At 71.7% G+C, this 55962-nt stretch carries 53 protein-coding genes (2 of these 53 cut by a window edge); 10 read left to right on the top strand and 43 right to left on the bottom strand.

Annotation, left to right across the window (positions count from 1 at the left end):
• The 9 genes from ABIA36_RS13220 to ABIA36_RS13180 form a co-directional block, all read right to left on the bottom strand.
• Positions 1 to 2968, bottom strand: partial view of a TM0106 family RecB-like putative nuclease gene (locus ABIA36_RS13220; RefSeq protein ID WP_369962924.1) — the 5' portion only. The gene continues 542 nt to the left of window position 1, outside the view; 2968 of the gene's 3510 nt are visible here — the first part of the coding sequence; the start codon lies at positions 2966 to 2968; its stop codon lies off the left edge, out of view.
• Positions 2969 to 3018: 50 nt separating this feature from the next.
• Positions 3019 to 3582 carry an HhH-GPD-type base excision DNA repair protein gene (locus tag ABIA36_RS13215; protein ID WP_369962923.1) on the bottom strand — a complete coding sequence of 188 codons (564 nt, stop codon included), beginning with the start codon at positions 3580 to 3582 and terminating at the stop codon, positions 3019 to 3021.
• 117 nt (positions 3583 to 3699) lie between these two features.
• Positions 3700 to 3915, bottom strand: a complete 216-nt coding sequence (locus ABIA36_RS13210) for an SCO4848 family membrane protein (protein WP_369962922.1) — start codon at positions 3913 to 3915, stop codon at positions 3700 to 3702.
• A gap of 95 nt (positions 3916 to 4010) precedes the next feature.
• Entirely contained in the window at positions 4011 to 4802 is a 792-nt protein-coding gene (locus tag ABIA36_RS13205; RefSeq protein ID WP_369963750.1) for an SseB family protein, read from the bottom strand.
• A gap of 256 nt (positions 4803 to 5058) precedes the next feature.
• A complete protein-coding gene (gene priA / locus ABIA36_RS13200; RefSeq protein ID WP_369962920.1) occupies positions 5059 to 5805 on the bottom strand; it encodes a bifunctional 1-(5-phosphoribosyl)-5-((5-phosphoribosylamino)methylideneamino)imidazole-4-carboxamide isomerase/phosphoribosylanthranilate isomerase PriA in 747 nt (248 codons plus the stop codon).
• 61 nt (positions 5806 to 5866) lie between these two features.
• On the bottom strand, positions 5867 to 6499 hold the full coding sequence (gene hisH / locus ABIA36_RS13195; RefSeq protein ID WP_369962919.1) for an imidazole glycerol phosphate synthase subunit HisH: 633 nt from the start codon (positions 6497 to 6499) through the stop codon (positions 5867 to 5869).
• Positions 6496 to 7098: an imidazoleglycerol-phosphate dehydratase HisB gene (gene hisB, locus ABIA36_RS13190; protein ID WP_369962918.1), complete on the bottom strand. Its 603-nt coding sequence runs from the start codon at positions 7096 to 7098 to the stop codon at positions 6496 to 6498. Before hisB ends, hisH begins: the two co-directional genes overlap by 4 nt.
• Complete coding sequence (locus ABIA36_RS13185; protein ID WP_369962916.1) at positions 7095 to 8219, bottom strand: histidinol-phosphate transaminase; 1125 nt, start codon at positions 8217 to 8219, stop codon at positions 7095 to 7097. The genes hisB and ABIA36_RS13185 overlap by 4 nt, the downstream gene beginning before the upstream one ends.
• A gap of 220 nt (positions 8220 to 8439) precedes the next feature.
• Positions 8440 to 8859 carry a LysM peptidoglycan-binding domain-containing protein gene (locus tag ABIA36_RS13180; protein ID WP_369962914.1) on the bottom strand — a complete coding sequence of 140 codons (420 nt, stop codon included), beginning with the start codon at positions 8857 to 8859 and terminating at the stop codon, positions 8440 to 8442.
• A gap of 236 nt (positions 8860 to 9095) precedes the next feature.
• On the opposite strand from ABIA36_RS13180, the gene lexA reads away from it, so the two are divergent.
• Positions 9096 to 9767, top strand: coding sequence for a transcriptional repressor LexA (gene lexA / locus ABIA36_RS13175; protein WP_369962912.1), 672 nt, complete (start codon positions 9096 to 9098; stop codon positions 9765 to 9767).
• Positions 9768 to 9840: 73 nt separating this feature from the next.
• On the opposite strand, the gene ABIA36_RS13170 is transcribed toward lexA, so the two are convergent.
• The 4 genes from ABIA36_RS13170 to hflX form a co-directional block, all read right to left on the bottom strand.
• Entirely contained in the window at positions 9841 to 10188 is a 348-nt protein-coding gene (locus ABIA36_RS13170; RefSeq protein WP_369962911.1) for a metallopeptidase family protein, read from the bottom strand.
• Positions 10189 to 10276: 88 nt separating this feature from the next.
• A complete protein-coding gene (gene metE, locus ABIA36_RS13165; RefSeq protein ID WP_369962910.1) occupies positions 10277 to 12631 on the bottom strand; it encodes a 5-methyltetrahydropteroyltriglutamate--homocysteine S-methyltransferase in 2355 nt (784 codons plus the stop codon).
• The gene (locus ABIA36_RS13160; protein ID WP_369962909.1) at positions 12628 to 13605 is read right to left on the bottom strand and encodes a methylenetetrahydrofolate reductase; all 978 of its coding nucleotides are present in this window, start codon (positions 13603 to 13605) and stop codon (positions 12628 to 12630) included. The genes metE and ABIA36_RS13160 overlap by 4 nt, the downstream gene beginning before the upstream one ends.
• 235 nt (positions 13606 to 13840) lie before the next feature.
• Positions 13841 to 15400, bottom strand: a complete 1560-nt coding sequence (hflX, locus tag ABIA36_RS13155) for a GTPase HflX (protein WP_369962908.1) — start codon at positions 15398 to 15400, stop codon at positions 13841 to 13843.
• Positions 15401 to 15489: 89 nt separating this feature from the next.
• Here hflX and ABIA36_RS13150 point away from each other — a divergent pair, with 89 nt between their 5' ends.
• The gene (locus ABIA36_RS13150; protein ID WP_369962907.1) at positions 15490 to 16107 is read left to right on the top strand and encodes a class I SAM-dependent methyltransferase; all 618 of its coding nucleotides are present in this window, start codon (positions 15490 to 15492) and stop codon (positions 16105 to 16107) included.
• Between the two features lie 80 nt (positions 16108 to 16187).
• Here the strand turns inward: ABIA36_RS13150 and dapF are convergent, their stop codons facing one another.
• The 16 genes from dapF to dapA all read right to left on the bottom strand — a co-directional run bounded on the left by dapF (position 16188) and on the right by dapA (position 33317).
• Entirely contained in the window at positions 16188 to 17066 is an 879-nt protein-coding gene (gene dapF / locus ABIA36_RS13145; RefSeq protein WP_369962906.1) for a diaminopimelate epimerase, read from the bottom strand.
• Positions 17067 to 17134: 68 nt separating this feature from the next.
• Positions 17135 to 18073 (bottom strand): tRNA (adenosine(37)-N6)-dimethylallyltransferase MiaA, encoded by a 939-nt coding sequence (gene miaA / locus ABIA36_RS13140; RefSeq protein WP_369962904.1) that lies wholly within the window; start codon positions 18071 to 18073, stop codon positions 17135 to 17137.
• A 185-nt stretch (positions 18074 to 18258) separates the two neighbouring features.
• Positions 18259 to 19923 (bottom strand): tRNA (N6-isopentenyl adenosine(37)-C2)-methylthiotransferase MiaB, encoded by a 1665-nt coding sequence (gene miaB / locus ABIA36_RS13135; RefSeq protein WP_369962902.1) that lies wholly within the window; start codon positions 19921 to 19923, stop codon positions 18259 to 18261.
• 62 nt (positions 19924 to 19985) lie between these two features.
• Entirely contained in the window at positions 19986 to 20765 is a 780-nt protein-coding gene (locus tag ABIA36_RS13130; RefSeq protein ID WP_369962900.1) for a regulatory protein RecX, read from the bottom strand.
• A gap of 151 nt (positions 20766 to 20916) precedes the next feature.
• Positions 20917 to 21996, bottom strand: a complete 1080-nt coding sequence (gene recA, locus ABIA36_RS13125) for a recombinase RecA (protein ID WP_369962898.1) — start codon at positions 21994 to 21996, stop codon at positions 20917 to 20919.
• 201 nt (positions 21997 to 22197) lie between these two features.
• The gene (locus tag ABIA36_RS13120) at positions 22198 to 22422 is read right to left on the bottom strand and encodes a DUF3046 domain-containing protein (RefSeq protein WP_369962896.1); all 225 of its coding nucleotides are present in this window, start codon (positions 22420 to 22422) and stop codon (positions 22198 to 22200) included.
• A 66-nt stretch (positions 22423 to 22488) separates the two neighbouring features.
• Entirely contained in the window at positions 22489 to 22800 is a 312-nt protein-coding gene (locus ABIA36_RS13115) for a helix-turn-helix domain-containing protein (protein ID WP_369962894.1), read from the bottom strand.
• Between the two features lie 161 nt (positions 22801 to 22961).
• Positions 22962 to 23480: a CinA family protein gene (locus tag ABIA36_RS13110; RefSeq protein WP_369962892.1), complete on the bottom strand. Its 519-nt coding sequence runs from the start codon at positions 23478 to 23480 to the stop codon at positions 22962 to 22964.
• Complete coding sequence (gene pgsA / locus ABIA36_RS13105; RefSeq protein ID WP_369962891.1) at positions 23467 to 24090, bottom strand: CDP-diacylglycerol--glycerol-3-phosphate 3-phosphatidyltransferase; 624 nt, start codon at positions 24088 to 24090, stop codon at positions 23467 to 23469. Before pgsA ends, ABIA36_RS13110 begins: the two co-directional genes overlap by 14 nt.
• Positions 24091 to 24096: 6 nt before the next feature.
• Positions 24097 to 26895, bottom strand: a complete 2799-nt coding sequence (locus ABIA36_RS13100; RefSeq protein WP_369962888.1) for a DNA translocase FtsK 4TM domain-containing protein — start codon at positions 26893 to 26895, stop codon at positions 24097 to 24099.
• A 96-nt stretch (positions 26896 to 26991) separates the two neighbouring features.
• Positions 26992 to 27483: an N-acetyltransferase family protein gene (locus ABIA36_RS13095; RefSeq protein WP_369962886.1), complete on the bottom strand. Its 492-nt coding sequence runs from the start codon at positions 27481 to 27483 to the stop codon at positions 26992 to 26994.
• A gap of 51 nt (positions 27484 to 27534) precedes the next feature.
• On the bottom strand, positions 27535 to 28749 hold the full coding sequence (locus ABIA36_RS13090) for an ABC transporter permease (protein ID WP_369962884.1): 1215 nt from the start codon (positions 28747 to 28749) through the stop codon (positions 27535 to 27537).
• The gene (locus tag ABIA36_RS13085) at positions 28746 to 29447 is read right to left on the bottom strand and encodes an ABC transporter ATP-binding protein (RefSeq protein ID WP_369962882.1); all 702 of its coding nucleotides are present in this window, start codon (positions 29445 to 29447) and stop codon (positions 28746 to 28748) included. The genes ABIA36_RS13090 and ABIA36_RS13085 overlap by 4 nt, the downstream gene beginning before the upstream one ends.
• Positions 29444 to 30502, bottom strand: a complete 1059-nt coding sequence (locus ABIA36_RS13080) for an efflux RND transporter periplasmic adaptor subunit (protein WP_369963749.1) — start codon at positions 30500 to 30502, stop codon at positions 29444 to 29446. The genes ABIA36_RS13085 and ABIA36_RS13080 overlap by 4 nt, the downstream gene beginning before the upstream one ends.
• Before the next feature lie 87 nt (positions 30503 to 30589).
• Positions 30590 to 32266 (bottom strand): ribonuclease J, encoded by a 1677-nt coding sequence (locus ABIA36_RS13075; protein ID WP_369962880.1) that lies wholly within the window; start codon positions 32264 to 32266, stop codon positions 30590 to 30592.
• Between the two features lie 73 nt (positions 32267 to 32339).
• Positions 32340 to 33317, bottom strand: coding sequence for a 4-hydroxy-tetrahydrodipicolinate synthase (gene dapA / locus ABIA36_RS13070; RefSeq protein ID WP_369962878.1), 978 nt, complete (start codon positions 33315 to 33317; stop codon positions 32340 to 32342).
• Positions 33318 to 33475: 158 nt separating this feature from the next.
• Here dapA and ABIA36_RS13065 point away from each other — a divergent pair, with 158 nt between their 5' ends.
• From ABIA36_RS13065 to ABIA36_RS13050, 4 genes are all read left to right on the top strand, one after another.
• A complete protein-coding gene (locus ABIA36_RS13065; protein ID WP_369962877.1) occupies positions 33476 to 33898 on the top strand; it encodes a thioredoxin family protein in 423 nt (140 codons plus the stop codon).
• Positions 33899 to 33900: 2 nt separating this feature from the next.
• On the top strand, positions 33901 to 34392 hold the full coding sequence (locus ABIA36_RS13060; RefSeq protein WP_369962875.1) for a DUF4395 domain-containing protein: 492 nt from the start codon (positions 33901 to 33903) through the stop codon (positions 34390 to 34392).
• A 104-nt stretch (positions 34393 to 34496) separates the two neighbouring features.
• Positions 34497 to 34922 (top strand): OsmC family peroxiredoxin, encoded by a 426-nt coding sequence (locus ABIA36_RS13055; protein ID WP_369962874.1) that lies wholly within the window; start codon positions 34497 to 34499, stop codon positions 34920 to 34922.
• A gap of 4 nt (positions 34923 to 34926) precedes the next feature.
• Positions 34927 to 35820 (top strand): TIGR01777 family oxidoreductase, encoded by an 894-nt coding sequence (locus ABIA36_RS13050; RefSeq protein WP_369962872.1) that lies wholly within the window; start codon positions 34927 to 34929, stop codon positions 35818 to 35820.
• Positions 35821 to 35823: 3 nt separating this feature from the next.
• Here the strand turns inward: ABIA36_RS13050 and ABIA36_RS13045 are convergent, their stop codons facing one another.
• Both ABIA36_RS13045 and dapB read right to left on the bottom strand, forming a co-directional pair.
• Positions 35824 to 36279: a hypothetical protein gene (locus ABIA36_RS13045; RefSeq protein WP_369962870.1), complete on the bottom strand. Its 456-nt coding sequence runs from the start codon at positions 36277 to 36279 to the stop codon at positions 35824 to 35826.
• Between the two features lie 8 nt (positions 36280 to 36287).
• A complete protein-coding gene (gene dapB / locus ABIA36_RS13040; RefSeq protein ID WP_369962868.1) occupies positions 36288 to 37067 on the bottom strand; it encodes a 4-hydroxy-tetrahydrodipicolinate reductase in 780 nt (259 codons plus the stop codon).
• A 60-nt stretch (positions 37068 to 37127) separates the two neighbouring features.
• Between dapB and ABIA36_RS13035 the strand changes: the two genes are divergently transcribed.
• On the top strand, positions 37128 to 37637 hold the full coding sequence (locus ABIA36_RS13035; RefSeq protein ID WP_369962866.1) for a GNAT family N-acetyltransferase: 510 nt from the start codon (positions 37128 to 37130) through the stop codon (positions 37635 to 37637).
• Between the two features lie 4 nt (positions 37638 to 37641).
• On the opposite strand, the gene ABIA36_RS13030 is transcribed toward ABIA36_RS13035, so the two are convergent.
• Both ABIA36_RS13030 and ABIA36_RS13025 read right to left on the bottom strand, forming a co-directional pair.
• Complete coding sequence (locus tag ABIA36_RS13030; RefSeq protein WP_369962864.1) at positions 37642 to 38244, bottom strand: histidine phosphatase family protein; 603 nt, start codon at positions 38242 to 38244, stop codon at positions 37642 to 37644.
• Between the two features lie 39 nt (positions 38245 to 38283).
• Positions 38284 to 39633, bottom strand: coding sequence for a M16 family metallopeptidase (locus ABIA36_RS13025; protein ID WP_369962861.1), 1350 nt, complete (start codon positions 39631 to 39633; stop codon positions 38284 to 38286).
• Between the two features lie 185 nt (positions 39634 to 39818).
• On the opposite strand from ABIA36_RS13025, the gene ABIA36_RS13020 reads away from it, so the two are divergent.
• Positions 39819 to 40403, top strand: a complete 585-nt coding sequence (locus ABIA36_RS13020) for a TetR/AcrR family transcriptional regulator (protein ID WP_369962859.1) — start codon at positions 39819 to 39821, stop codon at positions 40401 to 40403.
• Between the two features lie 220 nt (positions 40404 to 40623).
• Here the strand turns inward: ABIA36_RS13020 and ABIA36_RS13015 are convergent, their stop codons facing one another.
• The 8 genes from ABIA36_RS13015 to ABIA36_RS12980 all read right to left on the bottom strand — a co-directional run bounded on the left by ABIA36_RS13015 (position 40624) and on the right by ABIA36_RS12980 (position 49909).
• Positions 40624 to 41841, bottom strand: a complete 1218-nt coding sequence (locus tag ABIA36_RS13015) for an aldo/keto reductase (RefSeq protein ID WP_369962857.1) — start codon at positions 41839 to 41841, stop codon at positions 40624 to 40626.
• 170 nt (positions 41842 to 42011) lie between these two features.
• Positions 42012 to 42848 (bottom strand): CoA ester lyase, encoded by an 837-nt coding sequence (locus tag ABIA36_RS13010; RefSeq protein ID WP_369962856.1) that lies wholly within the window; start codon positions 42846 to 42848, stop codon positions 42012 to 42014.
• Complete coding sequence (locus ABIA36_RS13005; protein ID WP_369962854.1) at positions 42845 to 43333, bottom strand: MaoC family dehydratase; 489 nt, start codon at positions 43331 to 43333, stop codon at positions 42845 to 42847. The genes ABIA36_RS13010 and ABIA36_RS13005 overlap by 4 nt, the downstream gene beginning before the upstream one ends.
• A 13-nt stretch (positions 43334 to 43346) precedes the next feature.
• Positions 43347 to 43994, bottom strand: a complete 648-nt coding sequence (locus ABIA36_RS13000) for a CoA transferase subunit B (RefSeq protein WP_369962852.1) — start codon at positions 43992 to 43994, stop codon at positions 43347 to 43349.
• Positions 43991 to 44776 (bottom strand): CoA transferase subunit A, encoded by a 786-nt coding sequence (locus ABIA36_RS12995; RefSeq protein WP_369962850.1) that lies wholly within the window; start codon positions 44774 to 44776, stop codon positions 43991 to 43993. Before ABIA36_RS12995 ends, ABIA36_RS13000 begins: the two co-directional genes overlap by 4 nt.
• A 104-nt stretch (positions 44777 to 44880) precedes the next feature.
• Positions 44881 to 46086, bottom strand: a complete 1206-nt coding sequence (locus tag ABIA36_RS12990; RefSeq protein WP_369962848.1) for an acyl-CoA dehydrogenase family protein — start codon at positions 46084 to 46086, stop codon at positions 44881 to 44883.
• Positions 46083 to 48296, bottom strand: a complete 2214-nt coding sequence (locus ABIA36_RS12985) for a biotin carboxylase N-terminal domain-containing protein (RefSeq protein WP_369962846.1) — start codon at positions 48294 to 48296, stop codon at positions 46083 to 46085. The genes ABIA36_RS12990 and ABIA36_RS12985 overlap by 4 nt, the downstream gene beginning before the upstream one ends.
• 5 nt (positions 48297 to 48301) lie before the next feature.
• A complete protein-coding gene (locus ABIA36_RS12980) occupies positions 48302 to 49909 on the bottom strand; it encodes a carboxyl transferase domain-containing protein (protein WP_369962844.1) in 1608 nt (535 codons plus the stop codon).
• 105 nt (positions 49910 to 50014) lie between these two features.
• Between ABIA36_RS12980 and ABIA36_RS12975 the strand changes: the two genes are divergently transcribed.
• Positions 50015 to 50638 carry a TetR/AcrR family transcriptional regulator gene (locus ABIA36_RS12975; RefSeq protein ID WP_369962842.1) on the top strand — a complete coding sequence of 208 codons (624 nt, stop codon included), beginning with the start codon at positions 50015 to 50017 and terminating at the stop codon, positions 50636 to 50638.
• A gap of 99 nt (positions 50639 to 50737) precedes the next feature.
• Complete coding sequence (locus ABIA36_RS12970) at positions 50738 to 53413, top strand: penicillin acylase family protein (protein ID WP_369962841.1); 2676 nt, start codon at positions 50738 to 50740, stop codon at positions 53411 to 53413.
• Here ABIA36_RS12970 and ABIA36_RS12965 read toward each other — a convergent pair.
• Entirely contained in the window at positions 53371 to 54600 is a 1230-nt protein-coding gene (locus ABIA36_RS12965; RefSeq protein ID WP_369963748.1) for a citrate synthase, read from the bottom strand. The genes ABIA36_RS12970 and ABIA36_RS12965 overlap by 43 nt on opposite strands.
• Positions 54601 to 54875: 275 nt before the next feature.
• On the bottom strand, positions 54876 to 55962 hold the 3' portion of the coding sequence (gene dapC, locus ABIA36_RS12960; protein WP_369962839.1) for a succinyldiaminopimelate transaminase. The gene runs 47 nt beyond the window's last position; 1087 of the gene's 1134 nt are visible here — the last part of the coding sequence; its start codon lies off the right edge, out of view; it ends in the stop codon at positions 54876 to 54878.

Raw genomic sequence — 55962 nt, 5'->3', positions numbered from 1 at the left:
GCTCGACGCCGCCGAGTTCGCGGTCGCGGGTGCTCGGGTGCGCGTGCAGCCGGCCCTCGTACGACAGCCGGGACACCGCCTCCGTCACCGCGGGGTGCATCCGGCGGCTCTCGGCGAGGAAGTAGCCGAGTTCGGCCGGGAGCACGTCGTGGCCGTGGCTCACCCAGCCGAGGGCGGAGCCGTCCACCGGCTCGGGATGGCTGCCCTGGCTCACCTGCGGGAGCTGCTGCGGGTCGCCGAGCAGCAGCAGGTTGCGCGCCGACACCCCGACCGCGATGGTCGAGGCGAGCGAGAACTGCCCGGCCTCGTCGATCACGAGCAGGTCGAGGCTCCCGCGCGGGATGCGGGCGGCGTTGGCGAAGTCCCACGCCGTGCCGCCGAGGACGTAACCGCGGCCCTCGCGCTCGGCCGCGAACTCGAGGTGGCCGTTCCGGCGCAACGGAGTGAACCGCGGAGCCTCGGACGCGCCGCTCGGCACCTTGCCGACCAGGGCCGGGTCGAGCCCGGTGTCCACGACGCGGTCGAGGAGGTTCTCGACCACCGCGTGCGACTGGGCGACGACTCCGACGCGCCAGCCGTGCGCGGCCACGAGCCGGGCGATGACGTGGGCGCCCAGGTAGGACTTGCCGGTGCCCGGAGGCCCCTGCACCGCCAGGTACGAGGCGTCGAGGTCGACCAGGCTGGCGGTGACGGCCGCGATGCGCCCGCTGCCGTCCTCCGGCCCCTCGGGCGCCAGGCTCCCGGACCGGGTGCGCGGCGGCGTCCGTCGGAGCAGGTCTACGGTCGCGTTCACCGGCCAGCGGTCGTTCTGCCGCGCGGCGAGCAGGTCGGTGCCCCACTCGCGCACCGCCTCGGCGAGCGGGCGGGTGTTCGGCGGCGGCGCGGGGGTGAGGGCCATCGGGAGGTGGTGGTAGGCCTCCACGTCCTCCGGAAGTGTCTCGCGCACCAGGACCGAGCCGTCGTCGGTGACCTCGATCACGGCGACGCCGCGCACCGTCCGCGCCCCGGGCTGGGCGCGCAGCAGCCGGAACGGGCCAGGGTACTCGTAGAGCAGGAACGGCCCGGAGCTCTCGCTGACCCGCACCGTGCTGCCCGCGCCCCACTGGCCGGACAGCAGCAGTTCGCGCCGCTCGACGCGCTGGCCCTCGTCGAGGTACCAGTCGCGCACCACGCGCACCGACTCCACGACCAGCACGTCGCGGGTGTCGGCCCACTCCTCCACCGGCTGGATGAGCCGGGAGAAGTGGCTCTGCCAGAAGCTCTTCTGCTCGCGGCGGTGGAAGTCGATCGCGGCCGCGGCGAGCGCCATCGCCTCCCGGTCGGGCGTGCGGTGCGGGTCGAGGGGGTCGCCCGCGAACCCGAGCAGGCCCGCGCGCAGCGGGGACTCCTCCGGCGCCGGCTCCGGCTCCTCCATCGGAGCGGCGCCGATCGGGACGCCGGCCTCGGCGGCGCGGGCGAGCAGCCAGTCGCGGAGGCGGAGCGTCGACACGCAGTCGTAGCGGTTGTAGTCGGCGAGCGCGTCGAGCAGCGGCTGGGCCTCGGCGAACCGGCCGAGCGCGATCAGGTCGCGCGCGTTCGCGTACTCCGTGATGGAGTCCGCGCCGTTCGTCACTTCGCTCTGGCGCAGCTCGGAGCCCATGTAGAGCGGCTCCAGCTTCTTGATGGAGTACGACCGCGACCCCACGCGCACGGACTTGCGCACCAGCGGGTACAGGTCGACCATCACGTTGTCGCGCAGCAGGCCGTCGACCTCCTCCTCGCCGACGCCGTGCCGGGCGGAGATCGAGAGCAGGTGGGTCTGCTCGTAGGCCGCGTAGTGGTAGATGTGCATGCCGGGATGGGCGGCGCGACGCTCGCGGACGAACGCCAGGAAGCGCTCCAGCGCAACGCGCTCCTCCGCGAAGTCGTGCGCCCAGAACGCGGTGAACCGGGCGTCCCGGTCGACCATCCCGAACAGGTAGTCGAGGTTCCAGCGCTCGCCCGCGCCCTCCGTGTAGAGCGGGTCGCCCTCGAAGTCGAAGAAGATGTCGCCCGCGTCGGGCTCCGGGAGGACGGCGAGCACGGGCGCGTTGAAGACGCGCACCGGCGGCGGCGCACCCTCCACGGCCTCCAGCTGCAGCACGGCCTGCTCGCGCAGCCCCGTCAGCGTGCCGTCCGGGATGCCCTCGACCGGCCCGGTGGAGGCCGCGAGCGCGTCGATGGTGGTGATGCCCGCCGCCGCGAGGCGCTCGCGCTGGGTGACGCGCATCCCCGCGACCAGCAGCACGTCGCGCGCAGCCGTGACCTCCGCGTCGCAGGTGTCGCACCGGCCGCACACCGTGAACCGCGGGTCGCCCCACGCCACGGGGCCTGGGTCGGCGACGTGCTCCGCGATGATGTCGAGCAGGCGGGCGCGCCGCTTGCGATAGACGGGCTCGATGTCGGAGAGCCGGTGCTCGCTGACCGAGCCGTCGCCGAGGAGCAGCTCGACCGACCCGTCGACCTCGACGCCCGTGCGTCCGAGCTGCTCGGCGTAGGCCGCGAGCTGCAGCAGCGCGGTGACCCGGGCGCTGCGGGCCAGCTTGGAGTCCTGGACGCGGTAGCGGCCGTCGGGCAACCGGACGATGAAGTCGGCGAACCCGACGAACGACCCGTCGAAGAAGGTGGCCTGGAAGACGACCTCGCTCCCCCGAGCGAACGCGTCTGCGGTGGCGCGCACGGCCTCCGCGAGGCTGTCGGCGGTCAGCGACTCGGGCCGCTCGATCTCCGCGACCACGTCGCCGAACCGCTCGCGGTAGCGCTCCAGGATGTGGTGCTCCTGCTCGTCGCCCAGCCGCGAGGACCGCACGTACATCGGGTCCTCGACCTCTTCGGTCTTCTCCAGCCGCCCGAGCTTGACGTCGAGCGTCCGCAGGAAGGCGAACTCGCACTTGGACGCCTCGGTCAGATCGCTGGCGCTGGTGACGATCACACCGTCGAGTAGGAACACACCGCTACGCTACCGGCGGCCGCCGACATCGCCGCGGGGCCGGGCGAACCTCAGCCCTTCGCGGCCGCCTTCATCGCGCGCTTGTGCTCCCGCACCTTGGTGAGCGACTCGGGGTCGACGATGTCCGCCACGGAACGGTAGCCCTCCGCGCCGTAGTCGCCCGCGGCCTCCCGCCAGCCCGGCGCCTGGAGGCCCTTCTGCTTGCCGAGCAGGGCCAGGAAGATCTTCGCCTTCTGCTCGCCGAAGCCGGGCAGCGCCTTCAGCCGGCGCAGCACCTCCGCGCCGCTCGGGTCGCCCTGCGTCCAGATCGCGGCGGTGTCGCCGCCCCAGTCGGTCACGATCGCGGCGGACAGCGACTGCAGCCGGCCGGCCATGGAGCCAGGGAACCGGTGCACCGACGGCGTCTGCTTCATCACCGCGACCAGCTCGTCGGGGTCGAGGCCCGCGATCTGGGCCGGGTCGAGCGAGCCGAGGCGGTCGCGCAGCTTGGCGGGGCCGATGAACGCGGTCTCCATCGCGATCTGCTGGTCGAGCATCATCCCGACGAGGAGGGCGAACGGGGACTGGTCGAGGAGGGCGTCGGCTTCGGCGTCGCCGGTGATCGTGATGGCCATGCCCTCATGCTCCCATCCGGCTCAGCCGACGAGCAACAGCACCCCCCGGCCCACGCGCGCGCAGGGGGCGTCACGCGACGAAGTGGAGCACCCCGGCCCGCGGGCGCGCCGCGGGCGTCACGCGACGAGGAGGAGCACTCCGGCGACGGCGGACAGCAGCGCGAGCAGGAGGGCGACGCCGAGCAGCGCCGCGTGCACCCGGAGGAAGGCGGTCGCGCGGCCGGCAGCGTCCCTGGCGCGCTGGTCGGACCGCACCCGGGCGAAGAAGCGCGGCCAGGCGATCACGTTGAAGACGGCGTTGACGAACAGGACAAGGGCGGCGAAGACGGTCATGATCCCACCAGCGTAGGCGGAGCGCGGCCGCCCTCGAGTACGCGCATAATCGGTCAGAAACCGCCGAGTACGCGGATTATCCGCGTACTCGCGTGTCAGGAGGCGGCGGTGAGTTGGACGCGGAGCGAGTCGACGCGGGTGGCGATGGCGTCGTCGGCGGCCCAGCGCTGCGCGAGCCGGGACAGGATCGCGTTGAGCTCTTCGGCCGTCAGGCCTGTGGCGAGCGTGAGCCGCACCACCAGCTCGTCGCCGGCGAGGCGGTAGCCGGGGTCACCCGCGGCCAGATTCACGTCGAGCACGCCGAGTTCGGAGCCGATCGACGCCCGGAACGCCGCCAGCACGACCGGGTCGCGGTGGCTCGGCAGCCACGCCTGACCCTGCGCGAGCGCCCAGACAGCCGGCCGGCGCAGGACGAACTCGGTCTCCGACGTGGGGTCGAGCACCAGCAGCTCGGTGTCCTCCGACGCCGCGGCGAGCGCGGCGCGCGGCCCGGCGGCCGGGACCGGACGGGCGGCGGGGTTCCACGCCTGCATCGCCGTCACCGACGAGAAGACGGGGAGGACGCGGCGTCCGTCCGGAGCGGCGACGGTGACGATGGACAGCTCCTGCGTCTTGTCGATCGCGAGCCCGGCGTCGCTGGTCCCCTCTTCGCCCAACTCGGCGACCAGCGGGATGAGCAGGCGCACCGTGCGCACCGCGTCCACCACGGCCTCGGCGCCCACCTCGCCGGCCCGGAACGCGGCGAGCGCGCCGAGCAGCTCGGGAGGCGCGGAGCCGTCGTCGTCGCCGAACGGGTTGTCGTCGAACTCGCGGCCCTCCCACGGCTGCCCCGCGGAGTCGCCGGAGGATGCCGTGAAGCCCGCGAGCGTCGCAGCGAACCCGGACAGTCGGCTGACGCCGGTCGCGGTCGGACCATGCCGTGCGTCGGAGCGGTCGCCCGCGTGCCCATCATGCGGGGTCGCCTCGTGGCGGTCGTCCGCATCGTCCGCGCGCCGGGCGGCGTCATCCACCGCGCCCTCATCGTGCGGGAGCGCCTCGTGGCGGTCGCCCGCATCCCCCGCGCGCCGGGATGCGTCATCCGCCGCGCTCGCTGCGCGCCCCGCGCCGTCGCGCGCCGCGTCCCCGGCGCCGTCGCGCCCGGCCTCAGACGCCGGCGACATCCAGTGCCTCGGGCAGGGTGAACGCCCCGGAGTAGAGCGCCTTGCCGACGATCGCGCCCTCGAGGCCGAGCGGCACCAGCTCGCGCAGCGCGGCGATGTCATCGAGGCTGGAGATGCCGCCGGAGGCCACCACCGGACGGTCCGTGCGCTCCATCACCTGGCGGAGCAGGTCGAGGTTCGGGCCCTTGAGCGTGCCGTCCTTGGTGACGTCGGTGACCACGTAGCGGGCGCACCCGGCGTCCTCGAGGCGCTCCAGCACCTCCCACAGGTCGCCGCCCTCGCGCGTCCAGCCGCGCGCCGCGAGCGTCGTGCCGCGGACGTCCAGGCCGACCGCGATGGCCTCGCCGTAGCGGGCGATCGCGTCGGCCGCCCACTCCGGGTTCTCCAGCGCCGCCGTGCCGAGGTTGACGCGGGTGGCGCCGATCGCCAGCGCGTGCTCCAGCGACGCGTCGTCGCGGATGCCGCCGGAGAGCTCGATGTGGACGCCCGTGGTGTTGTCGATGACCTTCTTGAGGAGGTCGCGGTTGTCGCCCCGGCCGAACGCGGCGTCCAGGTCGACCAGGTGGATCCACTCGGCGCCGGCGTCCACCCATTCGGCGGCGGCGTCGACCGGGTCGCCGTAGCTGGTCTCGCTGCCGGCCTCGCCCTGCGTGAGCCGCACGGCCTTGCCGTCGGCGACGTCGACGGCGGGCAGCAGGACGAGCTTGGGCCGGTTGGTGAGTTCGCTCATGTCGGTGTGTGTTTCCTCTGTCGGGGTCGTTCGGGTCCGCGTCGCGGACGGGGAATGGTCGCTAGAGCGAGCCGATCCAGTTGCGCAGCAGCTTCAGGCCGGCCTCGCCGGACTTCTCCGGGTGGAACTGGGTCGCGCTGAGCGGTCCGTTCTCCACCGCTGCGACGAAGCGCGAGCCGTGCTCGGCCCAGGTCACCCGCGGCTGCTGGAACGGCCCGGTGGCCTCCAGTGTCCACTCCTGCGCCGCGTACGAGTGGACGAAGTAGAAGCGCTCGTCGCGGATGCCGTCGAACAGCACGGAGTCCTCCGGCGCCTCGACGGTGTTCCAGCCCATGTGCGGGACGACGTCGGCCTGGAGGAGGTCGACCGTGCCCGGCCACTCGCCGAGCCCCTCGGTCTCGACGCCGTGCTCGACGCCGCGCTCGAACAGCACCTGCATGCCGACGCAGATGCCGAGCACCGGGCGGCCGCCCGCGAGTCGGCGGTCGATCACCTCGTCGCCGTGCGAGCGGCGCAGCGCCTCGGTGACCGCGGCGAACGCGCCGACGCCCGGGACCAGGAGGCCGTCGGCCTCCTGCGCGCGCCGGCGGTTGCCGGTGAGCTCGACGTTCGCGCCGGCGGCCTCCAGCGCCTTGACCGCGGAGTGGACGTTGCCGGTGCCGTAGTCGAAGACGACGACGTCGGGTGCGCTCACAGTGCGCCCTTCGTCGACGGGATGCCGGACACCAGCGGGTCGAGCGCCTTCGCCTGCCGGAACGCGCGCGCGAACGCCTTGAACTCGGCCTCCGCGATGTGGTGCGGGTCGCGGCCGCCGACCACGGTGACGTGCACGGTCAGCCCGGCGTTGTACGCGATCGCCTCGAAGACGTGCCGCACCATCGACCCGGTGAAGTGCCCGCCGATCAGATGGAACTCGAACCCGGCCGGCTCGCCGGCGTGCACGAGGTAGGGGCGCCCGGAGATGTCGACCACGGCCTGCACGAGCGCCTCGTCGAGCGGGACAAGCGCGTCGCCGTAGCGGGAGATGCCGGACTTGTCGCCGAGCGCCTCCCGGATGGCCTGGCCGAGCACGATCGCGACGTCCTCCACCGTGTGGTGCACGTCGATGTCGGTGTCCCCGCTCGCCCGCACCGTCAGGTCGGTGAGCGAGTGCTTGGCGAACGCGGTCAGCAGGTGGTCGTAGAACGGCACCGACGTGTGGATGTCGGACTTCCCGGTGCCGTCGAGGTCGAGGCTGAGCTCGATGCTGGACTCGCTGGTCGCGCGCTGGAGCTGGGCGGTCCGATTCGTCATGACTGCGAGCTTACCGACTGCGCGCCGGCCGCCACGGCTCCGGACGGCCGCCCGAGCGCACGCAGCGCCTCCAGGAACGCGGTCGTCTCGGTCTCGGTGCCCGCGGTGACCCGGAGGTGGTTCGGGATGCCGACGTCGCGGATGAGCACGCCCCGCTCCAGCAGCGCCTCGAACACGGCGTGCGGGTCGTCCACGCCGCCGAAGAGCACGAAGTTGCTGCCGCTGCGGTGCGGACGGTAGCCGAGCTCCGCGAGCTCCACGACCAGCCGGTCGCGCTGCGCGCGGATCTCGCCGACCATCGCGAGCATCTCGTCGGAGTGCGCGAGCGCCCCGAGGGCGGCGGCCTGCGTGATCGCGGAGAGGTGGTATGGCAGCCGGACCAGCCTGAGCGCGTCCACCACGGCCGGGTCGGCGGCCAGGTAGCCGACGCGCGCGCCGGCGAAGGCGAACGCCTTGCTCATCGTGCGCGAGACGAGCAGCCGCTCCCGGCCCGGGAGGAGCGTGAGCGCCGACGGCTCGCCCTCCGGCATGAACTCCGCGTACGCCTCGTCCACGATCACGATGCCGCGCGCCGCCGCGTAGACGGCCTCGACCGTCTCGAGCGTGAGCGGGGTCCCGGTCGGGTTGTTGGGCGAGCAGAGGATGACGATGTCGGGGTCGTGCTCGCGCACGGCCGCTGCCGCGGTCTCCGGCGACAACTCGAAGTCGGCGTCGCGCCCGGCCGCGATCCAGCTCGTGCCGGTCCCGGAGGCCAGCAACGGGTACATGGAGTACGTGGGCGCGAACCCGAGGAGGCTGCGGCCCGGCCCGCCGAACGCCTGCAGGATGTGCTGCAGCACCTCGTTGGACCCGTTGGCCGCCCAGATCTGCTCGGCGGTGAGGTCGTGCCCGAGGTAGCGGGCGAACGCCTTGCGGAGCTCCGTGAACTCCCGGTCCGGGTAGCGGTTCACCCCGGTCACCGCGACGGCGACCCGCGCGACGATGTCGGCGGCGACGTCCTCCGGGACCGGATGCGTGTTCTCGTTCACGTTCAACGCGACGGGCACGACCTTCTGCGGCGCCCCGTACGGGGTGCGGCCGCGCAGGTCGTCACGGATCGGAAGATCGGAGAGGGAGGTCACCCCTCAATGGTAGTCAGCGAGCCTGAGGGCTTCCGCCGTGTGACGCCGCGCCCGGCACCCGCGCCCGCGCTCGCACCCGCACCCGCCTGCCGCGCCTCCCGTCGGAAGGAGAACCCGCCCCAATCTCCTGCCGAACCCCCTTCTGCAGGAACCGCCTCGGCCTGTCGCGCCAGATTTCCTTCTTGGGCGGCGGCCGAGCCGCGGCGGAGCCGCCGCGCCCCTACTTCCCGTACTGCGTCGGGATCGCGAGCTGCTGCCCCGGGGTGACGACCGCCGAGGACAGTCCGTTGAGGTTGACCAGGTCGGCGATCACGTTGCGCGGGTCCGCGTTGGGCGCGATCCGCGACGCCACCGACCACAGCGAGTCCCCCGACTGCACCGTCACGTACTGGAAGGTCACGTGCGTCTGCTCCCCCGTCGCCGCCGCACCCCCACCGTTGAGCGCGAACACCATCGCCCCGATCACGATCGGCAGAGCAACGAGCATCGTCAGCACGACCCGCCCACGCCGGGTCAGCCGCAGCCGAACGCGCGCGCCGACGCTCGCGGTCTCAACGCTCCCGGCCCCAGCGCCGCTCACCCCAGCGCCGTTCAACCGCGCGCCGCTCATCCCGACGGTGTGCATCACCACTGCGCTCATGATCGTGACCTCCAAAGGCTTCGCTCGAAGCTCTGTTCCGAATATATCTTCGAATGTCCGAGACCGCAATCCTCGGTCCGGCGACGAATCTGGCACGTATTTCGAGACACACTCGAACACATGTTTGTCGGGCAGCCGTACTGTGGATACAGTTTCGATTGTCTGGACGTAAGACAACCAGGCACCACCGACATTCGGTTCCGCCGGGTGGCGGGGACGGTCACGAAGGGACGAGCGTGTCGAACGAGAACCAGGCTCCGCGCACGCGGCGCCGCAAGAACCTGAGCGAGAAGCAGCTCGCCATCCTCGACGTGATCCAGCGCTCGGTGAGCACGCGGGGCTACCCGCCGAGCATGCGCGAGATCGGCGACGCGGTCGGCCTCTCAAGCCTCTCGTCCGTCACCCACCAGCTCAACCAGCTCGAGCTGAGCGGCTACCTCCGCCGCGACCCGAACCGGCCCCGCGCGTTGGAGATCCTCATCGACCTCCCCTCGACGACCACCCCCGACTTCGAGAATCAGACCCCTGTCGGCGACGCCGCGATGGTCCCGCTCGTCGGCCGCATCGCCGCCGGTGTCCCGATCACCGCCGAGCAGCAGGTGGAGGAGGTCTTCCCGCTCCCCCGCCAGCTCGTGGGCAACGGTGAGCTGTTCATGCTCAAGGTCGTCGGCGAATCCATGATCGACGCCGCCATCTGCGACGGCGACTGGGTGGTCGTCCGGGCGCAGAGCACCGCGGAGAACGGCGACATCGTCGCGGCCATGCTCGACGAGGAGGCCACCGTCAAGGTGTTCCGCCAGCGCGACGGCCACACCTGGCTGCTCCCGCGCAACTCCAACTTCGAGCCGATCCTGGGCGACTTCTCGACCATCCTCGGCAAGGTCGTCGCAGTCCTCCGCACCGTCTGACCACTCCGCGAGTCGTGCCGAACGTCGACTTCGGCGCGCCCAGAGCCCACATTCGGCACGAATCGCACGCCGCTCAGGCCCAGCCGAGCTCCTGCAACCGGGCGTCGTCCAGCCCGAAGTAGTGCCCGATCTCGTGCACGAGCGTGACACGCACCCGAGCCCGCAGCTCCTCGACCGTCGAACACGACGCCTCGAGGTTGTTGCGGAACAGCGTGATCCGGTCCGGCAGCTCCCCGAACCCGTAGACCCCGCGCCGCGTCAGCGGATGCCCGGTGTACAGCCCGTACAGCCGCGGCCGCGCACCCGGCGGCTGGTCCTGGATGATGATCGCCACGTTCTCCAGCGGCCGCACCATGTCGTCCGGGAGGCCGTCGAAGACGTCGTCCACGAGCCGCTCGAACTCGTCGTCCGCAATGCGCATGCGCTCATCCTCCCCGAACCGGCGGAGGCCGCGCCCCCACGTCCGCGCAGAGCGGAACGGGAAACGCGGCCTCCGGCAGCAGGACAGGTCAGGCGCTGACGCCCACCCGCTCCCGCACGTCGCGGGTCGCCGCGATGATGTTGCGCAGCGACGCCACCGTCTCGTCGTACCCGCGGGTCTTCAGCCCGCAGTCCGGGTTCACCCAGAGCTGACGCCCCGGGATCGCGCTGAGCGCCGTCTCCAGCAGCTCGGTCACCTCGGCGACCGACGGCACGCGCGGCGAGTGGATGTCGTACACGCCCGGGCCGATGCCGTGCTCGAAGCCGGAGCGCTGGATGTCGTGGACGACCTCCATCCGGCTGCGGGCGGCCTCGATGCTGGTCACGTCGGCGTCGAGGTTGCGGATCGCGTCTATGACCACCCCGAACTCCGAGTAGCAGAGGTGCGTGTGGATCTGCGTCGCGTCCGCCACCCCGGAGGTCGCGAGCCGGAACGACCCGACCGACCACTCCAGGTACCCGGCCTGGTCGGCGCGCTTCAGCGGCAGCAGCTCGCGCAGCGCCGGCTCGTCCACCTGCACGACGCGGATGCCCGCGGCCTCCAGGTCCGCGATCTCGTCGCGCAGGGCCAGGGCGACCTGCCGTGCGGTCTCGCCGAGCGGCTGGTCGTCGCGGACGAACGACCACGCCAGGATCGTGACCGGCCCGGTCAGCATCCCCTTGACCGGCTTCTCGGTCAGCGTCTGCGTGTACGTCGACCAGTCCACCGTGATCGGCTTTGGCCGCGACACGTCGCCCCACAGGATCGACGGCCGCGTGCAGCGCGATCCGTACGACTGCACCCAGCCGTTCTTGGTGACCGCGAAGCCGTCCAGGTTCTCGGCGAAGTACTGCACCATGTCGTTGCGCTCGGGCTCGCCGTGCACGATGACGTCGATCCCGATCTCCTCCTGGAGGTCGACCACGCGCTTGATCTCGGCCTGCATGCGGCCGAGGTACTCGGCCTCGTCGATGACGCCCGCGGCGAGCTGCGCGCGCGAGCGCCGGATGTCCGCGGTCTGCGGGAACGACCCGATCGTGGTCGTCGGGAGGAACGGCAGGTGCAGCGCCTCGTCCTGCGCGGCCTGCCGCGCGTTGTACTCGCCGCGGCGGAAGTCGGCCCGGGTGAGCGCGGCCTCCCGCGAACGCACGGCCTCGACACGCACGCCGGGGGCGGAGGCCCGGTCGGCGAGCGCCGCCGTCGCCGCGGTGAGCTCGTCCTGCACGGCCTCGTGGCCGTCCACGATCCCGCGCGCCAGCACGGCGACCTGGCCGACCTTCTGGTCGGCGAACGCGAGCCAGGACTTCAGGCGCGCGTCGAGGTCCGGCTCGTCGTCCACGTCGTGCGGCACGTGCTGCAGCGAGGTGGAGGTCGACACGGCGACGTCGGGGCTCAGCGACAGCAGTTCGGTCAGCGTCCCGAACGCGGCTTCCAGGTCGCCGCGCCAGATGTTGTGGCCGTCGATCACGCCGCCGACGAGGGTCTTGCCGGCCAGCGCGCTGCGCGTCGCGGCGTCGAGCCCGGTCGGGATGCTCCCGCGCACCAGGTCGAGGGAGATCGCCTCCACCGGAGACACGGCCAGCACCGGGAGCGCGTCGTCCAGGCTCCCGTAGGGCGCCGCGACGAAGATCGCCGGCCGCTCGGCCGCGCCGCCCAGCGAGGCGTAAGCGGCGCGAACCGCCTCCAGCACCTCCGTGCGCGGCTCCTCGATGCTCTCGGAGACGAGGGCCGGCTCGTCCAGCTGCACCCACGGAGCGCCGGCGGCGGCGAGGCGGGCCAGCAGCTCGCGGTAGACCGGCAGCAGGTCGCCGAGCCGGGACAGCGGGCGGAAGCCCTCCGGCGCCTCGTCGCTCGCCTTGCTCAGGAGCAGGAAGGTGACCGGCCCGACGATCACCGGACGGGTGACGAAGCCGGCCGCGCGAGCCTCCTCGAACTCGCGCACGATGCGGTCGGACGCGAGCCGGAAGGCCGTCTCCGGGCCGATCTCCGGCACCAGGTAGTGGTAGTTGGAGTCGAACCACTTGGTCATCTCCAGCGGGGCCTTCTCGCCCTCGCCGCGCGCGATCGTGAAGTAGCCCGCGAGGTCGACGGAGCCGTCGGCCGCGGCCAGACCGGCGAACCGGGACGGGATCGCTCCGACGGTCACGGCGGCGTCGAGCACCTGGTCGTAGAAGCTGAAGCTCTCCGGGATGGCGGCGTCGTCGCGGCCGAGCCCGAGGGCGGCGAGGCGCTCGCGGGTGGCGGCGCGCAGCCCGGCGGCCGTGGCCTCCAGCTCCTCGGCGGTGGTCTGACCCGCCCAGAACGCCTCGACGGCCTTCTTGAGCTCACGGCGGCGGCCGATGCGCGGGTAGCCGATGATGGTGCCCACCGGGAAGGCGGAGCGGGTGGTGGCGGTGTCGGTCATGCGAGGTCGCCTGCTTTCTGCGAGATGGCGGAGGGGACGGAGGTGGTGGAAGGGGTCGGATCCAGCAGCCCGACCCTCTCGAGGACCGAGAGGACCGCGCTGTGCTGGTTGAACGTGTAGAGGTGGATGCCGGGGGCGCCGCCGTCGAGCAGCCGCTGCGCCAGGCGCGCGGTCCAGGCGATGCCGATCTCGCGGCGGCCCTCCTCATCCGGCTCGACTTCGAGCTGGATGGCGAGGTCGCTCGGGAGGTCCTCGCCGCTGAGCTCCAGCATCCGCGCGAGCCGCGCGGGCGAGGTGACCGGCATGATGCCGGGCAGGATCGGGAACAGCACTCCGGCGTCCTTCGCCTTCTGCGCGAACGACAGGTAGTCCTCGGCGTGGAAGAAGAGCTGGGTGATCCCGAGGTTGGCGCCGGCGGCCTGTTTGGCGAGCAGGGCGTCGATGTCCTGGGAGACGGTCCGCGATGGGTGGCCGTGCGGGAACGCCGCGACCGCGATCTGCACGTGCTCGCGGTGCGAGAGCACGGCCTGCGCGTGCAGTCCGGGCACCGGGAGCGCGTCGTACGGGACGCGCTCGGCCTGCACGCGGTGGATGAGCTGCACGAGCTCCGAGGAGCTCTTGATGTCGCCGAGGCCGTCGTCTCCCGGAGCCAGTCCCGCGGGCGGGTCGCCGCGGACGGCCAGGAAGCGCCGGATGCCGGCGTCCAGGAACTCGCGGATCATCCGGTTCGCGTCGGCGTGCGTGGAGCCGACGCAGGTCAGGTGCGCCATCGGGCTGACGTCCGTCTGCTCAAGGATGTAGCGCAGCACCTCCAGCGACGACGAGCGGGACGAGCCGTTGGCCCCGTAGGTCACCGAGATGAACTCGGGACCGGCGGCGGCGAGCCGGTCGATCGTCGCGGGCAGCGCGGCGGCGGCGCGTTCGTTGCGCGGCGGGTAGAGCTCGAATGAGAACCGCGCGTCGGTACAGTCCATGGTCCCTCGGTGTCGATCAGCGTCACGGGCGCCCTCGCCGATCGACACTGTCGAAAGGGAGGGGCGGGCGGGTGCCGGGCTCGGCTGTCGCACCACGTCAGCGGTCGCCCGCTTCGGTTGTGGGGACACAGTAACAACGACAGGAGGCCGGGCGGAACCCGCTCTGTCATCTTGTGACACAGTGGGTCCGCCCGGCCTCCTGACCGGTGGTCGTCCGCCTCGGACTACGAAAAGCTCAGACGGCGAACGGCTCGAACACGGACTGGTACTCCGGCATGATCCGTGCCCGCACGCGCGTGCCGTCCTCGACGTACTCGGTCGAGAGCACGCGGCCGCGCTCATGCAGCGCCGACACGAGGTCGCCACGGTCGTACGGCACCACGAGCTCCACTTCGACCGACGGGTCGGGGAGCAGCCGCGCGATCGCCGCGAGCACCTCGTCGATGCCCTCGCCGGTGCGCGCGGACGCGAAGATCGCGCCGGGCTCCAGCCCGCGCAGGACGAGCCGGTCGTCGGCCGGGATGAGGTCGGCCTTGTTGAACACCACGATCTCCGGGATGTCCCGCGCGCCCACCTCCCCGATCACGTCGCGGACCGTCGCGAGCTGCGACGCCGGGTCGGGGTGAGAACCGTCGACCACGTGCAGGATGACATCGGAGTCGGCGACCTCCTCCAGCGTCGAGCGGAACGCCTCCACGAGCTGGTGCGGCAGGTTGCGCACGAAGCCGACCGTGTCGGCCAGCGTGTAGAGCCGGCCGTCGGCGGTCACCGAGCGGCGCACAGTCGCGTCCAGCGTGGCGAACAGGGCGTTCTCGACGAGCACGCCCGCCTTGGTCACCCGGTTCAGGAGGCTGGACTTGCCCGCGTTCGTGTACCCGGCGATGGCGACGGACGGAACCGAGTTGCGGTTGCGGTTCGCGCGCTTCGCCTCGCGCGCGGGCTTGAAGCCGGCGATCTGCTTGCGCAGCTTCGCCATCCGCGTGTGGATGCGGCGCCGGTCGAGCTCGATCTTCGTCTCACCGGGTCCGCGCGAGCCCATACCGGCGCCCGCGCCGCCCACCTGGCCACCGGCCTGACGGGACATCGACTCGCCCCAGCCGCGCAGGCGAGGGAGCAGGTACTCGAGCTGCGCGAGCTCCACCTGCGCCTTGCCCTCGCGGCTCTTGGCGTGCTGACTGAAGATGTCGAGGATGACGGCCGTGCGGTCGATCACCTTCACCTTCACCACGTCCTCCAGCGCGCGCCGCTGGCTGGGCGCGAGCTCGGTGTCGGCGATGACGGTGTCGGCGCCGAGCGCGCGGACCACGCCGGCGAGCTCCTCGGCTTTGCCGCGGCCCAGGTACGTGCTCGGGTCGGGATGCGGCCGTCGCTGCAGGAGGCCGTCCAGCACCGCGGCGCCCGCGGTCTCGGCGAGGGCGGCGAGCTCGCGCAGCGAGTTCTCCGCGTCCTGCAGCGTCCCCTGCGAGTACACGCCGATGAGCACGACGTTCTCGAGCCGGAGCTGCCGGTACTCGACCTCGGTGACGTCCTCGAGCTCGGTGGAGAGCCCGGAGACGCGGCGGAGTGCCGCCCGCTCCTCGCGGTCGAACTGCTCGCCGTCGTGGCCGCCGCCGTCGGTGTCGTCGCGCTGGAGCGCCTGCGCCCCTGAGCCGAACAGCGTCACCGTCGCACGGTTCTGCTGGGTGGCGAGGACGCGCGCGACGACGTCGTCGACGGTGTGCTCGGTGGCGTGCTCTGTGGTGGTCGTGCCGGCTCGTTCGGCGGTCTGTTCTTCGAAATCTGTTCGTTCGGTCATTCACTGTCCCCTGATCCAGGTGGGGTACACCCTAGTCTGTCTGTTCTGCCGTGTTTGTCTGATGGTCCGCGTCCTGTACGGTCCTCTATATGGCCAGCGGAGATCACTACTTCTCACCCGCTCCCGAGAGCGAATTGAAACTGCGGCCGTTCACCGCACGCCTGGCGGGCCAGACGTACGAACTGGTGACGGCCAACGGGATCTTCAGCCCCGAGCGCATCGATATGGGTACGCGAGTGCTCCTCGACCATGTCCCCTCCGCGCCGCCCGGAGGTCAACTCCTCGACCTCGGTTCCGGCTGGGGGCCTCTGGCTCTCACACTTGCTCTCGAATCCCCTCATGCGACCGTCTGGGCGGTCGACGTCAACACCCGAGCACTGGACGTGGTGCGCCGGAATGCGCAGAAGCTCGGTCTTACGAATGTTAACCCCGTGACCCCGGACGATGTTCCCGAGTCGCTGCAATTCACCACCATCTGGTCCAATCCGCCCATCCGGGTCGGCAAGAACGAGCTGCACGACATCCTGCAGCGCTGGCTGCCGCGGCTGGAGCCGGGCTCGGATGCGTGGCTGGTCGTGCAGCGCAACCTGGGCAGCGACTCGCTGCAGCGCTGGATCCAGTCCACGATGCCGGAGCTGACCACGACCCGCGCCGCGATCTCGAAGGGCTATCGCGTCCTCCGCACCCGCAAGCCCGCCGAGGACTGACCTCCTCCAACCGCCGAGTACGCTCGAAATCCGGTCTTCTGCCGCCGAACGCCTGATTTCGGGCGTACTCGACGGTTGCCTCAGGCGAGTTCGAGAGTGCCCGTGTAGACCAGCTCGGCCGGCCCGGAGAGCGCGACGTGCTCGCCGTCCTCGGTCGGGAACATCCGCACGCCGACGGTGCCGCCGGGCACCTCCACACGCCACTGGTCGGGCGCGCCGGAGCCGGCCCAGTGCCGCACCGCCAGTGCGGCCGCTGCCGCGCCGGTGCCACAGGAGAGCGTCTCGCCGCTCCCGCGCTCGTGCACGCGCATCCGGATCCGGCCGACGCCGTCGCGCACCAGCGGCTCCTGCGGCACGACGAACTCGACGTTCGCGCCGTCCGCCGGCGCCGGCTCGATGTGCGGGATGTAGGTGAGGTCGGCGGCCTCCAGCTCGGACTCGTCGGCCACCGCGACGACCACGTGCGGGTTGCCCATGTCGATGCCGAGACCCGGACGGGCGACCGGCAGCTCCTTGGCGCGGACGAGCGGCTCGCCGCCGTCCAGGCTCCACCGGCCGAGGTCGACCTGGAATCCGCTGAGGTTGCGCTGCACGTCCCGCACGCCGGACCTGGTGCCGATCGGGAGGGTGTCGCCGTCCGCGAGCTCGGCGAGGCCGGAGGCCAGCAGGTAGCGCACGTACACGCGGATGCCGTTGCCGCACATCTCGGCGAGGGAGCCGTCGGCGTTGTAGTAGTCCATGAACCACTCCGCGCCGTCGTCCTCCGCGAGCGCCTCGGCGCCCTCCGGTAGGTGCGTGGAGCGGACCGCGCGGATCACGCCGTCCGCGCCGATGCCGAAGTGCCGGTCGCAGATCGCGGCGATCTGCTGCGGGGTCAGCGGCAGACGCCCGTCCGGGTCGGAATAGAGCACGAAGTCGTTGCCGGTCCCCTGACCCTTGGTGAAGTGGAGCGTCGCCATCGCCCCAGCCTATCGGCCGTCGGCTCAGGGACTGCCGAGTGTCGGCGCAGCGGCCGCCGAGCGGCGACTCAGGGACCGCCGAGCGCGTCCAGAGCGGTCGCGGTCAGGTGCGGGTCGTCGTAGTCGAGCCAGTGGAGGCCGGGGTAGCGCTTGAACCAGCTCACCTGCCTGCGCGCGTATCGCCGGGTGAGCTGCTGCGTGGCCGCGATCGCCTCGGCGCGGGTCAGCTCGCCCTTCACCTCCGCGAGCGCCTGCGCGTAGCCGATCGCCCGTCGCGCGGTCACCCCGTCCTCCAGCCCGAGCGGGATCAGCCGCCGCACCTCGTCGGTGAGGCCGTCGCGCCACATCCGCTCGACGCGCGCGTCGAGCCGGAGCACGAGCTCCTCGCGCGGCGCCGCCAGCCCGAGCACGACGGTCGGCCGCCAGTACTGCGGCTCGTCCGGGAGCGCGCCGCTGACCGATTGCCCCGTCAGCTCGGCGACCTCCAGCGCCCGCACGATCCGCCGCCCGTTGGACGACCCGATCCGCGTCGCGGCCTCGGGGTCGACGTCCGCCAGCCGCCGGAACAGCATCCCCGGCCCCTGCGCCGCCAGCTCGGCTTCCAACCGCGCCCGGAGCTGCGGATCGGTGCCCGGGAACCGGAAGTCGAAGATCACGCTCGACACGTACAGCCCGGACCCGCCCACGAGGATCGGGGTCGCCCCGCGCCCGAGGATCTCGCCGACGACCCGGCGCGCCTCCGGCTGGTAGCGCGCGACGGTCGCCTCCTCGGTCACATCGAGGACGTCGAACAGGTGGTGCGGCACGCCCCGCCACTCGGCGGGCGGGAGCTTCGCGGTGCCGATGTCCATGCCCCGGTAGAACTGCATCGCGTCCGCGTTGACGACCTCGGCGGCCTGGCCGCGCTCGCGGAGGGCTTCGGCCAGCGCGAGGGAGAGCTCGGTCTTGCCGGTGCCGGTGGCGCCGACGATCGCGACGATCCGCGCAGCCTCACCACCACCCGACATAGCCGGAGCACCCGAGTCATCACCACCGAACACAGCCGGAATGCGCGCCTCGCCACCACCGGACGCGGCCGGAGCGCTCGCCTCACCACTGCCGGGCGTGGCCGGAGCGTCCGCCTCACCACCGGACGCAGCCGGAGCGCCCGCCTCACCGCCGTCGGGCGCGGGCGCCGTGGGGGCGTCCCCGCTCAGCGCTGGCCGTCCGACGGGTCGTAGATCGGCATGGTGCCGACGCCCGGGGAGGTGAGCGGGTCGCGCGGGCGCAGCGTCGGCAGGCCGAGGGACACCCGGCCGGCCGCCTGCGCGCCGTCGCCGTGGGACGGCACGGCGCACGACTCGGCCTCCGCACGGTCCCACGCGTCGCCCGCGCGGGTGCGGCGGATCGCGAGGGGCGTGCCGTCTGCGCTGTCCGCGATCAGGTAGTGCGGCGCGGCCTGGGTGACGCGCACGGTGACGACGTCGCCGGGGCGCGGGACGTCGGAACCGGCCGGCAGCTCGAAGTGGACGAGCCTGCTGTCGCGCGCGCGGCCGCTCAGGCGGTGCGTGTCGGCGTCCTTGCGGCCTTCGCCGTTCGCCACCAGCAGCTCGACCTCACGCCCGATCAGCCGCTCGTTCTCCTCCAGGGAGATGCGCTCCTGGAGGGCGATCAGGCGCTCGTAACGGTCCTGCACGACCTCCTTCGGCACCTGGTCGGCCATGTCGGCCGCGGGCGTACCCGGCCGGATCGAGTACTGGAAGGTGAACGCGGACGCGAACCGGGCCTGCTCGACCACGCGCATCGTCTCGAGGAAGTCCTCCTCGGTCTCCCCCGGGAAGCCGACGATGATGTCGGTGCTGATGGCCGCGTCCGGGAGCTTGGCGCGCACGCGGTCGAGGATGCCGAGGAACTTCTCCGACCGGTACGACCGGCGCATGGACTTGAGGATGCGGTCGGAGCCGGACTGGAGCGGCATGTGGAGCTGCGGCATGACGTTCGGCGTCTCCGCCATCGCGTCGATCACGTCGTCCGTGAACGCGGCCGGGTGCGGGCTGGTGAAGCGGATGCGCTCCAGGCCCTCGATCTGTCCGGCGGCGCGCAGCAGCTTGCTGAACGCCTGGCGGTCGCCGAACTCGACGCCGTAGGAGTTGACGTTCTGGCCCAGCAGGGTGACCTCGATGGCGCCGTCCTCGACGAGCGTGCCGATTTCGGCCAGGATGTCGCCCGGCCGGCGGTCCTTCTCCTTGCCGCGCAGCGACGGCACGATGCAGAAGGTGCAGGTGTTGTTGCAGCCGACCGAGATGGACACCCAGCCCGAATAGGACGAGTCGCGCTTGGTGGGCAGCGTGGACGGGAAGGTCTCCAGCGACTCCAGGATCTCGATCTCCGCCGCATCGTTGTGCCGCGCACGCTCGAGGAGGCCGGGCAGCGAGCCCATGTTGTGTGTGCCGAAGACGACGTCCACCCAGGGCGCCTTCTCCAGGATGACGTTCTTGTCCTTCTGGGCGAGGCAGCCGCCAACCGCGATCTGCATGCCGGCGTGCCGGCGCTTGACCCCGGCGAGGTGGCCGAGGTTGCCGTAGAGCTTGTTGTCGGCGTTCTCGCGGACCGCGCAGGTGTTGATGACGACGATGTCGGCTTCGGCGCCGTCGGCAGGCACGTAGCCGGCGGCCTCCAGCGAGCCGCTGAGCCGCTCCGAGTCGTGCACGTTCATCTGGCAGCCGAACGTGCGCACCTCGTACGTCCGCGGACGGCCGTCCTCCGTGAGGGCGGCCGGGGACGGCTCGGAGAGGCGGGAGTGCTCGGCAGTGCTGGACACGACGGTACTGGACACGGCGGTGCTCGACGCGGCGGTGCTCGACTCGATGGTGCTCATGATGCGTACGATTCTACGTTCGACCGGCACCGGAATCGAACGACGCCCGCCCCCGCTCGCACCTACTGGAACCGAACCCCACCGCGTCGCCCGCGCGTCGCGAACGCCGCGTCCAGCGCCTGCCGGACCACAGAGGAGTCGTAGCCCTTGCGCGCGAGGAACCCGTGCAACCGGCGCCGCGCGGTCTCGTCGTCGTAGGACGAGAGCTGCCCGATCCGCTTGACGGCCAGCTCGGTCGCCCGCTCCAGCTCGTCCGCGATGTCGGCCAGCGCTTCCTCGATGAGCTCCGGAGCGATGTGCCGGCGCTTGAGGTCGAGCTCGATCGCCGACCGGCCGAGCCCCTTGCGGCTGTGCTGCGTGAACGCCAGCGTCGCCGCGAGGGACGCGTCATCGATCACGCCCATCGCCTCGAGCCGATCCAGCTCGGGACCGTACACCTCCGGCGCGATCTCCCGCTTGGTGAGAAGCTGCTCCAGCTCCCAGCGCGACATCCCCCGCCGCGCGAGCTGCCGGATGGTGAGCCCCGACGCCTTCCGCGTCAGCCGCTCGGTCTCCTCGTCGTCCGCATCGGAGCCGGTCGCGACCTCGGCCGAGCCGGCCGCGTCGACCGCGTCGGTACGCCGCACAGGCTCGGCCGCCCAGGTGTTGTTCCACCGCGCGTTGCTCAACCGCTCCAACGCTTCGCCCGAGCCCGCAGCGCCAGACGCCTGCACCCCCGACTCCGGCGCCCCCGACTCCGGCGCCCCCGGAAGCTTCGCGACCGGCCGCACCACACCCGGCTCGGTCGCTCGCCCCCGCTTCGCCGACGCCTGCCCGCGACGCAACGGCGTCACCGGAGCCACATGCTCGGACCCCTCAGCCTCGGACCCCCCGGCCCCAGCATCCGGCGACTCAGAAGGAAACTTCACGACCATGACAGCTCCCTCCTCATTTCTCCCGCTACTTCACTCCCGCTGACGTCCTGCTGGTGAACACGCGCCGGAGCGCCCGCACCTACGCGCCCTTACGAGCCTGCAGCTTCTTCTCCAGCGAGTCCACGTTGTCCGCCTCCGCCGGCGCTGCGGCCGCGTTGGGGTCTGCGATCACGCCGAGCTTGATGAGGATCTTCTTCTCGATCTCGGCCGCGATGTCGGCGTTCGCGATGAGGAAGTTGCGCGAGTTCTCCTTGCCCTGGCCGAGCTGGTCGCCCTCGTACGTGTACCAGGCGCCCGACTTCTTGACGATGCCGTGCTCCACGCCGAAGTCGAGGAGGCTGCCTTCGCGCGAGATGCCGACGCCGTAGAGGATGTCGAACTCCGCCTGCTTGAAGGGCGGCGCCATCTTGTTCTTGACGATCTTGACGCGGGTGCGGTTGCCGACTGCCTCGGTGCCGTCCTTCAGGGTCTCGATGCGACGGATGTCGAGGCGCACCGACGCGTAGAACTTGAGGGCCTTACCGCCGGCGGTCGTCTCCGGGCTGCCGAAGAACACGCCGATCTTCTCGCGGAGCTGGTTGATGAAGATCATCGTGGTGTTCGTGGAGCTCAGCGCGCCGGTCAGCTTGCGGAGGGCCTGCGACATGAGCCGGGCCTGGAGACCGACGTGCGAGTCGCCCATCTCGCCCTCGATCTCCGCACGCGGCACCAGAGCGGCGACCGAGTCGATGACGACGAGGTCGATCGAGCCGGAGCGGACCAGCATGTCGGCGATCTCGAGCGCCTGCTCACCGGTGTCGGGCTGCGAGACGAGGAGGGCGTCGATGTCAACGCCGAGCTTGCGGGCGTACTCCGGGTCGAGCGCGTGCTCGGCGTCGATGAAGGCCGCGATGCCGCCGGCCCGCTGGGCGTTGGCGATGGCGTGGAGCGTCAGCGTGGTCTTACCGGAGGACTCCGGACCGTAGATCTCGACGATGCGGCCGCGGGGAAGACCCCCGATGCCGAGAGCCACGTCGAGTGCGATCGACCCGGTGGGGACGACCTCGACGGGGGCGCGCTCGTCGCTGCCCAGTCGCATGACCGAGCCCTTGCCGAACTGACGGTCGATCTGGGCGAGCGCGGTCTCGAGCGCCTTCTCGCGGTCTGCGGGTGATGGCATTGCGGTTCTCCTTCGTGGGCTTCGCTGACGAGTTCGACTGTATGGCCGACCGCCGACACTCGGCGTGCCGACCGCTGGATCCGTGGACAACTCGTTTTCGATTGCTGCCTGTGCAGGAGTCTACGCATATCCGAACATATCTTCGAGCGTTCCCGCCCGGCGTGTCGGCCCGACATTCGGCACGAATGTGCGCGCGGGGAGTTAGCGCTTGGGAGCGGGGATGCCGGCGCCGTACCAGTGGGACTGCGGCACGCCGGTCTCGCGGCACAGCGCGAGCCACACGTCGCGTGCCGGGATGCCGGCGTTCAGCGCGTCCTGCGCCGTGCGTCCGCCGAGCTCGCCGAGCACGAGGTCGGTCAGCAGCGCCTGCCCGTACCCGGAGCCGAACTCGTCGACGACGGCGCGCTGGAACTCGCTCAACTTCATGGGATCACCTTAAACGAGGGGACGCCCCGCATCGTGCGGGGCGCCCTCGGGAATGTCGTGGGATGTTCAGCGGGAGACGAGGTTCGCGTCCAGAGCGGAGACGAAGTCGTCCGGGATGGTGTCGGGGATGCCCGGCTCGAGGCCTTCGAGCACCGCGATGCGGTCGCCGACCTCGCGCATGATGACGGAGACCGGGGTCTCCAGGGCGTCGGCCACTGAGGCGAGGATCTCGCTCGAGGCCTCCTTCTGACCGCGCTCGACCTCGCTGAGGTAGCCGAGGGCGACACTCGCCTTGCTCGCTACCTGTCGCAGGGTGCGGCCCTTCTGCAGGCGGAAGTCCCTGAGCACGTCGCCGATTTCCTGACGTACAAGAATCATTTCGGAGCCTCCTTCTTCTACCCTGCCGACGTATCGAATGGATGCCAACTGTACCGCATCCATGTCAGTCACGATATCCGCGACGACTGGGCTTTCGTTGTGAATGCAAGGAGTTGTAACCCAACGGAAACACCCGGTATTCCCTGGGCTGCGGACGGGTGTCAGCGCTCCACGATCCCGAGCTCCACGGCTAGTTCGCGCACCGCCCGCGAGACGGTCTGCGAACGGATCGACTGCCGATCCCCCGCCAGCCTCAGCTCGACCGACCGGACGTCGGCGGCCGACGCGATGCCGACGTAGGCGGTGCCCACAGCGCGACCGCCCTGAGGATCGGGCCCGGCCACACCGGTGGTCGAGAGGCCGAAGTCGGCGGGACGGCCCTCGACGGCGAGCCGCTCCCGCACCCCGGCCGCGAGCTGGCGCGCGACCTCCGGGTCCACCGGCCCCTCCCGCTCCAGGAGCGCGGCGTCCACCCCGAGAAGGGTGTGCTTCAGCTCGGTCGCGTAGACGACGGCCGCGCCGAGCACGACCGCGGAGGCGCCGGGGACGCGGGTCAGCTCGGCCGCGAGGCCTCCCCCGGTCAGCGACTCCGCGACGGCGATCGTCCGGCCGCGTTCGATGAGGGTGCGCACCACGCGGAAGGTGAGGTCGGCCGCCGCGACGTCGTCAGGCCCCGGCACGCTTGGCCCTCCGGCCGCGGTAGGCCTGCCAAAGGTAGTCGAAGCCGGTCACGACGGTCAGGATCACGGCCGCGGTCATCAGGATGCCGTTCACCCAGAAGATCCAGTCGCCGAAGATCGTCCAGAGCGGGAAGAGCGCGAACGAGATGGCCACCGACTGCACGATGGTCTTGATCTTGCCGCCGCGGGAGGCGGCGATGACGCCCTGGCGGATGACCACGAAGCGGTAGACGGTGATGCCGATCTCGCGCACCAGGATGACGATGGTGACCCACCACGGCAGCTCGTTCAGGATGGACAGCGACACCAGCGCTCCGCCGGTCAGCACCTTGTCGGCGATCGGGTCGAGGAGCTTACCGAGGTCGGTGACCGTGTTGTTGCGGCGCGCGATCGCGCCGTCGACGCCGTCGGAGGCGATCGCGAGCACGAACAGCACGGCCGCCGTCCAGCGCAGCGGGCCGTCGTGGCCGGCGTCGGCGAGCAGCATCCAGATGAACAGCGGCGCGAGGAGGATGCGCACCACTGTGATCACGTTGGGCACGTTCCAGTTGCTCGCGCGGTTCGTCTTGCCGTCCGCCGCGGCAGGCGGAGGCGTGTCGGGCACCGACATCGCGGTCTACTCCCTGCCGGTCAGCTGCCAGGCGTCCTCGTCCGAGTCGCCGTCCACCTCAGGATAGCCCTCGGACATCGCCGCGACGGGGTCTGCTCCGTAGCGGTCGCCGTCGTCGTGCGTCTCCGCGACCGGCTGCCCGGCTGGCGCCGGGGCGGCGGCGGGTCGCGACGGCGGCTCCTCCCCGCGCAGGCGCGCCAGCACCTGCGGGAGCTGCTCCGCGGTCGCGAGCACGTCGCGGGCCTTCGAGCCCTCGGACGGGCCGACGATCTCGCGGGACTCCAGGAGGTCCATGAGCCGCCCCGCCTTGGCGAACCCGACGCGGAGCTTGCGCTGGAGCATCGACGTGGAGCCGAACTGCGACGAGACGATGAGCTCGGCCGCCGCGAGCAGCAGCTCGAGGTCGTCGCCGATGTCGGAGTCGATCTGCTTCTTCTCCGCGGCCGCCGTGACGTCCTGCCGGTATTCCGGGCGCGCCTGCCGGGTGACGTGGTTCACGACCTTCTGGATTTCATCCTCGTTCACCCACGCGCCCTGCACGCGCACCGCCTTGGAGGCGCCCATCGGCAGGAAGAGCGCGTCGCCCTGGCCGATGAGCTTGTCGGCGCCCGGCTGGTCGAGGATCACCCGCGAGTCGGTGACACTGGTCACCGCGAACGCGAGCCGGGAGGGCACGTTGGCCTTGATGAGGCCGGTCACGACGTCGACCGAGGGCCGCTGGGTGGCGAGCACCAGGTGGATGCCGGAGGCGCGGGCGAGCTGGGTGATGCGGACGATGGAGTCCTCGACGTCGCGCGGGGCGACCATCATCAGGTCGGCGAGCTCGTCCACGACCACGAGCAGGTACGGGTAGGGCTTGAGCTTGCGCTCGCTGCCCTCCGGAAGCACGATCTCGTTGTTGACCACGGCCTTGTTGAAGTCGTCGATGTGGCGGAAGCCGAAGCTCGCCAGGTCGTCGTACCGCATGTCCATCTCTTTGACGACCCACTGGAGGGCCTCGGCGGCCTTCTTCGGGTTGGTGATGATGGGCGTGATGAGGTGCGGGACGCCGCCGTAGATGGTGAGCTCGACGCGCTTCGGGTCGATGAGCACCATGCGGACCTCGGACGGCTTCGCGCGCATCAGGAGGCTGGTGATCATCGAGTTGACGAAACTCGACTTTCCGGAGCCGGTCGAGCCGGCCACCAGGAGGTGCGGCATTTTGGCGAGGTTCGCGACGACGAAGCCGCCGCCGACGTCCTTGCCGATGCCGATGGTCATCGGGTGGACGCTCTTGGCGGCCGCCGGCGAGCGGAGGATGTCGCCGAGCGACACGATCTCGCGGTCGCTGTTCGGGATCTCGACGCCGATCGCGGACTTGCCCGGGATGGGTGAGAGGATGCGGACCTCGTTGCTCGCGACCGCGTACGAGAGGTTCTTGCTGAGCGCCGTGACGCGCTCCACCTTGACGCCAGGGCCGAGCTCGATCTCGTACTGGGTGACTGTCGGACCCCGTGAGTATCCGGTCACCTTGGCGTCGACCCCGAACTGGGTCAGCACCTCCGTGATCGCCGCGACGATCTCCTCGTTCGCGCTGGAGCGCGTCTTGGCGGGCGTTCCCGCCGAGAGCATCGTGGCCGAGGGCAGGTTGTAGGGAGCGGTCGGCTGCGCCCCTGCCTCGTCGACGGCGGCGGTCTCGTCGAAGTCGTCTGCGCCGGCCTGGAACCCGGGCAGCACCGCCGGAGCCGTCGGCGTGGCCGCGGCCGCAGCGGTCGGGGGCAGCTCGCCGGTGAAGCGCTGAAGCACGGTCTCCGCGTTGGCGAGTTCGCTGAGCACCTCGGTGTTGTAGTGGTCGCTCGCCGGGTCGGGCTCCAGCGGGGAGTCGAACTCGCCCTTGCCGCGCGCGGGGGCGCCGAACACGTCGGTGAGGTCGGCGGGAGCCTCGTAGTCCGGGTCCTCCTCGCGCTGGGACTTGTTGCGCCGCCACCAGGGCAGCGCGGTCTCGCCCTCCGGCTCATCCAGGCCGTCGAGCTCGACCTGCTCGGTGCGCTGGTTCTTGCGCTCGTCCCTGGCCTCCTGGCGCTCCTCCTCGGTGGGGAGCTGTGCGCCGAACAGGTAGGCGTACAGCTCGCGGATGCGCGCGGGCAGCTTGTTGGGCGGCGTCTTGGTGATGATGAAGAGGCTGAGGACGAGCAGGGCGATGATGACCGCGCCCGCACCGTAGGGCGTGATGAGCCAGGAGAGCGGTGCGGCGATCAGCCAGCCGAGCATCCCGCCGGCCTGCGCGAGCGCGGCCACGCCGTCGGTGGGCGACGGATGATGGCTGAACAGGTGGCAGAGGCCCGAGATCATCAGCAGCAGGATGCCGAGGCCGATCCCGATGCGCGTGTTGTCGTGCACGGAGCTGGGATGCCGGAACAGCCAGGCGGCGAAGATCACCATGACGACCGGGAGCGCGAACGCGACGCGGCCGAACAGCAGGCCGAAGGTCCAGGAGTCGAGCGTGCGGGCGACCTGGTCGTTGATCAGGAACCACTCGACGACGACGCCGGCGATGGCGAGCAGCACGAGGAAGAACGGGAAGCCGTCGCGGCGCTCCTCCTTGCTCAGCTTCTCCGGCCCGAGGGCGCGGAACGCCCCTCCGGTGAGGTGCGCCAGCCCCATCCACGCGCGGACGAGCGGGCTCGGCGCGTCGTCGGCGGCCGGGTACGCGACGGTCTTCTGGGACTGCGTCTTCGTCGGGGTCTTGGCGGCCGTCTTGCGCGCCGTCGAGCCGCCGCGACCGGACCCCCGGGCGGACGAAGTCGACTTGGTGCTCGTAGCCATAGGATCAACGCTACTTCGGACCCCCGGCAGGGGGCCGGATCACGCGCTGATATGGGGAAAATCCGCAACGGCGCGCGGGCTGTGAGGGAATCGCCGTCAGCGGACCGGGCGCACCATCGTGTCGGCCGTCGCGCGCGACTGCACGGTCACGTATCCCTCGCTCACGTAGAGCCGTTGGGCGAAGTTCGCGCGCTCGACGCTCAGGCTCAGCCGGGCAGCGCCGGAGGCGGCGGCCTGCCTCCCCAACTCCTGAAGCAGGGCACGGCCGACGCCCTGGGCGCGCCACTGCGCGTTCACGCCGAGGGTCAGTTCCGGGACACCGACGGCGACGAAGCCCTTGCCTGGCGCGTCGGCCGGGAACAGCCGCGCCCAGCAGGCGCCGACGGCGGCGCCGTGGGCGTCCTCCGCGACGCAGCCGAAGTCCCCCGGCCGCTTCCAGCCGGCGACGTAGCGCAGGACGGCCGGATCCTCCAGCACCGCGATGCGCGGGCGCGCACGGGAGACGTTCCAGTTCGCGGCCTCGACCAGCATGTCGGAGAGGACGCGCGCATCCTCGGCGACCGCCGGGCGGATCCGGAACCCTGTCATGGCTGAACGCTACTCGCCGGTGTGTTTCGCGCGGGTTACAGAGACGGGTCGTCAGTACCGGATGGCGTCGATGACCTTCACCCGCACCGCGACGAGCGCCGGCAGCAGTCCCGCGAGCGCCCCGACGGCGGTCGCCGCAACCAGCCCGAGCACGGCGGCCTCCACCGGGAACGGCGGCATGTCGGCGATCATCCCACGACCGAGCTGCTCCTCGACCCACGGGTTCTTCACCGCGAGCACCGAGAGCCCGACACCCGCCGCGCCGGCGACCACCGTGGCGACGACGCTCTCCATCATCACCGCGAAGAAGATCCGCGCGCTCGTCGCCCCGAAGCTGCGCCGCACCCCGATCTCCCGGATCCGGTGCCGCACCGTCACCATGGCGATGTTCACGAGACCGAGCGCGCCGAGCAGGAGGATGAGGACGGCGATGCCGCCGACGCCCAGCTTGAGGGGCAGGAGCGGGTCCCCGTCCCGGTTGGCCAGGTAGTCGATCCGGTCGACGCTCACCGCGTCCTTTCCGAGCGCCTGATCGAACTCGGTGCGGATCGCTTCGACCAGAGGCGTCGCGACCTCCGGGGGCACCCACGCCTCGAGCGACGGCGCTCCGAAGGGGAGTGTCTGCGCTCCGGCGAGCCGGCCAACGGCGGAGTTCAGGACGATCGCCATCGCGTCGTCGGGAGATTCCGGCGTCTTCACGACGCCGATCACGGGTGCCGTCACCTTCGACTCGCCCTGCAGGACGGTCGCGGTGGGGTGAGCGGCGAGCGACGGCGACCCCAGCCGCCGCCAGAACACCTCGTTGACGATGATCGGCGGCGCGAGGAGTTCCTCGTCCGCCGGCCGGAACCAGCGGCCGTCCTTCACGACCGTACGGTGCATCGTCGCGAAGGCGGGATCGACGGTCTGCGCCATCACCGACGTCACCCCGTCGCGGAACTGCACGGGGAGTGACGTGTTCCCGACTTTCGACGAGTAACGGATGTCGTGGCGCTTCAGGATCGTGGCCCACGCCGCGTCGACGCGCTCCTCGCTCGCGGAGTCCTCCTCCACCGGATGAACCGCGATCAGCGCAGGACGTCCGCCCCAGCGCTCATTGCCCTCGCGCATCCCCTGCTCGGCGATGCCCGCGAAACCCACGACCGAACTGAGCGCGCACACCGCAACACCGACCCCGATCAGCGACAGCAGCACCCGGGTGCGGTGGATGCGCAGCTCCTGCCAGGCCTCCACGATCGCGCCCCACAGTGCGGAGAGTGCGTTCATGCTGCCACCTCCGCGGTCGCTGCGTGAAGACGGCCGGAGTCGAGCCGGTAGCGGACCTCCGAGCGCGCGGCGACGGCCGGGTCGTGCGTGATGACGACCAGGGCGGCGTCGTTCTCCGCGGCGACGTCCTCCAGCAGGTCGATGACGGTGGACCCGGTCTCCACGTCCAGCGCGCCGGTCGGCTCGTCGGCCAGGATCAGACGCGGACCGCGCACCAGCGCCCGCGCGATGGCGACGCGCTGCTGCTCGCCGCCGGACAGCACCTCGGGCAGCGAGCCGAGACGATGGCCCAGCCCGACGCGTTCGAGCATCTCCGTCGCGATGGCCCTGCGCTTCCAGAAGCGTCGACCGGTCGCGTAGAGCAACGGGGTCATCACGTTCTCGAGCGCGGTGCGGCCGGACAGCAGGTTGAACTGCTGGAACACGAAGCCCACGTCGGCGCCGCGGCGCAGGTCGCGGGCGCGGCCGCCGATGCGCTCGACCGGCACGCCCTCGAACTCGAACGCGCCGCTGCTCGGGGAGTCCAGGAGGCCGAGGAGGTTGAGCAGGGTCGACTTGCCCGACCCGGATCGGCCGACGACCGACACGCGCTCCCCCGACTCCACGACCAGGTCGACGCCGTGCAGGATCGTGAGCGGCTCGGCGTCCGGGACCCGGACCGTCTTGGTGACACCGCTCAGGCGCAGCAGCGCCGTCACAGTCCGGCTGCCGGGTCGGAGCCTGAGCACATCATCCCGCCGCCGCCCATCGGCACGCAGCCGCCCTCCGGCGTCGCAGCGCCCGGGACGAACTGCAGGACGGAGTCGCCCTCCTTCAGGCCGCCGGCGACCTCGACGGAGGTGCCGTCGGTGAGCCCGAGCGCGACCTCGACCTCCCTCGGCTCGCCGCCCTTCTCGCCCGGGACGTAGACGATGCCCTTCTCGGCGGAGCCCTTGACCGCGGTGGTGGGCACCGTGAGCACGTTCTCCGCGCGACCGGCGGAGATCGTGACATCGGCGCTCAGCCCCGCGAACACGGTCACCTCGGCAGGAACCGCGCAGCGGACGGTGGTGGTGGAGTCGCCGGCGCCGCCGGAACCGCTCGTTCCGGGCTCCGCGTTCGGTGCGGCGTTCGACGCGGTCGCGGGCGGCGTCGTGATGGTCAGCCCGGTGCACGTGAACGGCGCCGGACCGCCCTTCACCGTGACGCTGGCCTCCGTCGGCCGGTGGATGAGGCGGTACTGCTGCTCGGCCGGGAGCGTCGCGGACACCGAGAAGCTCGGCGGCGCGACCGAGCCGGCCGTGTCGCCGATGGCGACGCTCTGGCCGGCGAGCACCGGGAGCTCGCTCAGCACGCCAGCGATCGGCGCGGTGACCTCCGTGTAGCTGATGGCGGGCTTCCGCTCGGTCATGCTCTGCGTGCCGTCCGGCGCGGTCTCCAGGACCGGGTCGCGCGGCGTCTCGACCCGGATGTCGAAGAGCACGGCGCCCGCGTCGACCGGCCGGCCGACCGTCGCCTGGACCTTGTTGACGGTGCCCGCCGCGGTCGCCCGCGCGGGGACCGCGTCGTCGGCGACGATCGATCCGGTCACCGTCACGTCGTTGACGATCGTGCCCGTCGTGACGGTGGCGACCGGATCGGTGAGCTGACCCGTCGGCGTCGCCGGATCGGACGCTCGCGTCTCCCCGCTCGGGAAGAACGCCAGCTTCACCAGCGCGACGGCGATCGCCGCCACGATCACGATTCGGATGACCGGGAAGACCCAGCGTCGCATGACCCCCACAGGCAGCCTCTCATTCGCGTGCGCCGACCCCCGGCGCGCTCGAATTCCAAGCTTACATGTAAGTGGTGATACTCCGGTTCACGCCTCGATGACGAGCGGGACGATCATCGGCCGGCGGCGGTAGCTGGTGTTGACCCAGCGGCCGACGGTCCGGCGGACGACCTGCGAGAGCGCGTGCGAGTCGCGGACGCCGTTGTGCGCCGCGTCCGCGAGCGCCGCCGCGATCTTCGGCTTGACGGCGTCGAACACCGCGTCGTCCTCCGCGAAGCCGCGGGCGTGGATCTCCGGGCCGGTGACGATGCGGCCGCTGGCGGCCTCCACCACCACGATGATGGAGATGAAGCCCTCCTCGCCCAGTATCCGGCGGTCCTTGAGGTCGGCGTCGGTGATCTCGCCGACGCTGGAGCCGTCGACGTAGACGAAGCCGAGGTCGAGCTGGCCGACCACGCGGGCGACGCCGTCGCGCAGGTCGATGACCGTGCCGTCCTCGGCGATGATCGTGTTCTTCTCCGGCACGCCGGTGTCCATCGCCAGGCGCGCGTTGGCGACCAGGTGGCGGTACTCGCCGTGCACGGGCATGACGTTGCGGGGCTTGAGGATGTTGTAGCAGTAGAGCAGTTCGCCGGCGGCCGCGTGGCCGGAGACGTGGACCTTGGCGTTGCCCTTGTGCACCACGTTGGCGCCGAGCTTGGTCAGGCCGTCGATGACCCGGTAGACCGCGTTCTCGTTGCCCGGGATGAGGCTGGAGGCCAGGATGACCGTGTCGCCGGGGCCAACCTCGATCTGGTGGTCGAGGTTCGCCATCCGCGCGAGCACGGCCATCGGCTCGCCCTGGGAGCCGGTCGACATGTAGACGATCTCGTCGTCCGGGAGGTCGGCGGCCTTCTTGTAGTCGATGAGCACGCCCTCGGGCACCTTGAGGTAGCCGAGCTCGGCGGCGATGGTCATGTTGCGCACCATCGAACGGCCGAGCAGCGCGACGCGGCGGCCGTTGGCGGCGGCGGCGTCGAGCACCTGCTGGACGCGGTGCACGTGGCTGGAGAAGCTGGCGACGATCACGCGGCGCGGGGCGCGGGCGATCACGTTGTCGAGCACCGGGCCGATGGAGCGCTCCAGCGGCGTGAAGCCGGGGACGTCGGCGTTGGTGGAGTCGGCCATGAACAGGTCGACGCCCTTCTCGCCGAGGCGGGCGAAGGCGCGCAGATCGGTGATCCGGTCGTCCAGCGGGAGCTGATCCATCTTGAAGTCGCCGGTGTGCAGCACCGTGCCGGCGGGGGTGGTGATGGCGACGGCCAGCGCGTCGGGGATGGAGTGGTTGACCGCCACGAACTCGAGGTCGAACGGGCCGAGCTGCTCGGTGCGGCCCTCCTTGACCGTCAGCGAGTACGGCTGGATGCGGTGCTCCTTGAGCTTCGCCTCCACGAGCGCGAGGGTGAGGCCGGAGCCGATCAGCGGGATGTCGGCGCGCAGCTTGAGGAGGTACGGCACGGCGCCGATGTGGTCCTCGTGGCCGTGGGTGAGCACGACGCCGAGCACGTCGTCGAGGCGGTCGCGGACCGGGGCGAAGTCGGGAAGGATCAGGTCGACGCCGGGCTGGTCCTGCTCGGGGAAGAGGACGCCGCAGTCGACGATGAGGAGCTTGCCTTCGTATTCGAAGACGGTCATGTTGCGGCCGATCTCGCCGAGACCGCCGGTGGGGATGATCCGGAGCGTTCCCGGTTCGAGTGCGGGTGGCGCGGAGACGAGGTTGGGCATGGGCCCTCCAATGTAGAGATGTATACGTTCGCCCGGGCGTTCGACCCGGGGTGGTGCTGACCGCTGAGCGGCCTTAGCGTGTGGCCCCGGCGATCTTGGGCAGAGCGCCGCCGGCGGCGGCGTTCCGGTCGGGGCGGAAGTTTCGGAAGTCGGCGCCCGGGATGTCGCGGACGAGGTCGAGCTCGTCCTCGATCTGGGCGGCCTCCCACTCCTCCGGGCCGACCAGCGGGAGACGGACGCGCGGGCTGGAGATGCGCCCCAGGCCGTGCAGGATGTACTTGGCCGCAACTGTGCCGGGGACGTGCGTCATGACGGCGCGCACCAGAGGCTCCAGCTTCTTGTGGGCCGCGGTCGCGGTGGCCAGGTCGCCGGCGTTGACCGCGTCGACGATCTGGCGGTACGGCGTCGCGGTGATGTTGGCCGTGACCCCGATGAGGCCCGTCGCTCCGATCGCCAGGTGCGGGAGCACATTGGCGTCGTCGCCCGAGAAGTACATCAGGTCGGTCTGGTTGAGCACCCGGCTGACCTCGCTGAAGTCGCCCTTCGCGTCTTTGATGGCGAGCACGTTGGGGTGCTTGGCGATGCGCAGGATGGTCTCGTACTTGATCGGGATGCCGGTGCGGCCCGGGATGTCGTAGAGGATGACCGGCAGGTCGGTCGAGTCCGCGATCATGCGGAAGTGCGTGAGGACGCCGGCCTGGGTCGGCTTGTTGTAATACGGAGTGACGATCATCACGCCGTCGGCGCCGGCCTTCTCGCTCTGCTTGTAGAGCTGGATGGCGTGGGCCGTCTCGTTCGAGCCGCCGCCGGTGATGATCTTGGCCCGGCCGCCCGCGACGTCTTTGCCGACCTCGACCAGGCGCAGCTTCTCGGCGTCGGTGAGGGTGGAGGTCTCGCCCGTGGTGCCGGTGACGACGATGCCGTCCGCTCCCGCCACGATCACGTCGTCGATGTGCTTCTCCACGCCGGCCCAGTCGACCTCGCCATCGGCGGTGAAGGGCGTGACCAGGGCGACGAGCACCTGGCCGAAGGGGTTAGCGGGAGCAGCCATGGTCTCAAGGCTATCGGGTCGGGCCTGGCAGCCGCCTCCCCACCGGCCGATCTGTGGAGAGCTCGCAGCGACCCCGGGCTGTGGAGGACAGCGTTCCCGTCATGTTCGGTCACATTGCCTTCAGCTCCACGCGCTGCGCGCGTATCGTCGCGATCACCATGTCCGCAGCCTCCGCACTCCTCGTCCTGCTCGTCCTGGTCGCCGTCGCGACGGCGGGCGGCCTCCTCTGGCGCGCCCGCACCGGCCGGGTCCGCTCGGCGCGCGCCGACCGGGTCACCGCGGCCGAAGTGGGCGCGACCGGACTCGGCTCGCGGGCGACCCTCGTCCAGTTCTCCACCGCGTTCTGCGCCCAGTGCCCGTCGACCGCGCGCGTGCTGCACGGCGTCGCGGGCGAGCACGACGGTGTGGAGCACCTGGACGTCGACCTGACCGTCCGCCCCGAGCTCGCCCGCCGGTTCGGCGTGCTGCAGACCCCGACCACCCTGCTGCTCGACGCCCGCGGCACCGTCCGCGGCCGGATCGCCGGCGCCGCGCGGCCCGGCGATGTGCGCAGCGCCCTCGACCTCATCCTGACGGAGTGACCATGACAGAGAACACCGGAACCGCCCCGGCGACCCGACCCGGCATCGACCCGCGCTCGCCCCGCTTCGGCGCCGGGATCACGGCCGTCCTGCTGCTGATCGACCTCTTCCTCGCCCTCACGGGCGCGACCGCGGCCGCCGCGGTGCTGCTGCTGCTCGCGATCGCCCTGCTCTTCGCCTGGGGAGCCCTGGCGGGCGTGCGGCGGCACCCCTACGGCCTGCTGTACCGCGTGGCGGTGCGGCCCCGCCTCGCGCCGCCGACCGAGCTGGAGGACCCGGCCCCGCCCACCTTCGCGCAGGCCGTCGGGCTCTTCGTCACCGGCGTCGGCCTCCTGCTGTTCGTGCTCGGCGTGCCGGCCGCACTGCCGATCGCCGCCGCGCTGGCGTTCGTCGCGGCGTTCCTGAACTCCGTGTTCGGGTACTGCCTGGGCTGCCAGCTCTACCTCCTGCTGGTGCGCTCCGGCGTCATCCGGAGCCGCGCCGGCGCCGTCTGAGCGCCGAAACCGGGAATCCCCCGTAGGGGGGTCGACCCGTCGGAGGCCGCCAGTAGTCTGGTCGCACCCGCGCGCACTCCGCGGCGGAGACAACAGGAGGTCTCATGGCAGTCACCAGCGAATCCACCACGGTCTGGACCGGCGATCTGAAGTCCGGCTCTGGCACGGTCTCCCTGGACTCGTCCGGAGCGGCGACCCTCTCGGTGAACTGGAAGGCACGCTCGGAGGGCGGCGCGGAGACCTCCACGCCGGAGGAGTTGCTGGGCGCCGCCCATTCCGCCTGCTTCTCGATGGCGTTCTCGAACGTCCTCGCGGCCTTCGGCACGCCGCCGGAGAGCATCCGCACCACCGCGGCGGTGACCTTCGACCCCTCGCAGGGCATCACCGGCAGCCACCTCCTGGTCGAGGCGAGCGTCCCGGGGCTGGGCGAGGAGGACTTCCAGCGCCTCGCCGACGAGGCCAAGCGCACCTGCCCGGTCTCGCGGGCGCTCGTCGGCATCCCGATCACGATCGAAGCAACGCTGGCCTGAGCCGATGCGGGTGCTCGTGGCCGGCGCATCCGGCATGATCGGCACCGCGCTCGTCCGCGCGCTGACGGCGGAGGGCCACGACGCCCTCCGCCTGGTGCGCCGGGAGCCGGCCGCCGCGGACGAGCGCGCGTGGGCCCCCACAGCGCGCAGCATCGACCTGCGGCTGCTGGACGACGCCGACGCCCTGGTGAACCTCTCCGGAGCCTCGCTCAACAAACTGCCGTGGACGGCGGCGCACAAGCGCCGGATCCTCGACTCGCGCCTGGCCGCCACAGGTACGCTGGCCGACGGGATGCGCCAGGCCGCGAACCCGCCCGCCGTGTTCGTCAGCGGCTCGGCGGTCGGCTACTACGGCGACCGGCCCGGGCAGACCCTGACCGAGGACTCCGCCAAGGGCACCGGGTTCCTCTCGGACGTGGTGGAGGCCTGGGAGACCGCGGCGCACCTCGCGCCCAGCGGCACCCGCGTGGTCACCATCCGCACCGGCCTCGTGGTCGGGCCCGGCGGCGCGATGGCGCCGCTGCTGCCGCTGGCGAAGGCCGGGCTCCTCGGCCCGATCGCGGGCGGTCGGCAGCACTGGCCCTGGGTGAGCCTGCACGACGAGGCCGCGGCGATCGTGCACCTGCTGAGCACCGGCCTGAGCGGACCCGTCGATGTCGTCGGCCCCGAGCCCGCGACCGCCGGCGAGGTGCTGCGCGCGCTCGCGAAGGCGGTGCACCGGCCCTACGGCCTGCCGTTGCCGGGGCCGGTCGTGAAGCTGGCTCTCGGCGAGGCCGGACGCGAGCTGCTGCTCGCGGATCAGCGGGTGCTGCCGCAACGCCTGCTCGACGACGGATTCGCGTTCAGGGACACGACGGTGCGGGACGCGATGGCCCGGCTGGTGAAGCAGGCGGCCTAGCGGCTACCGCGCCGCGCGCTCCTGCGCCCGGTACAGCCCGATCGCCTGCCGCAGCGCCGCCCGGGCGCGCCGGCGGTCGCCGCTCGCGTCATAGGCGAGGCCGAGCCGGAACCACGCGCGCCAGCTCTCGGGCGACGCCTCCACCTCCGCCTTGAACTGCGGGAACTCCGCGTCGGCGGCGTCGCGCAGCGGCCGGCCGCTCGCCCGGTGCGGCAGGTCGTCCACCGGCAGCGTGCCCTCGGTGGCCATCAGCTTGACGAGCTTCTCGGTGCGCGCGCCGAAGAGCAGCTCGCGGACGAGCGCCCACGCCGCGACCAGCCCGATCACGATCAGGGCGACGCTCATCGCGATCCCGACCGCCGACCCGGAGGCGAACAGCAGCACCGCGCGCTGGAAGACGAGCACCAGATACACGACGAGCAGCAGCGCCATGAAGAGCGCCGAGAGACGGTTGCGCATCGGGCGGCCTACACCTCGCGGACGGTCGGGCGCGGCGGCTCCCCGTCCGGCACGGAGATGCCGAGGTCGACGAGCTTGTCCAGGCCGACGACCACGCCGGTCGTCGTCGCCGCGGCGCGGAGGGCGAGCAGGATGCCGACCTCGTAGGCGTCCTGCCCGATCGTGTCGTGGCGGATGGTGAGGGTCTCCCCCGCCCCGCCGAAGATCACCTGCTGCTGGGCGGCGACGCCGCGCATCCGGAGGCTGTGGATCGGAACGCTGCCGACCTGCTGGCCGCGCGCCCGCTGGTCGGTGTGCGGCGCGTCCACCGGGCCGCGCTGCAGGCGGGCGGCCGCGATCAGCTCGGCGGTCCGCACCGCGGTGCCGGAGGGCGAGTCGACCTTGCCCGGACCGTGCGTCTCGACGATCTCGATGGAGTCGAAGAACCGGGCGGCGACGGTCGCGAAGGCGGTGCCGAGCGCGGAGCCGATGGAGAAGTTGGGGATCACGACGGCGCCGGCGCCCTCGTGCCCGGCCACCCGGCGCTCCAGGTCGAGGATGCGGTCGGCCGACCAGCCGGAGGTCCCGACCAGCACGTTGAGGCCGTGATCGACGGCGTAGGCGACGATGCCCGGGCTGACGTGCGGGAGCGTCATGTCCACCAGCACGTCGGCGCCGAGCATGGCGTCGAGCGGGCTGCGGGAGTCGAGGGCGGCCACGAGCTCCAGGTCGTCGGCCGCCTCGATGAGACGGACCGCCACGGATCCGAGCTTGCCGGTCGCCCCGGCGACGGCCACGCGAATAGTCACCCGTCCACCCTACCTGCCGCGCACATCCGGCGGTCCGTGCCGACGGTCTAGCCTGGGACGATGGTCTCCTTTGCCGATGTCTCCGTCACCGACGCGACCGCCCACCGGATGCTGGCGGACTACTTCGCCGAACGCGCGAAGACCTTCCCCGCCTCCCAGGGCGCGTACCGCACGACCTTCCCGGACCCCGGCCAGTTCGTGCCGCCGACGGGCGTCTTCCTGCTGGCGTACGACGACGGGGAGGCCGGCTGCGGCGGCATCCGCGAGCTGGCGGTGCCGCTGTCGGAGACCGAGGACGGCGAGCAGGTCGTCCGCTACGAGATCAAGCATCTCTGGGTGGCGCCCGCTCATCGCGGCCGGGGCCTCGGCCGTGCCATCCTCGCCGAGCTGGAGCACCGCGCGCGGGGCTTCGGCGCGACCGAGGTCGTCCTCGACACCAACGCCAGCCTGGAGGCCGCGGGCGGCCTCTACCGCTCGCACGGCTACGAGAGCATCCAGCCCTACAACGACAACCCGAACGCGACGGACTGGTTCCGCAAGCGACTCGGCCCGGACGCGGCGTCCGCCTGAGTCGCTAGACCGGCTGGAGCTCCGGCAGGCCGGTGCGCAGCTCGACCGGCAGGTGGCCGAGGTCGTTGTGCACCACCAGCACCGGGGGCTTGGCCGAGCGCACCCGGATGATGGTGAGCCCGCAGTTCGCCTGGTTGAGGCCGAGCCACCGCCAGGCCGGCGCGTCGAACACGTGCCGGACGAACCAGCCGATCACGAAGTTGTGGGTCACCAGCAGGTCGTGCCGGTCGCCCATCGCGGGCGTCAGGAACTCGTGGACGGCGTCGTCCATCTGGGCCCGACCCGCCTCGATCTCCGCCTCGGTCACCGGGCCGAAGAACGACTCGAACGCCTTGGGCATGTCGGGCGTCGGCCCGGACGGGATGCAGTCGAACAGCAGGCTGGAGGGCTCCGGCACCACGGCGGGCATCCGCTCGGCGATGATCGAGGCCGTCTGCTCCGCGCGCACGAGCGGCGAGTGGTACATGCCGGTCAGCGGCAGGCCGCTCAGCCGGTCGGCGATGAGCTGCGCCTGGCGCTTGCCGCGGGGCGAGAGCGGGCCGTCGGGCAGGCCGTGCTCGGCGTCCTGCTGCTCGCCGTGACGCACGAGGTAGAGGTAGTGGGGCACCGGTAGACCTTTCGATGTAACGGGAATGGAGACAGGCGGTCAGGCCACGAGGCCCGCGAAGACGTCGTCGTCGACGCCACCCACCGCGGAGATCGAGACCGGGCGGTCGGCCAGGTCCCGTGCGAGTTCTCGGACGTCACCGGCAGTGACGAGGTGGAGCCGGCGGAGGCTCTCGTCGAGGTCGGCGAACTCCCCCAGGCTGATCTCGGCGCGGCCGAGCCGGGACATCCGGGTGTCGGAGTCCTCCAACGCGAGCGCGGCCCCGCCGGAGAGCTGGCCGACGGCGCGGCGCAGCTCGTCGGCCGTCACGCCGCCGTCGGCGAGGCGGTGCAGTTCGGAGAGCATCAGTTCGGCGACCTGCCTGGCCTTCGCCGGGGCGCAGGCGGAGAACAGCCCGAAGACCCCGGCGTCGGAGTAGGAGCCGGAGAACGAGTAGACGGCGTAGGCCAGGCCGCGCTTCTCGCGCACCTCCTGGAACAGCCGGCTGGACATCCCGCCGCCGAGGACGGAGTTGAGCACGCTCATCGTGGTGCGGCGCTCGTCGGTCGCGACGATGCCGGGCATGCCGATGATGAGGTTGGCCTGCTCGATCGGCCGGGACACGGTCACGATCGGCGCGCCGCGTTCGACTGTCGCCTGGTCTATCGAACGACGGTCCACGGGCGCGGCCACCTCGTCCGGGTCCCAACCCGCAGCGTCGAGCGCCCGCTGCACCCCCGCCACGAGCACGTCGTGGTCGACCGCGCCGGCGGCCGTCACGACCAGGTCGCGCGGCCGGTAGTTGGCGCGGTAGTGGGCCCACACCGCGTCGCGGGTGGCGGCACGGATGGTGTCGGGTCGGCCGCCGATCGGCCGGCCTAGTGGATGGGCGCCGAGCACCGCCGTGAAGAGCCGTTCGTTGGCGACGTCGGCCGGGTCGTCCTCGGCCATCGACAGCTCTTCGAGGATGACGCCGCGCTCGTTCTCGAACTCGGTGGGGTCTAGCACGGAGGAGGTGAGCATGTCGCCGATGACCTCGACGGCCATCGGGAGGTCGCGGTCCTGCACCTTGGCGTAGTAGCAGGTGTACTCCTTGGCCGTCATCGCGTTGTGCTCGCCGCCGACCGAGTCGAAGGACACCGCGATGTCGAGCGCGGTGCGCGTGCGCGTGCCTTTGAACAGCAGGTGCTCGAGGAAGTGCGTGGAGCCGAGGCTGCCTGGCACCTCGGCCGTCTCGTCGCGGGAGCCGACCGCCACCCAGTAGCCGAGGGTCGCGCTGCGCGCACCGGGGACCTGCTCGCTGAGGATGCGGACGCCGTTCGGCAGGATCGTGCGCCGGACGAGGGCTTCGCCGGAGGCGGCGAAAGCGAGGTCGGCCAAACCGAGCGGGAGGTCGACTGCGCTGTTCATCCCCTCAACCCTACGCCAGCGGTCGTTCGATGGCGGAGATGGCGAAATTGAGGACAAACAGACTGGTCTGTCTACCGCTATACTGAAGTGACCACCCCGACCGGTCGTCCCCCCTTGGACCGGTCGGGGAGGTTCTCAGCCACAGCGTGGAGGCCACAGCCTCCCGGAGAGAGGAGACGACCAGCATGGTCGTAAGTGCCCGCGCCACCATCCGGCCGCCCGCACCGTCGAAGATCAAGATCCTCGCGACCGCCGACGAACTCTTCTACCAGGAGGGCATCCACACCGTCGGCGTCGACCGCATCATCGCGGGCGCCCGGGTGACGAAGGCCACGTTCTACAAGCACTTCCGCTCCAAGGACCTGCTAATCATCGCCTACGTCGAGGGCCGGGACCGCCAGAAGCGCGACTGGTTCGCCGAGCAGGAGGCCGAGCTCTCCGACCCGACGGCGATCGCCCGCGCCCTGGTGGACTCCATCAACGCCGAGGCGGTGCGCCCGGGCTTCCGCGGCGACCCGTTCATCAACGCCGCGGCGCAGTTCGCCGACGAGAACCACCCGGTGCGCGTCGCCGTGACCGCCCACCGGGACTGGTACGCCAAGCGCATCGAGGAGCTGTTCCGGCAGATCGGTCACCCGCGGCCCGGGGATGCGGCGGACGACCTCATCCTCGCCCGTGACGGCGCGCTGGCCGGCGGCTACGTGGGCGACCCGATCGCGGCGGGCGCGGCACTGCACCGGGCGCTCGACCGCATCCTCGCGGAGAAGTAGGCCGCTCCGTAACTCCGGAGAGTCGGCGCGACGCGCCGCCCGACATTCCGTAACTCCGGAGAACGGCCCGGGTCGGGCGCGGATGTCCGGAGTTACGGAGAGCCATTGCGCATCGGTAACTCCGGAGGTTCGGGCCAAGTCGGGGCCGAAGTCCGGAGTTACGGGGCGTCGGACGGCGTGGCGGGACAGGTGTCCGGAGTTGCGGACGCAGCAGCGCGGGCTACTCGGAGACGCGGTCGAGCTCGAGCATCTGGGCCCGGGTGAGGCGGATGCCGGCGGCGGCCATCAGGCCGTCGACCTGCTCGGGGCGGCTGGCGCTCGCCACCGGGGCCACGATGGTCCGCTTGGCCAGCAGCCACGCGATCGCGACGCTCGCCGCGGACACCCCGTGCTCGGCGGCGATCCGGTCGAGCACGGCCAGGACGCGCATGCCCTTGCGGTTGACGTACGCGGAGGCACGGACGCTCCGCGCGTCGGCGCTGAGGTCGGCCTTCGACCGGTACTTGCCGGTGAGGAAGCCGTTGGCCAGCGCGTAGTACGGCATCACGGCGAGGCCCTGGGCCGCCGCGACGATGCGCAGCGCGCTCTCGAACTCGGCGCGGTGCATCAGGTTGTACTGGGTCTGGATGGCGACGAACTTCGGGAGGCCGGCCGAGGCCAGCACGCGCGCCTCGATGAGGCGGTCCGCGCTGAAGTTGGACGCGCCGAGGTAGCGGACCTTGCCCGTCTCGATGAGCCACTCGGCGGTGGCCAGGCTGTCCTCCAGCGGCACCTCGGTGTCGTCGTCGTGGAAGTACAGCAGGTCGATGTGGTCGGTCTGCAGGCGCTCGAGGGAGGCCTCCACGGCGCGCACGATGCTCACCGAGCCGAGGCCGGGGTTCTCGTGGTGGCGGCCGACCTTGGTCGCGACCACCATGCGGTCGCGGTTGCCGCGCTCGCGCATCCACTTGCCGATGAGGACTTCGCTGCGGCCGCCGACGTAGCTGTCGGCGGTGTCGATGAAGTCGCCGCCCAGCGAAGCGAAGCGGTCGAGGATCGCGAGCGACGTGTCACCGTCCGCAGTCCAGCCGAAGACGCTCGCGCCGAGCGACAGCGGGTACACCGCGAGCTCGCTCTCGCCGATGCGGCGCGGGGCGATGATCGGCAGCGGGCCGGTGCGCTCCAGCCGGGGGTCGATGTCGTAGGGGCCGCCGGTGTCGGTCGAGGGCTCCGAGAGGCTCACAGGAGCGGACGGTCGCGGGGAGGTCGCGGCAGGCGGCGCCGAGGGCGCGGCGGACTGCGGCGACGCCGGAACGGACACGACGGAAGGCCGCGCCGGGGTCGGCGCCGCGGACGCGACAGCCGGGTCGGACGTGCCGTCGGCACCGGCCACGACCGCTGCCGCACGAGCGCGGAGCCCGACGCTTTCGAGCAGACGCAGGGGAAGGAGCTGTGGCATCTCTTCCCCCCTTCCAGGCGTTCGAGCGGTGGTCACGCTGACGATCGATTCGTGGCTCGAAACGATTCGAGGGTGCTCTGCTCCGGAACGTTAAGGGCAGAGTACGTCATGCCGCCGACACGGCACGACCAAACCGGTGAACGGCGCGAAAAACGTTCATCACGGTTTCATCACGACGCGCTCGTCGCCCTCCGAAGCACCGATCGGGCGTGAGAGAGGATCGGTCCGTCGATCATCCGGCCGTTGTGCCGGAAGACTCCCCCGCCGGCCGCTCTGGCGGCCTCCAGCAGTTCGACGGCCTCGGCCACCTGGGCCTCGTCCGGCCGGTACGCGGCGCGGACCGTCTCCACCTGGGAGGGGTGGATGCAGGCGGTCGCGGCGAACCCGACGGCGACCGCGTCCGCGGCCTCCGCCGCGAGCCCGTCCAGGTCGGCGATGTCGAGGTGCACCGTGTCGATGGCGGGTTTCCCGGCGGCTCCGGCTGCCAGCAGCACCGCCGAGCGGGCGTGCGCCGCCACGTCGCGGTACCGGCCGTCCGGGTGCCGGCTGGAGGTGCCGCCGAGGGAGGCGACCAGGTCCTCCGCTCCCCACATCAGCGCGACGACGTGCTCGGCGGCCGCCAGCTCGCCCGCCGCCACAACGCCGGCCGCGGTCTCGCACAGGGCGATGACGTGGAGGCCGTCGAGCGCGGCGAGGTCGGCCGCGCGCTCCGCCTTGGGCAGCATCACGGCGGTGTACGGGGTGAGTGCGAGGGCCGCGAGGTCGGCGGCCTGATCGTCGGTCCCGGACTGATTGACCCGCACGATCACCCGGGCCGGGTCGAGGTCGGAGGCCGCCATCGCCTCCCGGGCCGCCGGACGTCGCGCAGGGTCGACGGCGTCCTCCAGGTCGAGGATGATGGCGTCCGCCCGCTCCAGCGCCTTCGCGTACCGGTCGGGCCGGTCGGCCGGGCAGAAGAGCAGCGCCGGGCCCCACGGGAATGAGCCGGCAGGGGGGAACGGCGTCATGCGTCCGCCGTCCGGAGGTGCGCGTCGCGGCACCACACCATGACCTGCCGGGTCGCGGTGGCGACCACGACGCCGTCCTGGTTGCGCCCGGTGTGCTCCAGCGTCACGATGCCCTGGCCGGGACGGGAGGCCGACAGCCGCTTGGCCGTCACCGTCGTCTCGGAGTAGAGCGTGTCGCCGTGGTACAGCGGGTGCGGGAAGGAGACCTCCGAGAAGCCGAGGTTCGCGACGATCGTGCCCTGCGTGAGCTGCGCGACCGACGCGCCGACGATCGTCGCGAGCGTCCACATCGAGTTCATCAGCCGCTCGCCGAACGGCTGCCGCGCCGACCACGCGGCATCCAGGTGCAGCGCCTGCGTGTTCATCGTGAGCGTGGTGAAGAGGACGTTGTCGGCCTCCGTCACGGTGCGGCCGGGGCGGTGCAGGTAGCGGGTCTCCTCCTCGAACTCCTCGTAGTAGAGGCCGCGCTGCTCGACTTCCTTCATGATGCCGTCTCCTTCATCGGGCCGGCTCCAGCTCCACCGCGAGCGGGGCGCCCGTCGCGGCCACGACCTCCTCGACCGTCACGCCCGGCGCCGTCTCGCGCAGGACGAGCCCGTCCGGCGTCACGTCGATCACGGCGAGGTCGGTGATGATGCGGTCCACGCAGCCGGTGCCGGTCAGCGGGAGGGTGCACTCGGCGAGGATCTTGGGCCGGCCCTCCTTGTCGACGTGCTCCATCATCACGATCAGCCGCTTGGCCCCGAACACCAGGTCCATGGCGCCGCCCATGCCCTTGACCATCTTGCCGGGGATCATCCAGTTGGCCAGGTCGCCGGTGGCCGAGACCTCCATCGCGCCGAGCACCGCGACGTCCACGTGGCCGCCGCGCACCATCCCGAACGACAGCGACGAGTCGAAGTAGGCCGCGCCGCGCTTGACGGTGACGGTCTCCTTGCCCGCGTTGATGAGGTCGGGGTCCACGTCGGCGTCGGCCGGGTAGGGGCCGACGCCGAGCACGCCGTTCTCGGAGTGCAGGATGACCTCCACGCCCTCCGGGATGTAGTTCGGGATGAGCGTCGGCATCCCGATGCCGAGGTTCACGTACTGGCCGTTCTCCAGCTCCTGCGCCACGCGGGCGGCGAGCTCGGTGCGGGTGAGGCTCATCGGGCGGTCCCTTCCGGAGCGGTGGATGCGGCGGGGGCGGCGACGGTGCGCCGCTCGATCCGCTTCTCGACGTCGGGCGCGTGCACCACGCGCTGGACGAAGATGCCGGGCAGGTGCACCTCCCCCGGCGCGAGCTCGCCGGGCTCGACCAGCTCCTCCACCTCGGCGATCGTGATGCGGCCCGCCATCGCGGCCAGCGGGTTGAAATTCATCGCGGCGGCGTGGAAGACCAGGTTGCCGTGCCGGTCGCCCTTGGCCGCGTGCACGAGCGCGAAGTCGGGGCGCAGCGAGCGCTCCAGCACGTAGGAGGCGCCGTCGAACTCGCGCACCTCCTTCGGCTCGCTCGCCACCGCGACCGACCCGTCGTCGTTGTAACGCCGCGGGAGGCCACCGAGCGCGATCTGCGTGCCGACGCCGGCCGGCGTGTAGAACGCCGGGATGCCCGCTCCGCCGGCCCGCAGCTTCTCGGCGAGCGTGCCCTGCGGAGTCAGCTCCACCTCCAGCTCGCCGGAGAGGAACTGCCGCGCGAACTCCTTGTTCTCGCCGACGTACGAGCTGATCATCTTGCGGATGCGCCGCTGGCCGAGCAGGAGCCCGAGGCCCCAGTCATCCACGCCGCAGTTGTTGCTGATTACTTCGAGGTCGGTCGTGCCGGCCTCCAGCAGCGCCTGGATGAGCGCGCTCGGGATGCCGCACAGCCCGAAGCCGCCCACGGCCAGCCCGGCGCCGCTCGGGATGTCGGCCACCGCCTCCGCCGCGCTCCCCACCGTCTTATCGATCACGCTCTGTCTCCCCTGTCTCCAACTGTCCAACTGCCGAGTACGCGAAAAGTACCGCCGAAACCGCCGAGTCGCCAGATAATCTGCGTACTCGGCGGTTGGGGGCGTCAGGCTTCGAAGCCGAGGGCCCGGGAGATGAGCATGAGCTGGACCTCCGTGGTGCCCTCGCCGATCTCCAGGATCTTGGAGTCGCGGTAGTGGCGGGCGACCGGGTTCTCGTTGAGGAAGCCGTAGCCGCCGAAGATCTGGGTCGCGTCGCGGGCGTTGTCCATCGCGGCCTCGCTGCCGACCAGCTTGGCGATGGAGGCCTCCATCTTGAACGGGACGCCCGCCATCAGCTTGAACGCCGCGTCGTAGTACGCCAGCCGGGCCGCGTGCACGCGGGCCTGCATCCGCGCGAGCTTGAACGCGATGTGCTGGTTCGAGCCGATCGGCCGGCCGAAGACGTTGCGGGACTTCGCGTAGCGCACCGCCTCCTCCAGGCAGCCCTGCGCGGCGCCGGTGCAGAGCGCGGCGAACGCGACCCGGCCCTCGTCGAGGGTCTGGAGGAAGTTGGCGTAGCCGCGGCCTCGCTCGCCGAGGAGGTTGGCCTCCGGCACGTGCACGTCGGTGAGCGTCAGCGGGTGGGTGTCGGAGGTGTGCCAGCCGACCTTGTCGTAGACCGGCTCGGCGACGAAGCCGGGGGTGCCGCTCGGGACGATGATCGCCGACAGCTCCTTCTTGACCGAGCCGTCCGCGCGCCGCTCCTCGCCGGTCACGGCGGTGATCGTGACGAGCTTGGTGATCTCCGAGCCGGAGTTGGTGATGAACTGCTTGGTGCCGTTGAGGATCCACTCGCCGTCGCGAAGGACCGCCGTGGTCTTGGTGCCGGAGGCGTCGGAGCCCGCCTCCGCCTCGGTGAGCCCGAACCCGGCGAGCGCCTCGCCGCGCGCCAGCATCGGCAGCCACTCCTGCTTCTGCTCCTCGGTGCCGCTGCGGAAGATCGGCATCGCGCCGAGCCCGACGCCGGCCTCCAGGGTGACACCGATGGACTGGTCCACCCGGCCGAGCTGCTCGACCGCGAGGCAGAGCGAGAGGTAGTCCTTGCCCTGGCCGCCGTACTCGACCGGGAACGGGAGGCCGAACAGGCCCATCCGGCCCATCTCGGCGATGATGTCGTACGGGAGGCTGCGCTTGGTGTCGTACTCGTACGCGGCGGGCGCGACGACGGTGTCGGCGAAGTCGCGGACCTGGTCGCGGAGGCGGCGCTGCTCGTCGGTGAGCTCGAAGCCGGCGACGTCGAGGTCGGCCGGGCGTGACATCTGCATGGTCATCGGAGATTCCTGTCTGTTGTGGTGACGGTCCCTGCCGCGGCGTGCTCGCCGTGGGATGAGGCGGCCGAGGGTGTCGGCTCGGGGGTGTCCGCCGGGGTGGGCGGGACGTTCTGGGTGGTGGTGGCGGGCGCGGTGGCGGCGGTCGCGGTCGCGGCGCCGGGCGCGGTGGTGGCGGCCTCGGCGGACTCGGGCGCGTCCACGACGGCCACAAGCTGGTCGAGCTTCACCAGGTCGCCTGGCGCGACCTTCACGGTCACGGTCCCGGCGATCGGGGCGACCAGGCGGTGCTCCATCTTCATGGCCTCGACGACGGCCACGGTGTCGCCGGCCTCCACCTCCGCGCCGGACGCGACCGGCACGGCCACGACGGTGCCGGGCATGGGCGAGCGGACCTCGGGATGCGCCGCGGCCTCGCCGCGCTCCCGGGCGGCGAGCGCCGCGGCCAGCCGCTCGGCGGGCGTCCGCAGCCGCAGGGCGCGGGAGCGGCCGCCATGGGCGAGCCAGACGGTGGCGCCGTCGCGGGCCGCGTCGAAGCGGGTCACGACGCCGTCGAGGTCGAGCACGACGGAGTCGGGCTCCCCTGCCGTGCCGGGCTGCACCGCGATCCGGGCGGTGTGCTCGCGCACGTCCCCCTCCGACCCGGGCACGGTCACGTGCTCGCCGTGCACCTGCACACTCACGCCGTCGACGTCGTACCGGACGGGACGTGCCGAGCCGATGCGCCACCCGGTGGGCGCGGCCCAGAGCGCTCCGACGCTTTTCGGGGCGGACGTCTCCCGCTCCCGGTGCGCCAGCAGCGCCGCGGCGACCAGCTCGGCGGTGGAGGCCGGCTCCGGCTCCAGCGCGGAGAACCGCCGGTCGATCAGCGTGGTGTCCATGCTGCCCGCGCGCACCTCGTCGTCGGCCAGCAGGTCGCGCAGCCAGGCGATGTTGTTCACGACGCCCAGCACCGCGGTGCCGGCGAGCGCCCGGTCGAGCCGGGCCAGCGCGCCGGCCCGGTCGGGCGCCCAGGCGATGACCTTGGCGAGCATCGGGTCGTAGTCGGTGACGACGCGCGTCCCGGCGGCCAGGCCGCTGTCGACGCGCACTCCCTCGCCGGCCGGCTCGCGCAGGGCGACCACCGCGCCGTCGCCGGGCAGGAACTCGCGCTCGGGATTCTCGGCGTAGACGCGCGCCTCGACGGCGTGCCCGGTGAGCCGGATGTCGTCCTGCGCGAAGGCCAGCGGCTCCCCCGCGGCGACCCGGAGCTGCCACTCCACCAGGTCCACACCCGTCACCAGCTCGGTGACCGGGTGCTCGACCTGGAGGCGGGTGTTCATCTCCATGAAGAAGAACTCGTCCGGCCGCTCGGCGGAGACCAGGAACTCCACGGTCCCGGCGCCGACGTAGCCGACGCTCGCCGCGACCCGGCAGGCGGCCTCGCCGATCCGGGAGCGCGTCGCCGCGTCGAGCAGGGGCGACGGCGCCTCCTCGACCACCTTCTGGTGGCGGCGCTGCAGGGAGCACTCGCGCTCGCCGAGGTGGACGACCGCGCCGTGCCGGTCGGCGATGACCTGCACCTCGATGTGCCGCGGCGACTCCACCAGCCGCTCCAGGAAGAGCGTGTCGTCGCCGAAGGCCGCGGCCGCGACGCGACGGGCCGCGCGCAGCGCCTCGGGGAGGTCACTGGCGGCGTGCACCGCCTGCATCCCCTTGCCACCGCCACCCGCCGACGGCTTGAGCAGCACGGGATAGCCGATCTGCTCGGCCGCGGCGATGAGCTCCTCGTCGCTGAGCCCGGGCTCCGCGATGCCGGGGATGGTCGGGACGCCGGAGCGGCCGACCTCCTGCTTGGCGGAGATCTTGTCGCCCATCACCTCCAGCGCGTGCACGCCGGGGCCGACGAACACGATGCCCGCGGCCTCGCAGGCGTCGGCGAGGGCCGCGTTCTCGGACAGGAAACCGTAGCCCGGATGCACCGCCGAAGCACCCGTGCGGCGTGCGGCCTCCACGATCGCCTCGACGGACAGGTAGCTGTCGCGCGCGGGTGCGGGCCCGATCCGGACGGCGGTGTCGGCGAGCCGGACGTGCGGAGCGTCGCGGTCGGCGTCGCTGAAGACGGCGACCGAGCGGATGCCGAGGCGGCGCAGCGTGCGGATCACGCGGCAGGCGATCTCGCCGCGGTTCGCCACCAGCACGGACTCGAACGGAACGGAGGAGTGGTCGGTCATCGTCATCACATCCGGAAGAGGCCGAAGGCCGTGTCGGGCAGCGGCGCGCGGGAGCAGACGTCGAGCGCCAGCCCCAGCACGGTGCGGGTGTCGGCGGGGTCGATCACGCCGTCGTCCCACAGCCGGGCGGTGGAGTAGTAGGGGTTGCCCTGGTCCTCGTACTGCGCGGCGATCGGCGCCCGGAACGCGGCCTCGTCCTCCGCGCTCCACTCCTCGCCGCGGGCGTCGAGCTGGTCGCGCTTGACGGTCGCGAGCACGCTGGCCGCCTGCTGACCGCCCATGACCGAGATCCGGGAGGCCGGCCACATCCAGAGGAACCGCGGCGAGTAGGCGCGGCCGCACATCGAGTAGTTGCCCGCGCCGAACGAGCCGCCGATCACGACGGTGAGCTTCGGCACCCGGGTGGTGGCGACGGCGGTGACCATCTTGGCGCCGTTCTTGGCGATGCCGCCGGCCTCGTAGTCGCGGCCGACCATGAAGCCGGAGATGTTCTGCAGGAACACCAGCGGGATGCCGCGCTGGTCGCACAGCTCGATGAAGTGCGCGCCCTTGAGCGCCGATTCGCTGAACAGCACGCCGTTGTTGGCGACGATGCCGACCGGGTGGCCGTGGATGTGCGCGAAGCCGGTCACCAGGGTTGTGCCGTACTCCGGCTTGAACTCGCTGAACTCCCCCGCGTCCACGAGCCGGGAGATGACCTCGTGCACGTCGTAGGGCGCCTGCACGTCGACGGGGACGACCTCGTAGAGCTCCTCCTGGTCGGCGATGGCGGCGCGGGTGGCGAGCACCTCCCACGCTGGGGCCGCAGGCTGCGGGAGGGTCGCCACGATCTCGCGGACGATCCCGAGCGCGTGCTCGTCGTCCTCCGCCAGGTGGTCGACGACACCGGAGGTGCGGGCGTGGAGGTCGCCGCCGCCGAGCTCCTCGGCCGTGACGATCTCGCCGATGGCGGCCTTCACCAGCGGAGGGCCGCCGAGGAAGATGGTGCCCTGGTTGCGCACAATGACCGTCTCGTCGCTCATCGCCGGGACGTACGCGCCGCCGGCGGTGCACGAGCCGAGCACGGCGGCGATCTGCGGGATCTTCGCCGCCGACAGCCGGGACTGGTTGTAGAAGATGCGGCCGAAGTGGTCGCGGTCGGGGAAGACCTCGTCCTGCATCGGCAGGAAGGCTCCGCCCGAGTCGACCAGGTAGACGCACGGGAGGCGGTTCTCCAGCGCGATCTCCTGCGCGCGCAGGTGCTTCTTGACGGTCATCGGGTAGTAGGTGCCGCCCTTCACCGTGGCGTCGTTGCAGACGATCATCACGTGGCGGCCCTCGACCAGACCGATGCCGGCGATGACGCCGGCGGCGGGGCTCTCGTCGCCGTACATCCCGGTCGCGGCGAGCGGCGCGATCTCGAGGAACGGGCTGCCCTCGTCCAGCAGCGCGTCGATGCGATCGCGCGGCAACAGCTTGCCGCGGGCGACGTGGCGCTCGCGGGCGCGCTCGGGGCCGCCGGCCGCGGCGACGGCGAGGCGCTCGCGGAGGTCGGCCACCAGCGCGCGCTGGGCGTCGGCGTTCCCCGCCGGCGCGGTCGTGCTCGGGTCGGGCATCGTGCTCAGGGCAGGCATCGTGCTCCTGTGTCCTCGTCGACATGAGTTAGTGGTCACTAACTCGAATTTAGGTTAGTGTTCGTTAACCCGAATGTCCAGCCCGCACCTGGGAGTCCTCTCGAAATGACCGAGATCGTACCGGCCGACCCGCTCGCCCGCCCGACCCAACGCAGTCAGGCGAAGGCCGACCGGCGCGCTGCGCTGCTGGAGGCCGCGGCCGGCAAGTTCGCCGAGCGCGGCTTCAACGGCGTCTCGATCGAAGACCTGGGCGCCGCCGCCGGAGTCAGCGGCCCCGCCGTCTACCGGCACTTCGCGTCCAAGCAGGCCGTGCTCGCCGCCCTCCTGGTCGGCGTCAGCGAGAACCTCCTGGACGGCGGCGCCGCGGTCGTGCGGGAGGCCGCCGACCCCGCCGGCGCGCTGCACGGGCTGATCGCCTTCCACGTCGACTTCGCGCTGACGGAGGCCGACACCATCCGCGTGCAGGACCGCGACCTCGACGCCCTCGCCCCCGAAGACCGCCGAGCCGTGCGCACGCTGCAGCGCCGCTACGTCGACCTGTGGATGAGCGTCCTCGGCGAACTGCAGCCGTCCCTCGCCGCCGACGAGCTGCGCGTGCGCGTGCAGGCGACCTTCGGACTGATCAACTCCACGCCGCACTCCGCGCGCGTCGGCGCCGCACACACCGCGGACGCCTCCGTGCGCCCGGTGCTGGAAGGGATGGCCTGGGCCGCGCTGACCTCCCGCTGACCGTGCGCCCGCCCGCTCAGCCTCTTCGATACGACACCCTCGTGGACTAGAGTCCGAGGACGCGGGCACGACGTCCCGGCGGACTCGACGGGAGGCGACGTGGGCGACGACACTCCCCGGCTGAGGCTGCACCATCGGGTGCTGCGCACGCTCGGAGTCACGCTCGCCGTGCTGCTCGTCCTCGCCCTCCTCGCGGGCGGCCTCGCGGTGTGGACGGTCACCCTCTCCTTCCCGCAGACCTCCGGCTCGCTGCAGGTCTACGGCCTGAGCGCGCCCGTGACCGTGACGCGCGACTCCGCCGGGGTCCCGCAGATCACGGCGCGCACCGCCGACGACCTCTTCCGCGCGCAGGGCTACGTCCACGCGCAGGACCGGTTCTGGGAGATGGACTTCCGCCGCCACGTCACCGCAGGCCGGCTCTCCGAGCTGTTCGGCCCCAGCCAGATCCCGACCGACACCTTCGTCCGCACGCTCGGCTGGCGCGACGTCGCCGAGCAGGAGGTGCGGCGGCTCGACAGGACCTCGCAGCGCTACTACCAGGACTACGCCGACGGCGTGAACGCGTACCTGAACACGCACTCCGGTCCGCAGCTCTCGCTCGAGTACGCGATCCTCGGCATCCAGAACCCGGACTACCACCCCGAGCAGTGGACGCCGGCCGACTCGGTGGCGTGGCTCAAGGCGATGGCGTGGGACCTCCGCTCCAACCTGGAGGACGAGATCGACCGGGCGCTCCTGGCCACCAAGCTGACGCCCCAGCAGATCGCCGAGCTGCACCCCGGCTACGACTACAGCGCGCACCCGACCATCACGGCGCTCGGCGGCGGAGCGCCCGGCACGGTCACCCCGGACGCCGCGCCGGCCCGCTCGGCGGCGTCTGCCTCCGCCGCGGCCGGTGACGCGGACGCGACGGCCGCGCTCGCCGCCGTGCCCACCGCCCAGTACCGGAACCGGCTCGAACAGGTCGCCTCCAGCCTCGACGCCCTCCCGACCCTGATGGGACCGGCCGGCGACGACATCGGCTCCAACTCCTGGGTCGTCTCCGGAGCGCACACCGCGACCGGCAAACCGCTGCTCGCCAACGATCCGCACCTCGGCGTCGTGATGCCCTCGGTCTGGTACCAGGTCGGGCTGCACTGCGCGGTCGTCGACGCGGCGTGCCCGTTCGACGTCTCCGGCTTCAGCTTCTCGGGTCTCCCCGGCGTCATCATCGGCCACAACGACCGAATCGCCTGGGGATTCACCAATCTCGGGCCGGACGTCGCCGACCTCTACGTCGAGAAGGTCACCGGCGACACCTACGAGTACGACGGCGCGCAGGTGCCGCTGACCATCCGGCACGAGACGATCGCGGTGGCGGGAGGCCCCGCCGTGCGGATCACGGTGCGCTCGACCCGGCACGGCCCGATCATCACCGACCTCAGCGACGGCTACGGCGTCATCGCGAAGGACCAGGCCGGGAAGCTCGGCGTGCCGGCTCAAGCGTTCCAGCTCTCGCTGGAGTGGACCGCGCTCACCGCCGGCCCGACCGCCGGGGCGATCTTCGCCTTCGACACCGCGCACGACTGGGCGAGCTTCCGGGCCGCGGCGGCGACGTTCCAGGTGCCGTCGCAGAACCTCATCTACGCCGACGTGGACGGCAACATCGGCTACCAGGCGCCCGGCCTCATCCCGGTGCGCGCCAAGGGCGACGGCACGGTCCCTGTCCCCGGCTGGACCAGCGCGTACGGCTGGGTCGGGACGATCCCGTACGACCAGCTCCCGAGCGTCCTGAACCCGCCGAGCGGGTACATCGTCACCGCCAACAACGCCGCCGTCGGCCCGCAGTTCCCGGCGATGATCACGCAGGACTGGGACGCCGGTTACCGCGCGAACCAGATCCAGCTCCGCCTCACGAAGCTGCTCGACGCGGGCCACAAGGTGACGTCGGCGGACATGTCGGCCATCCAGGCCGACACCTACGACGCCAACGCGGCCACCCTCGCTCCCCTGCTCATCGCCGCCGGCGCGAAGGCCGACCCGACCAGCGGCGTCGCGAAGGGCGCCGCGCTGCTGCGGGGCTGGAACTACCACGACGACGGCGACAGCGCCGCAGCGGCCTACTTCGCGGTGTTCTGGAAGAACCTGCTGGCCGACGCGTTCGGCCGCAAGCTCCCGGCCGACGCGCGTCCGGTGGGCGGGGACCGCTGGTTCCAGGTCGTGCAGGCGCTCGTGAAGCAGCCGGACTCGGCGTGGTGGGCGGACAGCCGTCTCGGCACGCTCGACCGGGACGACATGATCGCCTACGCGGCGAACCAGGCCTGGAGCCAGACCCAGAGCACGCTCGGCGGCGACCCGAAGAGCTGGCGCTGGGACCGCCTGCACACCCTGGAACTCACGAACGCCTCGTTCGGGGCGTCCGGCGTCGCGCCGATCGAGTGGCTGTTCAACCGCGGGCCGTATCCGCTCGGCGGCGGGTCGAGCGTCGTGGACGCGACCGGCTGGGACGCGTCGGCCGGCTACCAGGTCGACAGGGCCCCGTCGATGCGGATGGTGGTCGACCTCGGCGACTTCGACCGCAGCACCTGGATCAACCTCACCGGCGCGTCAGGGCACGCGTTCGACTCCCACTACGCCGACCAGGCGCGGCTGTGGGCGGTGGGCCGCACGCGGCCGTGGCCGTTCTCGGCGAACGCCGTACGGGCGGCGGCGGATCAGACGCTGACGCTGACGCCCGTAGCGCCGGGCGGGACTCAGCGCCCGCTCGGCCAGTTGCGCTCGCCGTCGCCGACGTAGAGCTGCTGCGGGCGGCCGATCTTGGTGCTCGGGTCCTGCGTCATCTCGCGCCAGTGGGCGATCCAGCCCGGGAGGCGGCCGATGGCGAACAGCACGGTGAACATCCGGGTCGGGAAGCCCATCGCCTTGTAGATGACGCCGGTGTAGAAGTCGACGTTCGGGTACAGGCGGCGGTCGACGAAGTACTGGTCGGCGAGCGCGACCTCCTCGAGCTCCTTCGCGATGTCGAGCAGCGGGTCGTGCACGCCGAGAGCGGCGAGGACTTCGTCGGCCGACTGCTTGACCAGCCGGGCGCGCGGGTCGAAGTTCTTGTAGACGCGGTGCCCGAAGCCCATCAGCTTGACGCCGGACTCCTTGTTCTTGACCCGTTCCACGAACTTCTGCACGCTCTCGCCCGAGTCGCGGATGTCCGCGAGCATCTGCAGGACGGCCTCGTTGGCGCCGCCGTGCAGCGGGCCGTAGAGGGCGTTGATGCCGGCCGAGACCGAGGCGAAGAGGTTCGCCTGGGTCGACCCGACGAGGCGGACGGTCGAGGTGGAGGCGTTCTGCTCGTGGTCCTCGTGCAGGATGAGCAGGCGCTCCAGCGCGCGCGACAGCACCGGGTTCACCTCGTACGGCTCGGCGAGCGTGCCGAAGTTGAGCCGCAGGAAATTGTCCACGAAGCTCAGCGAGTTGTCCGGGTAGAGGAACGCCTGGCCGATGCTCTTCTTGTGCGCGTAGGCCGCGATCACGGGGAGCTTGGCGAGGAGGCGGACGGTCGAGAGCTCGACCTGCTCCGGGTCGCTGACGCTGAGCGAGTCCTGGTAGAAGGTCGACAGGGCCGAGACAGCACTGGAGAGCACCGACATCGGGTGGGCGTCGTGCGGGAGGGCGCTGAAGAAGCGGCGCAGGTCCTCGTGGAGCAGCGTGTGGCGGCGGATGCGCTCGTCGAAGTCGGCGAGCTCGGCCGGCGTCGGCAGCTCGCCGTGGATGAGCAGCCAGGCCACCTCGAGGAAGGTCGAGTTCTCGGCGACCTGCTCGATCGGGTAGCCGCGGTAGCGCAGGATGCCCGCGTCGCCGTCGATGTAGGTGATCGCCGAACGCGTGGCGGCGGTGTTGACGAAGCCGTAATCGAGGCTGGTCAGCCCGGTCTGCTTGGTCAGGCTGGAGAGGTCGATGCTCGACGCGCCCTGCGTGCTGGGCAGGATCGGGAACTGGGCGACGCCACCCGGGTAGCGGAGCTCCGCGACGGGCGCCTCCGCGGCTGCGGTCTCCTGGGCGGGACCGCGCTGCTGCGCCTGCGGCTGCGCGGCAGTCCGATCGGTGCCGGCCTGCTCGGTGCCGAGTCCGCTCACAACGCCTCCTGGGTGGGATTGGGGTGCTTCGCGTGCCGATCGTGTCGACGACGCAGTGAAGCCGTGCTCGTACAGCCTAGCCAACCCGCGCGGCTACTGTCGCATCGGGCAAAGGCCGACGGCGTCCCTTAGAGGGTGTCTCCAAAGGCGCGCAGCCGGGAGGCCGCCGCCGCGATCCGCTCGTCCGTCGCCGTGAGCGACAGCCGCACGTGCTGCGGGTAGTGGTCGCCGTAGAAGACGCCGGGGCCCGCCAGGATGCCGAGGTCGGCCAGCCGGCCGATGCTCTCCCAGGCGTCGCGTCCCTCGGTCGCCCAGAGGTAGAGCCCGGCCTCGCTGCGGTCGACGCGGAAGCCCGCGGCCTCGAGCGCCGGCTTCAGCAGTTCGCGCCGCGCCCGGTAGCGCCCGCGCTGCTCGGCCACGTGCGCGTCGTCGCCGAGGGCGACCACCATCGCGGCCTGCAGCGGAGACGGCAGCATGAGCCCGGCGTGCTTGCGCACCGTGGTGAGCCGCGCGATGAGCGCGCGGTCGCCGGCGATGAACGCGGCGCGGTAGCCGGCGAGGTTCGACTGCTTGCTGAGCGAGTAGACGGCGAGCACGCCGCTCCGGTCCTCCCCCGCCACGCGCGGGTCCAGCACGCTCGGGGTCGGCGCGGCGTCCCACGGTGCGTCCCAGCCGAGCTCGGCGTAGCACTCGTCGCCCGCGACGACCGCGCCCAGCTCGCGCGCACGGGTGACGGCCGCCCGCAGCTCGTCGACCGACAGCACGCGGCCATCGGGGTTGCCCGGGCTGTTCAGCCAGACCAGGCGGGTGTTCTCGGGCCACTCGGCGGGGTCGTCGCTCGCCACGGCCTCCGCGCCGGCGAAGGCCGCGCCGATCGCGTACGTCGGGTAGGCCGCGCGCGGGTGCACGACGGCATCCCCCTCGCCGAGGCCCAGGAAGAACGGCAGGAAGGCGACCAGCTCCTTGGAGCCGATGGTCGGGAGGACGTCCTCCGGAGCGAGGCCGGGCACGCCGCGCCGGCGCTCGAACCAGGCGGCGATCGCCTCCCGCAGCGCCGGCGTGCCGACGGTCTGCGGGTAGGCGTGCGCGTCGGTCGCCGCGGCGAGCGCGTCGCGGATCAGCGCGGGCGTCGGGTCGACCGGCGAGCCGATCGAGAGGTCCACGAGCCCGGAGGAGTCGCCGAACGGCACGGCCGCCCGCGCGCGCGCCGCGTAC

Source organism: Leifsonia sp. EB34, from assembly GCF_041260585.1.
Lineage (GTDB): Bacteria > Actinomycetota > Actinomycetes > Actinomycetales > Microbacteriaceae > Leifsonia.
Note: the sequence above shows the minus strand (reverse complement) of the source record. Positions and strands in the feature narration are given on the sequence as shown.

Coding starts and splice junctions, on each gene's coding strand:
- ABIA36_RS13055 (WP_369962874.1), top strand. CDS start 34,497: ATGGCAGTCACCAGCGAATCCACCACGGTCTGGACCGGCGATCTGAAG.
- ABIA36_RS13015 (WP_369962857.1), bottom strand. CDS start 41,841: ATGCCACAGCTCCTTCCCCTGCGTCTGCTCGAAAGCGTCGGGCTCCGC.
- ABIA36_RS13005 (WP_369962854.1), bottom strand. CDS start 43,333: ATGAAGGAAGTCGAGCAGCGCGGCCTCTACTACGAGGAGTTCGAGGAG.
- ABIA36_RS13095 (WP_369962886.1), bottom strand. CDS start 27,483: ATGACAGGGTTCCGGATCCGCCCGGCGGTCGCCGAGGATGCGCGCGTC.
- ABIA36_RS13065 (WP_369962877.1), top strand. CDS start 33,476: ATGTCCGCAGCCTCCGCACTCCTCGTCCTGCTCGTCCTGGTCGCCGTC.
- ABIA36_RS13090 (WP_369962884.1), bottom strand. CDS start 28,749: ATGAACGCACTCTCCGCACTGTGGGGCGCGATCGTGGAGGCCTGGCAG.
- ABIA36_RS12980 (WP_369962844.1), bottom strand. CDS start 49,909: ATGCCTGCCCTGAGCACGATGCCCGACCCGAGCACGACCGCGCCGGCG.
- ABIA36_RS13210 (WP_369962922.1), bottom strand. CDS start 3,915: ATGACCGTCTTCGCCGCCCTTGTCCTGTTCGTCAACGCCGTCTTCAAC.
- ABIA36_RS13100 (WP_369962888.1), bottom strand. CDS start 26,895: ATGGCTACGAGCACCAAGTCGACTTCGTCCGCCCGGGGGTCCGGTCGC.
- hisB (WP_369962918.1), bottom strand. CDS start 7,098: ATGACGAATCGGACCGCCCAGCTCCAGCGCGCGACCAGCGAGTCCAGC.
- hflX (WP_369962908.1), bottom strand. CDS start 15,400: ATGACCGAACGAACAGATTTCGAAGAACAGACCGCCGAACGAGCCGGC.
- ABIA36_RS13060 (WP_369962875.1), top strand. CDS start 33,901: ATGACAGAGAACACCGGAACCGCCCCGGCGACCCGACCCGGCATCGAC.
- miaB (WP_369962902.1), bottom strand. CDS start 19,923: ATGAGCACCATCGAGTCGAGCACCGCCGCGTCGAGCACCGCCGTGTCC.
- ABIA36_RS13120 (WP_369962896.1), bottom strand. CDS start 22,422: ATGAAGTTGAGCGAGTTCCAGCGCGCCGTCGTCGACGAGTTCGGCTCC.
- ABIA36_RS13020 (WP_369962859.1), top strand. CDS start 39,819: ATGGTCGTAAGTGCCCGCGCCACCATCCGGCCGCCCGCACCGTCGAAG.
- ABIA36_RS13160 (WP_369962909.1), bottom strand. CDS start 13,605: ATGGACTGTACCGACGCGCGGTTCTCATTCGAGCTCTACCCGCCGCGC.
- ABIA36_RS13050 (WP_369962872.1), top strand. CDS start 34,927: ATGCGGGTGCTCGTGGCCGGCGCATCCGGCATGATCGGCACCGCGCTC.
- ABIA36_RS12990 (WP_369962848.1), bottom strand. CDS start 46,086: ATGACCATGCAGATGTCACGCCCGGCCGACCTCGACGTCGCCGGCTTC.
- ABIA36_RS13215 (WP_369962923.1), bottom strand. CDS start 3,582: ATGGCCATCACGATCACCGGCGACGCCGAAGCCGACGCCCTCCTCGAC.
- dapF (WP_369962906.1), bottom strand. CDS start 17,066: ATGGCGACGCTCCACTTCACCAAGGGTCAGGGGACCGGCAACGACTTC.
- ABIA36_RS13025 (WP_369962861.1), bottom strand. CDS start 39,633: ATGAACAGCGCAGTCGACCTCCCGCTCGGTTTGGCCGACCTCGCTTTC.
- priA (WP_369962920.1), bottom strand. CDS start 5,805: ATGAGCGAACTCACCAACCGGCCCAAGCTCGTCCTGCTGCCCGCCGTC.
- dapA (WP_369962878.1), bottom strand. CDS start 33,317: ATGGCTGCTCCCGCTAACCCCTTCGGCCAGGTGCTCGTCGCCCTGGTC.
- ABIA36_RS12975 (WP_369962842.1), top strand. CDS start 50,015: ATGACCGAGATCGTACCGGCCGACCCGCTCGCCCGCCCGACCCAACGC.
- miaA (WP_369962904.1), bottom strand. CDS start 18,073: ATGTCGGGTGGTGGTGAGGCTGCGCGGATCGTCGCGATCGTCGGCGCC.
- ABIA36_RS13075 (WP_369962880.1), bottom strand. CDS start 32,266: ATGCCCAACCTCGTCTCCGCGCCACCCGCACTCGAACCGGGAACGCTC.
- recA (WP_369962898.1), bottom strand. CDS start 21,996: ATGCCATCACCCGCAGACCGCGAGAAGGCGCTCGAGACCGCGCTCGCC.
- ABIA36_RS12985 (WP_369962846.1), bottom strand. CDS start 48,296: ATGACCGACCACTCCTCCGTTCCGTTCGAGTCCGTGCTGGTGGCGAAC.
- ABIA36_RS13170 (WP_369962911.1), bottom strand. CDS start 10,188: ATGCGCATTGCGGACGACGAGTTCGAGCGGCTCGTGGACGACGTCTTC.
- pgsA (WP_369962891.1), bottom strand. CDS start 24,090: ATGTCGGTGCCCGACACGCCTCCGCCTGCCGCGGCGGACGGCAAGACG.
- metE (WP_369962910.1), bottom strand. CDS start 12,631: ATGACCGACACCGCCACCACCCGCTCCGCCTTCCCGGTGGGCACCATC.
- ABIA36_RS13180 (WP_369962914.1), bottom strand. CDS start 8,859: ATGAGCGCAGTGGTGATGCACACCGTCGGGATGAGCGGCGCGCGGTTG.
- ABIA36_RS13045 (WP_369962870.1), bottom strand. CDS start 36,279: ATGCGCAACCGTCTCTCGGCGCTCTTCATGGCGCTGCTGCTCGTCGTG.
- ABIA36_RS13150 (WP_369962907.1), top strand. CDS start 15,490: ATGGCCAGCGGAGATCACTACTTCTCACCCGCTCCCGAGAGCGAATTG.
- ABIA36_RS13000 (WP_369962852.1), bottom strand. CDS start 43,994: ATGAGCCTCACCCGCACCGAGCTCGCCGCCCGCGTGGCGCAGGAGCTG.
- ABIA36_RS13080 (WP_369963749.1), bottom strand. CDS start 30,502: ATGCGACGCTGGGTCTTCCCGGTCATCCGAATCGTGATCGTGGCGGCG.
- ABIA36_RS13035 (WP_369962866.1), top strand. CDS start 37,128: ATGGTCTCCTTTGCCGATGTCTCCGTCACCGACGCGACCGCCCACCGG.
- ABIA36_RS13115 (WP_369962894.1), bottom strand. CDS start 22,800: ATGATTCTTGTACGTCAGGAAATCGGCGACGTGCTCAGGGACTTCCGC.
- ABIA36_RS13010 (WP_369962856.1), bottom strand. CDS start 42,848: ATGACGCCGTTCCCCCCTGCCGGCTCATTCCCGTGGGGCCCGGCGCTG.